General features: G+C 72.3%; 51 protein-coding genes (1 of these 51 only partly in view). 29 read left to right on the top strand and 22 right to left on the bottom strand.

Annotated elements, in window-relative coordinates; genetic code table 11:
• Positions 1-927: the 5' portion of a glycosyltransferase gene (locus ACFQ2V_RS09420; protein ID WP_386052420.1), read on the bottom strand. The gene continues 180 nt to the left of window position 1, outside the view; the window shows 927 of its 1,107 coding nt (coding positions 1-927); it begins with the start codon at positions 925-927; its stop codon lies beyond the left edge, outside the window.
• Between the two features lie 40 nt (positions 928-967).
• Between ACFQ2V_RS09420 and ACFQ2V_RS09415 the strand changes: the two genes are divergently transcribed.
• The 4 genes from ACFQ2V_RS09415 to ACFQ2V_RS09400 all read left to right on the top strand — a co-directional run bounded on the left by ACFQ2V_RS09415 (position 968) and on the right by ACFQ2V_RS09400 (position 5,642).
• Positions 968-2,080, top strand: a complete 1,113-nt coding sequence (locus tag ACFQ2V_RS09415; protein WP_386052419.1) for a glycosyltransferase family 4 protein — start codon at positions 968-970, stop codon at positions 2,078-2,080.
• 65 nt (positions 2,081-2,145) lie between these two features.
• The gene (locus ACFQ2V_RS09410) at positions 2,146-3,120 is read left to right on the top strand and encodes a glycosyltransferase family 2 protein (protein WP_386052418.1); all 975 of its coding nucleotides are present in this window, start codon (positions 2,146-2,148) and stop codon (positions 3,118-3,120) included.
• Positions 3,121-3,133: 13 nt separating this feature from the next.
• Entirely contained in the window at positions 3,134-4,084 is a 951-nt protein-coding gene (locus ACFQ2V_RS09405; protein ID WP_386052417.1) for a hypothetical protein, read from the top strand.
• Entirely contained in the window at positions 4,071-5,642 is a 1,572-nt protein-coding gene (locus ACFQ2V_RS09400; RefSeq protein ID WP_386052416.1) for a lipopolysaccharide biosynthesis protein, read from the top strand. The genes ACFQ2V_RS09405 and ACFQ2V_RS09400 overlap by 14 nt, the downstream gene beginning before the upstream one ends.
• Here ACFQ2V_RS09400 and ACFQ2V_RS09395 read toward each other — a convergent pair.
• Entirely contained in the window at positions 5,608-6,786 is a 1,179-nt protein-coding gene (locus ACFQ2V_RS09395) for a glycosyltransferase family 4 protein (protein ID WP_386052415.1), read from the bottom strand. The genes ACFQ2V_RS09400 and ACFQ2V_RS09395 overlap by 35 nt on opposite strands.
• Before the next feature lie 103 nt (positions 6,787-6,889).
• Here ACFQ2V_RS09395 and ACFQ2V_RS09390 point away from each other — a divergent pair, with 103 nt between their 5' ends.
• Complete coding sequence (locus ACFQ2V_RS09390; RefSeq protein ID WP_386052414.1) at positions 6,890-7,951, top strand: glycosyltransferase family 4 protein; 1,062 nt, start codon at positions 6,890-6,892, stop codon at positions 7,949-7,951.
• A gap of 2 nt (positions 7,952-7,953) precedes the next feature.
• Here ACFQ2V_RS09390 and ACFQ2V_RS09385 read toward each other — a convergent pair whose 3' ends face one another.
• Positions 7,954-8,598, bottom strand: a complete 645-nt coding sequence (locus ACFQ2V_RS09385; protein ID WP_386052413.1) for a phosphatase PAP2 family protein — start codon at positions 8,596-8,598, stop codon at positions 7,954-7,956.
• Positions 8,599-8,664: 66 nt separating this feature from the next.
• Between ACFQ2V_RS09385 and ACFQ2V_RS09380 the strand changes: the two genes are divergently transcribed.
• Positions 8,665-9,567 carry a nucleotidyltransferase family protein gene (locus ACFQ2V_RS09380; protein ID WP_386052412.1) on the top strand — a complete coding sequence of 301 codons (903 nt, stop codon included), beginning with the start codon at positions 8,665-8,667 and terminating at the stop codon, positions 9,565-9,567.
• Positions 9,564-9,848 carry a PqqD family peptide modification chaperone gene (locus ACFQ2V_RS09375; protein WP_386052411.1) on the top strand — a complete coding sequence of 95 codons (285 nt, stop codon included), beginning with the start codon at positions 9,564-9,566 and terminating at the stop codon, positions 9,846-9,848. Before ACFQ2V_RS09380 ends, ACFQ2V_RS09375 begins: the two co-directional genes overlap by 4 nt.
• 49 nt (positions 9,849-9,897) lie before the next feature.
• Here ACFQ2V_RS09375 and ACFQ2V_RS09370 read toward each other — a convergent pair whose 3' ends face one another.
• Positions 9,898-11,214 (bottom strand): polysaccharide biosynthesis tyrosine autokinase, encoded by a 1,317-nt coding sequence (locus tag ACFQ2V_RS09370; protein ID WP_386052410.1) that lies wholly within the window; start codon positions 11,212-11,214, stop codon positions 9,898-9,900.
• Positions 11,215-11,438: 224 nt separating this feature from the next.
• On the opposite strand from ACFQ2V_RS09370, the gene ACFQ2V_RS09365 reads away from it, so the two are divergent.
• The 8 genes from ACFQ2V_RS09365 (at position 11,439) to ACFQ2V_RS09330 (ending at position 19,972) form a co-directional block, all read left to right on the top strand.
• Positions 11,439-13,463 carry a glycosyltransferase gene (locus tag ACFQ2V_RS09365; protein WP_386052409.1) on the top strand — a complete coding sequence of 675 codons (2,025 nt, stop codon included), beginning with the start codon at positions 11,439-11,441 and terminating at the stop codon, positions 13,461-13,463.
• On the top strand, positions 13,460-14,839 hold the full coding sequence (locus tag ACFQ2V_RS09360; protein WP_386052408.1) for an O-antigen ligase family protein: 1,380 nt from the start codon (positions 13,460-13,462) through the stop codon (positions 14,837-14,839). Before ACFQ2V_RS09365 ends, ACFQ2V_RS09360 begins: the two co-directional genes overlap by 4 nt.
• Positions 14,836-15,978, top strand: coding sequence for a glycosyltransferase family 4 protein (locus ACFQ2V_RS09355; RefSeq protein WP_386052407.1), 1,143 nt, complete (start codon positions 14,836-14,838; stop codon positions 15,976-15,978). Before ACFQ2V_RS09360 ends, ACFQ2V_RS09355 begins: the two co-directional genes overlap by 4 nt.
• Positions 15,975-16,994 (top strand): glycosyltransferase family 4 protein, encoded by a 1,020-nt coding sequence (locus ACFQ2V_RS09350; protein ID WP_386052406.1) that lies wholly within the window; start codon positions 15,975-15,977, stop codon positions 16,992-16,994. Before ACFQ2V_RS09355 ends, ACFQ2V_RS09350 begins: the two co-directional genes overlap by 4 nt.
• Before the next feature lies 1 nt (position 16,995).
• On the top strand, positions 16,996-18,144 hold the full coding sequence (locus ACFQ2V_RS09345) for a glycosyltransferase (protein ID WP_386052405.1): 1,149 nt from the start codon (positions 16,996-16,998) through the stop codon (positions 18,142-18,144).
• Positions 18,141-18,920 (top strand): hypothetical protein, encoded by a 780-nt coding sequence (locus tag ACFQ2V_RS09340; RefSeq protein ID WP_386052404.1) that lies wholly within the window; start codon positions 18,141-18,143, stop codon positions 18,918-18,920. The genes ACFQ2V_RS09345 and ACFQ2V_RS09340 overlap by 4 nt, the downstream gene beginning before the upstream one ends.
• Positions 18,917-19,219, top strand: coding sequence for a hypothetical protein (locus tag ACFQ2V_RS09335; RefSeq protein ID WP_386052403.1), 303 nt, complete (start codon positions 18,917-18,919; stop codon positions 19,217-19,219). Before ACFQ2V_RS09340 ends, ACFQ2V_RS09335 begins: the two co-directional genes overlap by 4 nt.
• 141 nt (positions 19,220-19,360) lie before the next feature.
• Entirely contained in the window at positions 19,361-19,972 is a 612-nt protein-coding gene (locus ACFQ2V_RS09330) for a hypothetical protein (protein WP_386052402.1), read from the top strand.
• Positions 19,973-20,032: 60 nt separating this feature from the next.
• Here ACFQ2V_RS09330 and ACFQ2V_RS09325 read toward each other — a convergent pair whose 3' ends face one another.
• Complete coding sequence (locus ACFQ2V_RS09325) at positions 20,033-21,028, bottom strand: TlpA family protein disulfide reductase (RefSeq protein WP_386052401.1); 996 nt, start codon at positions 21,026-21,028, stop codon at positions 20,033-20,035.
• A 98-nt stretch (positions 21,029-21,126) separates the two neighbouring features.
• Between ACFQ2V_RS09325 and ACFQ2V_RS09320 the strand changes: the two genes are divergently transcribed.
• Positions 21,127-21,951 carry an exodeoxyribonuclease III gene (locus ACFQ2V_RS09320; RefSeq protein WP_386052400.1) on the top strand — a complete coding sequence of 275 codons (825 nt, stop codon included), beginning with the start codon at positions 21,127-21,129 and terminating at the stop codon, positions 21,949-21,951.
• Positions 21,952-22,003: 52 nt separating this feature from the next.
• Complete coding sequence (gene trpS / locus ACFQ2V_RS09315) at positions 22,004-23,035, top strand: tryptophan--tRNA ligase (protein ID WP_386052399.1); 1,032 nt, start codon at positions 22,004-22,006, stop codon at positions 23,033-23,035.
• 9 nt (positions 23,036-23,044) lie between these two features.
• On the opposite strand, the gene ACFQ2V_RS09310 is transcribed toward trpS, so the two are convergent.
• Positions 23,045-24,244: a glycosyltransferase family 4 protein gene (locus tag ACFQ2V_RS09310; protein ID WP_386052398.1), complete on the bottom strand. Its 1,200-nt coding sequence runs from the start codon at positions 24,242-24,244 to the stop codon at positions 23,045-23,047.
• 130 nt (positions 24,245-24,374) lie between these two features.
• Between ACFQ2V_RS09310 and ACFQ2V_RS09305 the strand changes: the two genes are divergently transcribed.
• A complete protein-coding gene (locus tag ACFQ2V_RS09305) occupies positions 24,375-24,905 on the top strand; it encodes a 2'-5' RNA ligase family protein (RefSeq protein ID WP_386052397.1) in 531 nt (176 codons plus the stop codon).
• 3 nt (positions 24,906-24,908) lie between these two features.
• Entirely contained in the window at positions 24,909-26,006 is a 1,098-nt protein-coding gene (locus tag ACFQ2V_RS09300) for a YihY/virulence factor BrkB family protein (RefSeq protein ID WP_386052396.1), read from the top strand.
• A 12-nt stretch (positions 26,007-26,018) separates the two neighbouring features.
• On the opposite strand, the gene ACFQ2V_RS09295 is transcribed toward ACFQ2V_RS09300, so the two are convergent.
• The 8 genes from ACFQ2V_RS09295 to ACFQ2V_RS09260 all read right to left on the bottom strand — a co-directional run bounded on the left by ACFQ2V_RS09295 (position 26,019) and on the right by ACFQ2V_RS09260 (position 36,093).
• On the bottom strand, positions 26,019-27,554 hold the full coding sequence (locus ACFQ2V_RS09295) for a hypothetical protein (protein WP_386052395.1): 1,536 nt from the start codon (positions 27,552-27,554) through the stop codon (positions 26,019-26,021).
• A gap of 72 nt (positions 27,555-27,626) precedes the next feature.
• Positions 27,627-28,373 carry a succinate dehydrogenase/fumarate reductase iron-sulfur subunit gene (locus ACFQ2V_RS09290; RefSeq protein ID WP_386052641.1) on the bottom strand — a complete coding sequence of 249 codons (747 nt, stop codon included), beginning with the start codon at positions 28,371-28,373 and terminating at the stop codon, positions 27,627-27,629.
• 11 nt (positions 28,374-28,384) lie between these two features.
• Complete coding sequence (locus ACFQ2V_RS09285; RefSeq protein WP_386052394.1) at positions 28,385-30,406, bottom strand: fumarate reductase/succinate dehydrogenase flavoprotein subunit; 2,022 nt, start codon at positions 30,404-30,406, stop codon at positions 28,385-28,387.
• Between the two features lie 3 nt (positions 30,407-30,409).
• Positions 30,410-31,063, bottom strand: coding sequence for a succinate dehydrogenase cytochrome b subunit (locus tag ACFQ2V_RS09280; protein WP_386052393.1), 654 nt, complete (start codon positions 31,061-31,063; stop codon positions 30,410-30,412).
• Between the two features lie 182 nt (positions 31,064-31,245).
• A complete protein-coding gene (locus ACFQ2V_RS09275; protein ID WP_386052392.1) occupies positions 31,246-32,001 on the bottom strand; it encodes a succinate dehydrogenase/fumarate reductase iron-sulfur subunit in 756 nt (251 codons plus the stop codon).
• Complete coding sequence (locus ACFQ2V_RS09270; protein ID WP_386052391.1) at positions 31,998-33,944, bottom strand: fumarate reductase/succinate dehydrogenase flavoprotein subunit; 1,947 nt, start codon at positions 33,942-33,944, stop codon at positions 31,998-32,000. The genes ACFQ2V_RS09275 and ACFQ2V_RS09270 overlap by 4 nt, the downstream gene beginning before the upstream one ends.
• Positions 33,944-34,789 (bottom strand): hypothetical protein, encoded by an 846-nt coding sequence (locus tag ACFQ2V_RS09265; RefSeq protein WP_386052390.1) that lies wholly within the window; start codon positions 34,787-34,789, stop codon positions 33,944-33,946. The genes ACFQ2V_RS09270 and ACFQ2V_RS09265 overlap by 1 nt, the downstream gene beginning before the upstream one ends.
• Before the next feature lie 107 nt (positions 34,790-34,896).
• Positions 34,897-36,093 (bottom strand): glycosyltransferase family 4 protein, encoded by a 1,197-nt coding sequence (locus ACFQ2V_RS09260; protein ID WP_386052389.1) that lies wholly within the window; start codon positions 36,091-36,093, stop codon positions 34,897-34,899.
• A 150-nt stretch (positions 36,094-36,243) separates the two neighbouring features.
• On the opposite strand from ACFQ2V_RS09260, the gene ACFQ2V_RS09255 reads away from it, so the two are divergent.
• A complete protein-coding gene (locus ACFQ2V_RS09255; RefSeq protein WP_386052388.1) occupies positions 36,244-37,212 on the top strand; it encodes an SDR family NAD(P)-dependent oxidoreductase in 969 nt (322 codons plus the stop codon).
• A gap of 29 nt (positions 37,213-37,241) precedes the next feature.
• Here the strand turns inward: ACFQ2V_RS09255 and ACFQ2V_RS09250 are convergent, their stop codons facing one another.
• The 4 genes from ACFQ2V_RS09250 to ACFQ2V_RS09235 all read right to left on the bottom strand — a co-directional run bounded on the left by ACFQ2V_RS09250 (position 37,242) and on the right by ACFQ2V_RS09235 (position 42,541).
• Positions 37,242-38,801 carry a hypothetical protein gene (locus ACFQ2V_RS09250; protein ID WP_386052387.1) on the bottom strand — a complete coding sequence of 520 codons (1,560 nt, stop codon included), beginning with the start codon at positions 38,799-38,801 and terminating at the stop codon, positions 37,242-37,244.
• Positions 38,798-39,886: a mannose-1-phosphate guanylyltransferase gene (locus tag ACFQ2V_RS09245; RefSeq protein ID WP_386052386.1), complete on the bottom strand. Its 1,089-nt coding sequence runs from the start codon at positions 39,884-39,886 to the stop codon at positions 38,798-38,800. Before ACFQ2V_RS09245 ends, ACFQ2V_RS09250 begins: the two co-directional genes overlap by 4 nt.
• Positions 39,887-39,986: 100 nt before the next feature.
• A complete protein-coding gene (locus tag ACFQ2V_RS09240) occupies positions 39,987-41,591 on the bottom strand; it encodes an ABC transporter permease (protein WP_386052385.1) in 1,605 nt (534 codons plus the stop codon).
• Positions 41,588-42,541 (bottom strand): ABC transporter ATP-binding protein, encoded by a 954-nt coding sequence (locus ACFQ2V_RS09235; protein WP_386052384.1) that lies wholly within the window; start codon positions 42,539-42,541, stop codon positions 41,588-41,590. Before ACFQ2V_RS09235 ends, ACFQ2V_RS09240 begins: the two co-directional genes overlap by 4 nt.
• A gap of 154 nt (positions 42,542-42,695) precedes the next feature.
• Between ACFQ2V_RS09235 and ACFQ2V_RS09230 the strand changes: the two genes are divergently transcribed.
• Positions 42,696-43,169 carry a GbsR/MarR family transcriptional regulator gene (locus tag ACFQ2V_RS09230; RefSeq protein ID WP_386052383.1) on the top strand — a complete coding sequence of 158 codons (474 nt, stop codon included), beginning with the start codon at positions 42,696-42,698 and terminating at the stop codon, positions 43,167-43,169.
• Between the two features lie 126 nt (positions 43,170-43,295).
• Entirely contained in the window at positions 43,296-44,888 is a 1,593-nt protein-coding gene (locus tag ACFQ2V_RS09225) for an acyl-CoA mutase large subunit family protein (protein ID WP_386052382.1), read from the top strand.
• Between the two features lie 62 nt (positions 44,889-44,950).
• Here ACFQ2V_RS09225 and ACFQ2V_RS09220 read toward each other — a convergent pair whose 3' ends face one another.
• The 4 genes from ACFQ2V_RS09220 to ACFQ2V_RS09205 are packed head-to-tail and all read right to left on the bottom strand — an operon-like array spanning position 44,951 to position 47,544.
• Positions 44,951-45,403, bottom strand: a complete 453-nt coding sequence (locus ACFQ2V_RS09220) for a PfkB family carbohydrate kinase (protein WP_386052381.1) — start codon at positions 45,401-45,403, stop codon at positions 44,951-44,953.
• An 8-nt stretch (positions 45,404-45,411) separates the two neighbouring features.
• A complete protein-coding gene (locus tag ACFQ2V_RS09215; RefSeq protein WP_386052380.1) occupies positions 45,412-45,828 on the bottom strand; it encodes a carbohydrate kinase family protein in 417 nt (138 codons plus the stop codon).
• Positions 45,825-46,787, bottom strand: a complete 963-nt coding sequence (locus tag ACFQ2V_RS09210; protein ID WP_386052379.1) for a pseudouridine-5'-phosphate glycosidase — start codon at positions 46,785-46,787, stop codon at positions 45,825-45,827. Before ACFQ2V_RS09210 ends, ACFQ2V_RS09215 begins: the two co-directional genes overlap by 4 nt.
• A gap of 10 nt (positions 46,788-46,797) precedes the next feature.
• Positions 46,798-47,544, bottom strand: a complete 747-nt coding sequence (locus tag ACFQ2V_RS09205; RefSeq protein WP_386052378.1) for a (2Fe-2S)-binding protein — start codon at positions 47,542-47,544, stop codon at positions 46,798-46,800.
• A gap of 67 nt (positions 47,545-47,611) precedes the next feature.
• On the opposite strand from ACFQ2V_RS09205, the gene ACFQ2V_RS09200 reads away from it, so the two are divergent.
• The 7 genes from ACFQ2V_RS09200 to ACFQ2V_RS09170 all read left to right on the top strand — a co-directional run bounded on the left by ACFQ2V_RS09200 (position 47,612) and on the right by ACFQ2V_RS09170 (position 55,847).
• On the top strand, positions 47,612-48,871 hold the full coding sequence (locus ACFQ2V_RS09200) for an amidohydrolase (RefSeq protein ID WP_386052377.1): 1,260 nt from the start codon (positions 47,612-47,614) through the stop codon (positions 48,869-48,871).
• Positions 48,872-48,982: 111 nt separating this feature from the next.
• Positions 48,983-50,065, top strand: a complete 1,083-nt coding sequence (locus ACFQ2V_RS09195) for a BMP family ABC transporter substrate-binding protein (RefSeq protein ID WP_386052376.1) — start codon at positions 48,983-48,985, stop codon at positions 50,063-50,065.
• Positions 50,066-50,223: 158 nt separating this feature from the next.
• Entirely contained in the window at positions 50,224-51,414 is a 1,191-nt protein-coding gene (locus tag ACFQ2V_RS09190) for an ABC transporter permease (RefSeq protein ID WP_386052375.1), read from the top strand.
• Position 51,415: 1 nt separating this feature from the next.
• Complete coding sequence (locus tag ACFQ2V_RS09185) at positions 51,416-52,405, top strand: ABC transporter permease (RefSeq protein WP_386052374.1); 990 nt, start codon at positions 51,416-51,418, stop codon at positions 52,403-52,405.
• Positions 52,402-53,979, top strand: coding sequence for an ABC transporter ATP-binding protein (locus tag ACFQ2V_RS09180; protein WP_386052373.1), 1,578 nt, complete (start codon positions 52,402-52,404; stop codon positions 53,977-53,979). Before ACFQ2V_RS09185 ends, ACFQ2V_RS09180 begins: the two co-directional genes overlap by 4 nt.
• Positions 53,980-53,988: 9 nt before the next feature.
• Entirely contained in the window at positions 53,989-54,507 is a 519-nt protein-coding gene (locus ACFQ2V_RS09175) for a cytidine deaminase (RefSeq protein ID WP_386052372.1), read from the top strand.
• Between the two features lie 50 nt (positions 54,508-54,557).
• Positions 54,558-55,847: a thymidine phosphorylase gene (locus ACFQ2V_RS09170; RefSeq protein ID WP_386052371.1), complete on the top strand. Its 1,290-nt coding sequence runs from the start codon at positions 54,558-54,560 to the stop codon at positions 55,845-55,847.
• The last annotated feature ends 376 nt before the right edge of the window (positions 55,848-56,223 follow it).

The raw sequence follows: 56,223 nt of genomic DNA, 5'->3' as shown, positions 1-56,223 counted from the left end.
GATCGTGTCGAGGTAGCCCCCGCCGTGCAGCGCGAGCGTCGGAACCCCGAAGGCCGCCGCCTCGAGCGGTGTGAGGCCGAAGTCCTCGAGGCTCGGGGCGAGGAGCGTGCGCGCGTGGGCGTAGGTCCATCGCAGCTCGGCGTCGGTCAGGTCGCTGAGGACCCGCACGTTCTCGGGCGCGGTCGCCCGCAGCTGCTCGGCCAGCGGGCCCGAGCCGACCACCACGAGACGCTCGCGCAGCCCCCGCACCGCCTCGACCGCCACGCCGACGTTCTTGTACGGCAGCAGGCGCGACACGACGAGCAGGTAGCCGTCGGCCCAGTCGGCGAGCCGGTCAACCGGTGCCTGCGGGGCGTCGGCGTCGATGCCGTAGGGCGGCGGCACGACCTCCGCGTCGATCCCGTATGCCGCCGTGATGCGTTCGCCGACCACGGTCGAGTTCGCGAGGTAGCGGTCAGCCGACGCGGCGGCACGCCGGTCCCAGCGGCGCAGCCAGCCGCTGAGCAGGGTGAGGCCCTGGCCTTGCAGCGACCGGTGCGCGGGACCGCCGAGGTAGGCCTCGGCCTGGTACAGCCACCGCGCCGGCGCGTGGCAGTAGACGAGCTTTCGGCCCGTCGTCGGCACGCCGTGCGCCCAGCCGGAGCTCGACGCGACGACGACGTCGGCGTCGACGGGAAGGCGCGAGACGGCATACGGCAGCAGGGGGAGCGCGACGCGGTGCTTGCGGCGCAGCGGGGCCAGCCGGTCGATGGGGGAGACGATGACGTGGGCATCGCGGAACTCGGGGTAGGTGCCCTCGGGGTCGTAGAGCGTCGTGTGGATCGGCGCCTCGGGGAACGCCCGGTGCAGCGCGAGGACGACCCGCTCGGCGCCGCCGCGCTGGGTGAGGTAGTCGTGCGCGATCGCGACGCGCGGTCGATCGGCCATGGTCTCCGTTCCGGTGCGGACGGACGCTAGATTCGGGCAGGTGCCGAGCCTCAGTCTGAGTCACCGTGGCGGTGCGCTGGCGGTGAACGGCAGATTCCTGTCGCAGGCCACGACCGGCACGCAGCGCTACGCCCTCGAGCTCACGACGCGCCTCGCCGCGCGGCACGGCGACCGCGTGGTCGTGCACGTGCCCAAGGGAACCCGCGTTCCCGGGCCGATCGCGGCCGTCGCCCGGGTGCGCGAGTCGCGGGCTAGCGGGCAGGTCTTCGAGCAGCTGGTGCTGCCCTGGCTCGCGCGCCGCGACCTGCTCCTCAGCCTCGGTGGGCCGGCCCCGGTGCTGGCGCGTCGCCAGGTCGCCACGCTCCACGACGTCTCCGTCTTCCGCCACCCCGAGACCTACAGCCGCGGCTTCCGCACGTGGTACCGCGCGATGTACCGCGTGCTGGCCCGACGAGCGATGCGGGTGCTCACGGTGTCCGGGTTCAGTGCCGGCGAGCTGCAGGCGGTGCTCGGGCTCGACCGCGGCCGGGTCTGCGTGGTGCCCGACGGCAGCGACCACGTCGACCGGTTCACGCCGACGCGGCCCGACCTCGGTGGCGTCGAGGCACACCTCGACGACGGGGCCCCGTGGGTGCTCTGCGTCGGCACCTTCGCCCGGCACAAGAACCTCGTGTCCGCACTCGACGCCCTCGAGACGGCGGGGATCCGTTCGGTGGTGGTGGGTGCGACGGGCGGCAACCGCGTCTTCGCCGACGTGGGCGCGGGCCGGTGGTCCTGCGCGACCTTCGCCGGTCGCCTCTCCGACGACGAGCTGGCGTGGCTCTACGGCAGCGCCACGGCGCTCGTTTTCCCTTCTCTCTACGAGGGTTTCGGCATCCCGGTCGTCGAAGCGCAGCGGCTGGGCTGCCCCGTGGTCGCGTTGCGCGCCGGGCCGATGGCAGAGGTGGCGGGCGACGGCGCCGTGCTGTGTGACCCGGGCGAGCCCGAGCAGGTCGTCGAGGCCGTGCGCGAGATCGCGGCGAACCCTTCTCGTCGCTCGGCGCTCGTCGAGGCGGGGCGGCGCAACGCGGCGCGCTACACGTGGGACGCCTCGGCCGACCTGCTCGACACGGCGCTGGCCGAGGCCGGCTGGCCCCCGCTCACCACCACCTGATCGCGGGACGAACGGGAATCTCCGGTCCCGCCCCGCGTGGGCGGTCCGGTTGCGATACTCGGCCCATGCCTGAGGCCCCGTCCCTGTCGGTCGACGTCGTCGTCGCGACCTTCAACCGCCCGGACAACGTGCGAACCTGCCTGGAGCACCTCGCTCGCCAGACGCGCACGCCTCACGAGATCGTGGTCGTGGACTCCTCGCCGCACCGCCTGACGGCCGACGTCGTCGCCGGCTTCCCCGGAGTGCGCTACATCCGCAACGACGCCGGCCCCGGCACCCTCGCGACCTCACGCGCCATCGGCGTCGCCGAGACGGGCTCGGACGTGGTCGCCTTCATCGACGACGACGCGTACGCCGAGCCCGACTGGCTCGAGAACATCCTCGCCCGCTACGCCGACCCGTCGGTCGGGGCCGTCGGCGGCCGCGCGAGCAACGGTCGCCCGGGCGAGGAGCACGAGGGTCACGACGCCGTCGGGCGGCTGCTGCCCGACGGGACGCTGACCGGGAACTTCGCGGCGGACACCGGCCGTGACCTCGACGTCGACCACGTGCTCGGGGCCAACATGTCGGTGCGGCGCTCGGCCCTCGAGGAGATCGGCGGCATCGTCGACCTCTTCCCCGGCACGTGCCTGCGCGAGGAGAGCGACATCATGCTCCGGCTCGGCCGGGCCGGGCATCGCATCGTCTACACGCCGGCGGCCCTCGTCGAGCACGTGGCGGCGCCCTACACGAAGGGCCGCCGCTTCGACGTTCGCTACACCTTCTACGGGCACCGCAACCACGTCGTGCTGCTGTCGCACGCGTTCGGGATGGGCGCCCCGATCCTGCGCCGCTTCTACGGGGTCGCCCTGCGCGAGGTCGGCGCGAACGTCGCGGACGGTGCCAGAGCCGTCGTCACGGGCGACCGCAGCCCCCGCCAGCGCGTGCGGGCCGCCGGCGGCAGGGCGCTGCACGCCTCGGCCGCGCTCGGCGGGCTCGCCGTCGGCACCACGGCGGCCGTCCGCACCCGCCTGGGCGACCGGCGCACCGCCCGAGCATGACGCGGACCTGACCGTGCCCGCGGCCTACGTCGTCCTCAGCCACACGGAGCCCGAGCAGGTCACGCGGCTCGTCGAGGCCGTCCTCGCTTCGAGCCCGGCGGCCTCCGTCCTCGTCACCCACGACGCGCGGCGCCACCCCGCACCGGTGATCGGGGACGAACGCGTACGCGTGGTCTCGCACGGTCGCCCCACCGACTGGGGGTCCTGGGAGCTGGTCGAGGTGACCCTCGAGGCGATGCGCGCCGCACGCGACGCCGTCGACCCCGACCTCGTCGTGCTCGTCTCGGGCCAGTGCTACCCCGTGCGGCCGCTCGCGGCCTGGGAGGACGAGCTTCGTGCCGCCGGCGGCTGGCAGGGAACCGCGCGACCGCTCGACTACACGCCCGCGTGGGGCGCCCGGTACGGCAGGGGCGACGACGAGCTGACCCGCTACACGTACGCCTGGTTCCGGACGAGGCCGCTGGACGGGCCGGTGCGTCGGGACACGTCGTTGGGCCGGGTCGCTCGAGCCCTGGCCCACCGGGTCGAACCGGTAGCGGCGCTGCGCCTCGTCGACCGCGGCCGGGGCGTGCACGTGGGTGTCAGACGCCGTATGCCGGCGCCGGCCGCCCGCATCCACCTCGGGTCGCAGTGGCTGGCGGTCGACCGGCAGCGTCTCGAGCTCGTCCTGCAGGGCCTGGCGCCCGGGGCCGCGCTGCGGTCGGTCTACGAGAGGTCGGTGATCGCCGACGAGTCGGCGCTGCAGACGGTGCTCGCGAACGCCGCGCCGCCGGCCGTCGCCCGCCCGGTGTCGTACTCCGTCTGGCTGCCCGAGGCGGACACGACGAGGACCTTCACGCTCGACGACCTCGCGGAGATCAGGGCTTCCGGGTCGCCGTTCTGCCGCAAGGTCCACTCGGAGCGCAGCGCGACGTTGATGGACGCGCTCGACCGGGGGAACGGGGTCCGGCGTGACGACGGGTGAGCAGCCCACGGGGGCGATGAGCCGCGCGGGCCTGCAGGAGAGCGCGGTGCGCGGGGCCGTCTGGACCGTCATGCACACGTTCATCGCCATCCCGGTGGCCTTCGTCGTCAACCTCCTCATGGCGCGGGTCCTCGGAGCCGCCGACTACGGCCGGTTGGCGTTCCTCACCGCTCTGATGGAGGTGGTGGCCCGCATCCTGACGGCCGGGTTCGGTTCTGCCGTGGTGCAGTTCGGGGCGAAGGCGCATGCCGCCGGGCGCACGGACGCCGTGGCTCGGCTGCTGTCGCAGTCGCAGGGTTTCCGGCTGGTCGTCGTGATGCCCGTGCTCTCGCTCGTCGTGCTGCTCTTCGCCGACGTGCCGGTCGGTGCGCTCGTCGTCGCGGTCGTGTTCGGCATCGTCTTCCCGGCCGCCCTCGACGGGGCCGTCGCGTGCCTCGCCATCGAGAACAAGACGGCCGACGGCGCCAAGATCGCGCTCGTGACCTCACTGGCGACGCAGGCTGCCGTGGTCGTCGTCGTGCTCGCCGCCCGCACCCCCGACGCCGTGTGGACCACGCGCCTGGTCGTCACCGGCATCGCGGTGGCGCTCTGCCTCCTCCCCATCTCGGCCGCCTACCGGAAGGCGGTGCTGCGCCCCGCGCTGCCGACGGGGATGCCGACCGGTTTCTGGCGCTACGCCCTCCCCGTGGGCCTCGCCGGGGTCATCGGCGGGCTCGTCATGTCGCGCAGCGAGATCTTCCTCATGAGCTGGCTCGCGACCCCCGCCGCGGTCGGGGTCTTCGCCCTCGCGTTCGGGCTCGCGGGCCACGTCTTCGCTCCCGCCCAGGCCTTCGTGGGACCCCTCGTGCCGGCCATCTCCGGGCTGCTCGAGGTCGACGCGTCAGCAGTCCGCCCGGCCTTCCGCCGGGTGCTGCGGGCCGGCGCCACGGTCGTCGGTCTCGTCGAGGCCGTCGCCGTCGTGCCGCTCGCGGTCCTCGTGCCGGTGCTCTACGGCCCCGAGTTCACCGAGGCGGGCCCGGTCGTCGTCGCGCTCGGCGTCGCGGCGGGGTTCGTCACCGTCGGGGGCCCGGTGGTGGCCTTCGTGTCGGCCCGGCTGTCCGCCGGCGAGATGCTCAGGGCGACGTCCGTGGCCCTGGTGGTCGACGTCGTGCTGGCCGTGGGCCTGATCCCGGCCCTGGGCATCTGGGGCGCCGTCATCGCCAACATCGGCGGGTCCATGACCAACCTGCTCATCCTGGCCCGCTCCGAGCTGCGCGGCCTCGGCGTCACCGTGGGCCTGGCCGTCCGCGACGCCCTGCCGTGCCTCACCGGCGCAGGGATCGCCGGGCTCCTCCTGCTCGCGACCGACGTCACGCCCGGCAACCCGTGGCTGCGGGCGGTCGCCGCCGCCCTCCTCGGAGGTACGGCCTACGTCGCGCTGCTGCGGCTCACGAGATCCGGCCTGACGGTCCCCGACGCCGACGCCGTCGTCAGGGGCGTCCCGCGGCCTGCTCGGCGGGTCGTGCCACGGCTGCTCCGCCTGCTCACCGCGAGGCCGGTCGACCGGCACTTCGCTTGACCGTCGAGTTCTCGTAGACGGAGGCGTACGCCGCCGCGACGGCCTCCCACGTGTAACGCCGCGCTGACTCCCGACCCGCAGCACCGAGCGCGGCCCGGCGGCTCGGGTCGCGGAGCAGGTCCTCGACAGCCAGCCCGAGGGCGGCGGTGTTGACCGGGTCGACGAGGACGCCGTCCACCCCGTCGGTGACGAAGGACGAGGGTCCCCCCAAAGTCGTTGCCACCAAAGCCGTTCCGGCGCGCCACGCTTCCAGCGCCACGATGCCGAAGGCCTCCTTGCGGCTCGGCACGACGACGACGTCGGCACGTGTCATCCACGCGTGGACGCCGCCCTCGTCGAGCGCCCCGACGAGCCTCAGCCGTCCACCGAGCCCCAGCTCCTCGCCGAGCGCCTGCAGGGCCGCGCGCTGGGAGCCGACACCGCCGATCACGAGCGTCGGCGAGAGGTCGCCGTCGAGGCCTGCGACCGCCTCGACGAGCAGGTCGAAGCCCTTGGCCGACTCGAGGCGACCGACGCCGAGGACCACGGGCCCGTCGGGCAGGCCGGCGTCAAGCGTCGTCCCTGCGGGAGGCGTCCCCGGGGCCGGTCCGACGCCGTTCGGGACGACCACCCCGTCCTGCAAGCCGAAGCGCTCGCGCAGGTCGTCGAGCACCTGCTCCGAGCAGCCGGTGGTCGCGGCGGCCGACGCGATGGCGCGGCGCAGCGCCTCCCGGAGGAGGGCGGAGGTGCCGAACACGTCGTGGTCGTCCGCGAAGGTCTCGCCGTGGGTCGAGAGCACGAGAGGGGTGCCGGTGCGACTCGCCAGCGCGGCGGCATACGGCCCGTTCGGCCCGAAGCACTGGACGTGGAGGACCTCGGGTCGGAAGCTGCGGAAGGCCGCCCGCCACGTGCGCCACGCCCGAGGGGCGGCGACGGCGAAGCTGCCGAGGGCGCGGGCCGACCGGGCAGGCATCGGGGTCGGCAGGTGACGGACGACGATGCCGTCGAGCTCGGTGACGCCGAGGTGCTCGCCGCGGTCGACGGCCCAGACCTCGACGTCGGTGCCCCGGGCCCGCAGCTCGCGCGCGACGTGGCGCACGTGGGACTCCACCCCGCCGAGGTGCGGGTGGTACGACGACGTGACGAGCGCGACGCGACGACCCACCGCGACTCCTCCCGTCACTGCGCGTGGTCCGACGGCACGCGTGCGGTCTCAATCTACGATGCGAGGGCAGCCCCGTCCCGAACTCCGACAGGCAGGACCACACGTGCCCCGGCTCTCGATCGCGACGTCGGCCACCGCAGTGCCCATGGGCGCGCAGGCGTACGAGCGCCACGTCAGCTCCAGGGCGCCGGCGGCGCTCGCGCGCCTGTCCGCGGGTGACGAGCCGTGGGAGGTCCGGAGCGTCGTCGTGCGCTCTGTGCGGTCGTCGCTGGGCGGCAACCGTCGCCTGCCGATGGGCTGGCTCGCCGCGGCGTCACCGGGGGCGCGAGCGGCTGCGGGACGACTGGCGTACGCCGGGGCAGGGCTCGTGCACCGCATGAGCCTCGAGCTGCCGCCGGCACCCCACGAGGTGGTCACGCTCCACGACGTCGTGTCCTGGCGCTACGCCGACGAGTCCGCGCCGGTGCGGGCCGCTGCGGAGGAGCTGCGTCGCGCCGCGGCCGTGGTCTGCGTGTCGGCGTTCACCGCGTCCGAGGCCGTCGACCTGCTGGGGCTCGACGACCCCGTGGTCGTGCCGAACGGGGTCGAGGAGCGCTACTTCGGCGCCGCGCCGCTCGCTGCCGACGCACTGGCCCGGTTCGGCGTGACGGGGCCGTACGTCCTCGCCGCCGGCGGCGCCTCGGAGCGCAAGAACCTCGAGGCCCTGGCCGAGGCGTGGCCGCGGGTGCGCGCCGCCCGTCCCGACGTGACCCTCGTGCTGGCCGGCCCCCCGCACCCTCGTCGCACCGAGCTCTTCGCCCCACTGCCGGGGGTCCGCCTCGTCGGCCGGGTCCCCGACGAGGCGATGCCGGGGCTGTATGCCGCCGCCTCGGTCGTCGTCGTCCCCTCCCTCGTCGAGGGGTTCGGACTGCCTGCCCTGGAAGGGATGGCCACGGGAGTGCCGGTCGTGGCGTCCGACCGGTCCTCCCTGCCCGAGGTCGTCGGCGACGGAGGGCTGCTCGTCGCCCCGACGGGCGCGGGCCTCGCGGAGGGCGTGCTGGACATGCTCTCCGGGGGAGCGGAGGTCGAGAGGATGGCGCATCGCGGGCTCGAGCGGGCAAGGCGCTTCACCTGGGAGGCCAGCGCCGAGGGGCACGCCCGCGTGTGGCGCTCGGTGTCCGCCTGACGTCAGGACGAGCGCACCTGCGCGGGCCCCGTGCGGGTGGGCTCGCCGGAGGCACGAGCGAGGTTCGGGCTGTCGCCGCCGAGCGCGGCGAAGGACGCCGCCGCGACCCCGACCACGACCAGCGCACTGGCGAGCACGTCGCGCGGCTGGTGGGCGTACCACGTGACGTTGCCCAGCCCGACGACCAGGGCGCCCACCACCAGTGCCACCAGCCCGCGACGGGTGACCGGGCGCGGCCACACCACGGCGAGGCCGACGAGCAGCCCGAGACCCGCGGCGGCGTGGTTGGAGGGAAAGGCGTCCCCACCGATGCCGAACGCGTCCCGCCCTCGCAGCTCCAGCGTGGTCAGTGTCGCGGCCGCGGGGACGGCAAGGCCCGCGACGGCCCGGCGCCAGCTGCGACGCACCAGAGCGAGCAGCGCGAGCACGCAGACCGTGGGGGCGAGCGCCACGATGACGAGGGGGCGCGCGATCCGGTCGAGCCCCAGGCGCAGCGGTCCGGGCAGCGTGTTGAGGAGCCAGTTGCGCACGGCCTCGTCGGCGGTCACCCCGACTCCCGTGCGCCCGACGACGAGGGCGGTGACGACGAGCCCCCCAGCCGAGGCGAGAGCGAGTAGCGCCCACCCGAGGCGGTCGCGATGCGGCACGTGCGCCTCCAACCGGGCTGTTATGGTGCGATCGACCAGTCCCTCTGCAGTCTAAAGGGGTTCGCGATGGCAGCCCAGGAGACGACAGAGCACGCCAGCGCCTCGGCGACGGTGCCTCTGGAGGTCCGCATCGGGTTCGCGCACGCCTCCGTCCAGTGGGTCGCGGACCGCGACGGTCTGGACGTGCTCCACGTCAAGGGTGCTGCCCTCGACCCGACGCTGGTGCCGGGACGCGGCTACTCCGACGCCGACGTGCTCGTCCGGCCGGAACACGTCCGGTCGCTGCTCCACGCCCTCGGCCGGCACGGCTGGTTCGTGATCAACTCGTTCGCGTTCGGTTCGTCGTTCGAGCACTCGGCGACCTTGCGGCACAACGACTTCGGCCTCCTCGACCTCCACCGGGTGTATCCCGGAGCCGGGCCCACCCCGAGCGCGGCGTTCGACGCGCTGTGGGCCGAACGGGACACCATGATGCTCGGCGGCATCGAGTGCACGGTGCCGTCGAGAGATGCCCACGCGCTTCTCCTGCTGCTCCACGCCGCCCGGGGCGGGGGAGACCCCAAGGGCCTTCACGACATCGAGTCGGTGTGGACCTCCGTCGACGACGACCGGCGGGCTCGCATCCTCGAGTGGGTGGACCGCCTCGACGCAGGGCTCGGCTTCTCCGTCGTCACCGGCACGCTGGACGACCACCGCGACGACCCGGCATACGACCTCTGGCGGGTGGCCGCGCGCGGCGGCACGCGACTGGACGAGTGGCGCGCCCGGCTCCGGGCTGCCGACGGCTCGCGCGCCAAGCTGTCGGTCGCCCTGCGATCCGTGCTCGTCAACGTCGAGCACCTCACGATCGTGCGAGGCAGACCGGTGACCCGTCGTGAGGTCGCGGTGGAGTTCTTCCGACGGCCGGCCCGGGGACTCGGCGAGCAGGTGGCACGCGCCCGTCGTCCGACGTCCAGGGACGTCGGATGAGCGCCGCCTACCGCGCCGCGCGCGACGTCGGCGTCACGATGGGTCACGACGACCTTCTCGTCTACCTCGCCCGGCTCCCGGACGGCCCGGTGATGGTTCTCGAGGGCGTCGCGGCCCTCATCTGGGTCGAGGCGACGACGCATCCCGCCGCAGGGTGGGTCGGACGGGTCGCAGAGGCGGTGCGTGAGCCCGAGGAGCGCATCGTCGGCGACGTCAAGGCGTTCGTGCAGGACCTGCGTGAGCGCGACCTCGTCGAACCGGTGCCGTCCCCGGGGACCTGACGCCCGAGAGGTCCGACGCGCCAGCGGCCGGTCGGCAAACGGCCCGTCGTCACGCCTCGTGCCTGGCCTCCGCGCGCTTCTTCGCGCGGCGCCCCTGCTTCGTGTCGGCGCCGCGGTTGTAGCCGTAGTAGCCGTAGCGGTGCGTCGTCGACGAGCTCGCCGACACCATGTTGAGGGCGAAGCCGGCGACCGGCGCGCCGACCGTCTCGAGCGACTGGACGGCGCTCGCGAGGTCTCGCTTCTTGGTGCGGTCGGCGCCGACGACCATGATCAGCCCGTGCGTCAGCTTGTTGATGAGCACGGCGTCGACGACGGGCACGACCGGCGGGCTGTCGACGAGGATGAAGTCGAACTCGTGCGACAGCTTGCCGAAGAGCACCTCCATCGGCTCGGAGCCCAGCAGCTCGCTCGGGTTGGGCGGCACCGGGCCGGCCGGCAGCACGTGCAGCGTCGACGTCCGCCAACGCTGGATCACGTCGTCGGGGTCGGCCTGGCCGAGCAGCAGCGTCGTCAGGCCGAACGCGCCGTCGAGCCCCATCGTGCGGGCGACCGAGGGGTTGCGCAGGTCGCCGTCGATGAGCAGCACCTTCGAGCCGGCGTCGGCCATCGCGAGCGCGAGGTTGATCGTCGTGGTGGTCTTGCCCTCGCCCGGCACCGACGACGTGATGACGAACGAGTGGCCACCGGTCGTGACGTCGACGAAGAGGATGTTGGTGCGCAGGCGGCGGATCGACTCGGCGTGCCGGCCGTGCGGGTCGCTCTCGAGCGAGAGCAGGCCGTTCTTGGCGGACTTCACCGTCGGCATGTCGCCGAGGATCGGACGCGGCGACAGCGCCTTGATGTCGTCCTCGGTGCGCACCTTCGTGTCGAGCGTGTGCCGCAGCAGCGCCAGGCCCATGCCCAGGGCCAGGCCGAGGAGGGCGCCGAGCAAGAGGTTTCGCTTGGCATTCGGCGAGACCGGCTCGGCGGGCACTGTCGCAGGCGTGATCGGCGTGGCCTCCACCGCCTGGCCGTTCGCGGCCAGCAGCGGCGAGAACTTCTTCGTCGCGACGTCGGCGAGCACAGGGCCGGCCTCGTTGGCGATGCGAGCGAGCAGGGACGGGTCGCCACCTGTCGCGGTGATGGTCATGATGTTCGACGTCTGCGCGACCTCACCGCTGACCGACAGGGGTGTGTCCGGCGCGAGCCCGAGGCGCTCGCGCAGCGGCTCCATGACCGACGGCGCGTTGAGCACGTCGAGGTAGCGGGCGAGGTCGTCGGTGCTGACGGCATACGTGGCGGGCTGGTTGCCGCTGCCCGCGGCCGGCGGCTGGGTGGCCGAGAGGAAGATCTTCGCGGTGGAGGTGTAGACGGCGGGGGTGAGCATGGTTTGGACAGCCGCCGCGGCGACAACCGCAAGCAGGCTCAGCGCGATGATCCGCCAGCGTGTACCCAACACGCCGAGGAACTCCCGAAACGTCATTGACCCCCCCGGCCAACTCAGCGGTACGTAGGCGCATCCTCCCATATCATCCAAGGGGGTTGTGCCGAGTACGAGACATCGGCCTGGGGGCACGGAGAGCGGGGTGGGAGCTCATGTGGGCACTGCGGGTGTCCCACAGCGCCGTCGTCGACGCGTGGCGCGAGAGGGAGCGTGCGCTGCGACGTGCAGGCCACCACGTCGACCTCGTGTCGGCTGCCTCGTGGTCGGAGGGCGGGCGTGAGGTCCGGCTGGAACCGCGTGAGGGTGAAAACGCTGTCGGGGCAAGCACTTTCGGCTCGCACCCTGCCCTCTTCCTCTACGACCCGCGGCCCCTGTGGCGTGCCCTCGGGCGTCCTGTCGACGTGATCGACATCCACGAGGAGCCGTACGCCCTCGCGACCGCCGAGGTGCTGCTGCTGCGCTGGCTGCGCAGGCAGCGGGCCCCCTACCTGCTCTACTCGGCCCAGAACCTCGACAAGCGCCACCCGCTGCCGTTCCGCTGGCTCGAGCGCGCCACCCTGCGCCACGCGAGCGGCGTCAACGTGTGCAACGACACCGCCGGCCGCATCGTCGAGCGCAAGGGCTTCCCCGGTCGGGCGCGCACCATCGCCCTCGGCACCGACCTCGCCGCCTTCAGTCCCTCCACCCAGACGGCGTGTGCCGGGTCGTCGCACGGCGTGCCGGTCGTCGGCTTCGCCGGTCGGCTCGAGGCCGCCAAGGGCGCCGACGTGCTGCTCCGCGCGGTCGCCCTCGAGAGCGACCTCCGCTGCCGCGTCGCAGGTGACGGGCCCGAGCGCCGCCGGCTCGAGCGGCTCGCGTCGGCGCTCGGCGTCCCCGACCGCGTGGAGTTCGTCGGGGCGCTGGAGAGCGATCGGCTTCCCGACTTTTACCGCTCCCTCGACGTGCTCGCCGTCCCGTCCCTCACGACGCCCTCGTGGGTCGAGCAGTTCGGCAGGGTGGCCGTGGAGGCGATGGCGTGCGGCATCCCCGTCGTCGTCAGCGACAGCGGGGCGCTCCCGGAGGTCGTCGGCGATGCAGCTCTCGTCGTCGCCGAGGGCGACGAGGCGGCGCTGGCCAAGGCCATCGGTGAGGTCGTGCGTGACGCCGACGTCGCACGGAGCCTCCGCGAGGCGGGCCTGGCTCGCGCGGCCGCCACCTCGTGGGACGTCGTGGCGACGCAGCACGACGCCCTGTACCGCGCAGCCACGAAGACGTGGGACGAACTGGCCACCCGGCCCGGCACCCAGGGTCGCCCGGTCGAGGTCGTCGTCGTGGCGTACGGCCAGCCCGAGCTGCTCGCCGAGGCACTGGCGCCCCTCGGAGCTCTCCCGGTCACCGTCGTCGACAACTCCTCGTCGGCAGCCGTCCGTTCGGTCGCCGAGGCCGCCGGTGCCCGTTACGTCGACCCCGGCCGCAACGGTGGTTTCGCCGCCGGGGTCAACGAGGGGCTACGGCGAACCGATCCTCGGGCCGACGTCCTCCTGGTCAACCCCGACGCCGTCGTCCACCCCGACGACGTCCGCACCTTGCACGGGGCGCTGCTCGCCGAGCCCGACCTCGCGAGCGTCGGTCCGGCGCAGGTCGACTCGACGGGCACCTCCTCACGCGTCGAGTGGCCGTTCCCGTCGCCGTCCGCCACGTGGCTCGAGGCGGCCGGCCTGGGCCGGCTGCGGAGGAACCACTACGTCATCGGCTCGGTGCTGCTGCTCCGCCGTGAGGCGATCGACCACGTCGGCACCTTCGACGAGGAGCGCTTCTTCCTCTACGCGGAGGAGACCGACTGGGCCCTTCGGGCCAGCCGGCTGGGGTGGCGCCACGCGCTCGTGCCGGCAGCCCGCGCGCTCCACGTGGGGGCCGCCACGAGCACCGACCCGGCGCGCCGCGAAGGCCACTTCCACGCCGCGCTGGAGATCTACCTGCGCAAGCACTTCGGGGCCGCGGGCTGGCAGGTGGCGAGGACCGGCCAGGTCGTCGGGTCCGCCCTCCGCGGCGCCGTGCTCCGCGGTGACCGGGGCCGGGACGCTCGACGGCGGGGCCGCCTCTACCTCGCCGGACCCCGCCGCGTCGAGGTCCGGCCGGCCGACTGGCGACCGGGCCCAGCGGCCCACGGAGACCAGGGCCGCGGCGTCCCGGCCGGCGGGAGGCTCTCGTGACCAGCCTCGTGCCGCAGCGGCTGCGCACGGTCGGCCCGAGGGACCAGCTGGTGCGGGCCGTCCTCGTGCTCGGCGCCCTCGTGCTGGTCGTCGCGGTCGGACGCCTTGCCGTCACCCTGCCGGGGGTCGCGAGCATCATCGCCCTCGCGGTCCTCGCCGTCGGACTGACCGCCGTGCAGCCGGGCATCATCCCCGTGGCGGTCCTGCCGCTGCTGCTCGTCGTCCTCCGCATCGGCGGCGGCGGGGTCGACCTCTCACTGTCCGACCTCGCGCTGGCCGCGGCTGCGGTCCCCGCCCTGCTGCTCGCGAAGCGCCCCTTCTCGCCCGGTCTGCGTGCCGTCCTCTGGGCATCGGCGGCATACCAGTTCGCAACGCTCATCACCGTCGCCAACAACCCGTACGCCGCCAACGCGGTCGAGTGGGGGCACGCCTGGGTCATGGTGTCGGGGGCGCTCGTGGTGGGCTGGGCCGTGGGGGCGAACGGTCACGCGCGGGTCGGCGTACGCCTGCTCACCGGCACCATCGGGGTCCTCGCCGCCATCACCGTCATCGAGGGCGTCGTCCACCTGGCGCAGGGCGACCTGTCGCCGGTCTACCCGAGCTTCCCCTACTCGATGCACAAGAACTTCGCGGGCACCGTGCTCGGTCTCGGAGCGGTCATGGTCTACGCGCGCCCGGCGTGGGCCGGCATCAACCGGCGCTGGTCGTCCGTCCTGCTCACCTTCATGGTGCTCGGCGTCCTCTTCACGCAGTCACGGCAGGCGATCGTCGGGCTCGCAGCCGCCGTCTTCGTCCTGGTGCTGCGCTCGAGGACCGACCGCAGGCGTTCCAAGCTCGTCCTGCTCCTCGTCGTGCCGATGGTCCTCTTCGTGACGAGCCTCGTGCAGGACCAGGTGCAGTCCGACAACCGGTTCAACTCGGTGCTCCAGCGCCTGACCTGGTTCCAGGACTCCATGACGGTGTGGCAGACCGACCCGTGGTTCGGGGTGGGCCTGCGGTGGTGGTACACCGACCGGTTCGCGTTCCAGTTCCAGCCGCCGAACGCCGAGATCGAGGTCCTCACGTCCGCGGGCGTGCTGGGACTCATCGCCTTCCTCGCCCTGGTGCTCGTCGCCCTGCGCGTCGCCTGGCGCCTCGACCCGCTCTACGGGTCGCTCGCCGTCGCCGTGCTGGTGTCGAGGTTCGTCCAGGGCCAGTTCGACCTCTTCTGGTCGGCAGTGCAGGCGTCGCTGCCGTTCGTGATCCTCGGGATCTGCCTGGGCGCCGAGGCCTTCGCGCGGCGACAGGACGACGGCGACGCGTCGATGCACGACGATGCGTCGGCGGCGACGACCGGACCTGCGGCGAGCCCAGCCGCACAGGGGAGGCCGCGATGAGGACGATCATCCAGATCGCCCCCGAGATCGGTCCCGGCACCGGTGTCGGCGGGGTCGCCCACCACCTCGAGCAGGAGTGGTCGCGACAGGGGCACCGCGTGCTGCGCTTCACCCTCGACGAGGCCGGGGCCTCCTTCATCCCGCGACCGCAGGGCCGTGTGTCGGGCCGGCTCGCGCTGCTGGCCCGGGTGGTGTGGTTCTCCACGGTCGGGACGGCTCGCGCCCGCCGCTTCGTGCGCGAGCACCCGGGCGCCGACAGCATCTGCCACAACGACGCCCTGGCGGGCGACGTCTACGTCAACCACGGGCTCGTCCGGGCAGCCATGAAGGCACGAGGCCACTACGCGCTCCGCATGGTCCGCAACCCGCTGCACCTGTTCACCGCGGTCCGCGACCGACGGCGCTACGGGTCCACCGCCCACCGGGTCGTCGTCAACCTGTCGGCGCAGGACGACCGTCTGCTGAGGAGCCTCAACCCTCGGCTCGTCCCGGCCACCGCCGTCATCGCTAACGGTGTCGACACCGACGCGTACGCCCCACCCACGGCGGCCGACCGCGAGGCGGTCCGTGGCTCCCTCGGGGTCGCCGCGGACGAGGTGCTGGCGATCTTCGTCGGCCACGAGTACGCCCGGAAGGGCCTCGACCTCGTCATCGACGCCCTCGACCGGTGCCCGGCGACCGTCAGGGTCGTCGTCGTGGGCGGTTCGCCGGCGATGGTCGAGTCCATGAGGGCGCGCCCCGCAGCGGTGCGGCACGCCGCACGCATCACCTTCGTCGGGGCGTCACCCGACCCGCGGGTGTGGTTGCGAGGCGCCGACGTGCTGTGCCTGCCCAGCGCGTACGAGGCGTCCCCGCTCGTGGTGCTCGAGGCCCTCGCCATGGGTGTTCCCGTCATCGGCACCCGCACCGGCTCCATCGCCGACGTCGTGCACGACGGCGTCGACGGGTATCTCGTCGACCGATCAGCGGAGGGCGTCGCCGCGGCCCTGACGAGCCTCACGATGGCCGACCAGTCGTCCCTGCAGGCTGCCGCCCGAGCGACCGCGCTCGAGCACAGCTGGAGCAGGGTGGCGGCGCGCTACCTCGATGTCTTCGACCAGGTGGGCGTCGCCCCGCCCCGCACCCGCGAGCCGGCATGAGGATCCTGCACGCGGTGCGCTCCGACGGGTTCGCGGGCGTCGAGAGCCATGTCGCACGGCTGGCCCACGCGCAGCAGGCGCTGGGCCACGACGTGGTCGTCATCGGTGGGGCACCCGCCCGTATGCCGGTGGTGGCCGGAGCCGGGGTGCGCACGTTGGCAGCCTCGACCGTTCTCGAGGTGCTCGAGGTCGCGCGCCCCTGGGTGGCCGGCGCGGACATCGTCCACGCCCACATGACGGCGGCCGAGATCGCCTGCGCCGCAGCTCTGTTCGGTCGCACGACGCCACTCGTGGCCACCTGCCACTTCGCCCGTGAACGGGGCAGCAACCCGGTCGCCGCCGTCGCCGCACGTGCTGCAGCACGACGCATCGACGCCCAGATCGCGATCAGTCGCTACGTCGCCGACAAGGTGGCGGGGCCGAGCGTGGTGGTGCACCCCGGTGTCGACTCCACCTGCGCCGTACGCCCCGCCGCGGAGCGCGACCGTGTCGTGCTGCTGGCGCAGCGCCTCGAGCCGGAGAAGGAGGGCGACGTCGCGCTCCGTGCCTTCGCGGCCTCCGGTATCGCAGCACGCGGCTGGCGCCTCGAGGTCGCGGGTGACGGTGCCGAGCGGGCGCACCTGACCCGCCTGGCGGCCGAGCTCGGCATCGACGGCGTGACCGCGTTCCTCAGGCAGCGCCACGACGTGCCGGAGCTGATGCGCCGTGCCGGCCTGCTCCTCGCTCCCTGCCGCATCGAAGGTCTGGGGCTGACGGTTCTCGAGGCCATGGCCGCGGGGCTGCCCGTGGTCGCAGTCGCCGCGGGCGGACACCTCGAGACCGTCGGAATGGCCCCTGACGCAGCCCTGCACCCACCCGGCGACGCCGTGCGAGCAGGTCAGCTGCTCGCCGGTCTCGCCGCCGACCCGGCCCGGCGCGACGCGTATGCCGCCCGGCTGGCACGCATCCAGCGCGACCGGTTCACGCCTGCGCACCAGGCGGACGAGACCGAGGCCGTCTACAGGAGTGTGCTCTGACATGGACCTGGTCGTGATCTCGCTCGAGGCCTGGGACGGCGTGTGGCGCCGCAACCAGCACCTCGTCGCGGGCCTGATGCGCCGTGACCCAGACCTGCGCGTGCTCTTCGTCGAACCGCCCACCGACCCGCTCCACGCGGCCCTGGGCGCCGGGCAGCCGCGGCTCGGCAGGGGACTGCGCCGCGGACCCGAGCTCGCCGGCGTCGGCGGCGATGCACTGTGGCTGCTCGAGCCGACGAAGTGGCTCCCGAGGCGGGTCGACCGCCGCGTCGACGAGCGGTGGGCGCGGCAGGTCCTCAGAGCGGCGCGTTCGCTCGAGATGACCGACCCACTGCTCTGGGTGAACGACCCGACCGGGTCGCTGCTCGTCGAGGCGACGTCGTGGAGGTCTCTCTACGACGTCACCGACGACTGGACGCTCGCGGCCCGGACCCCTGCAGAGACCGAGCGCGTGGTCGCCCAGGAGCGGGTTCTGCTCGACCGTTGCGACGAGGTCGTCGTGTGCTCGCCGGCGCTCGCCGCGAGCAAGGGACTGTCGCGGGCCGTGACCCTCGTCCCGAACGGCGTCGACTCCGCCGCCTACCTCGTCCCGCACGAGAGACCGCTCGACCTGCCAGCCGGACCGGTCGCCGTCTACGTCGGCACCCTCCACGGCGACCGCCTCGACGTCGACCTGTGCGTGGAGACCTCGCAGGCGCTCGAAGGAACCGGTCGGCTCGTGTTCGTCGGTCCGGATGCCCTTGAGGCGCAAGAGCGTTCGCGTCTAGAGGGCGCCGCAGCGATGCTGCTCGGGGCGCGTCAGAGCGACGACGTGCCGGCATACGTCCAGCACGCGGACGTGCTCGTCGTGCCCCACGCCGTGACGCCCTTCACCGACAGCCTCGACCCCATCAAGCTCTACGAGTACGTGGCGTCCGGTCGCCCCGTCGTCTCGACGCCGGTGGCGGGTTTCCGCGACCTCCATGACGAACTCGTCGTCGTCGCCGAGGCGCGGTCGTTCCCGAGCGAGGTCGTCGAGGCGCTCCGGCAGCCGAGGCGGCCGTCCGCGGCGGCAGGGCCCGCGCGCGCCGCGGCCACCGACTGGGCCGACCGCGTCGACCAGGTCGAGGGAGTACTCGACCGCCTGAGTGCCCGAGGCCGCGGCGCATGACGTCCGCGAGAGGCACCGAGACCGTCGTGCACGTCGTGGCCCTCGGGGTCACCGTCGCCCTGGAGCTCGCCGACGACCGGATGACGAGCGCCGTCGAGCGGGCTTGGGCCGCGTGCCGCACCGCGCCCGAGGACGGCTGCCCGGTCGCGACGGCGCCACAGCTGGGGGCCGATGCAGATGACGACGACGTCGCCCGCGCGTTGCAGGCCCTGACCCAGGCCGTGACGCGGGAGGCGATCACGGCGCGCGCCGGCACGATGGCGATGTTCCACGCGTCGGCCCTCTGCGACCAGCAGTCCGGGGCGACCATCGCCATGGTCGCGCCCGGTGGCACCGGAAAGACCACGGTGGTGCGCGCCCTCGGCCCGGGACGCGGCTACGTCACCGACGAGACGGTGGCGGTCGCGCCGGACCGGTCGATCGCTCCGTACTGCAAGCCCCTCTCACTCCGGCGCGACGGCACGAGGCAGCCGAAGGACGAGGTCTCGCCACAGGCACTGGGGCTGTCGCCACCGGAGGTGCCGCCGTGGCTGGCCGGCATCGTGCTGCTCAGGCGTGACCTCGCCGAGGGGCACCCGATCGAGGTCGAGGACGTCGACCTGCTCGACGCCCTCGTGCTGCTGGCTCCCGAGACGTCGTCGCTCGCGGCACTCGACCGGCCCCTGCACCTGCTGGCCGACCTGGTGCGGTCGTCCGGCGGCCTGCGGCGCGTGCGGTACCACGACGCCGCGGACGTCGAGCCGGTCGTGCGCGAGGTCCTGGGGAGGTCGCGATGAGCGCCGACGCCGACCTCGGGGCCCTGACCCGGCTGTGCCGCGGCGACGTCGTCGACGAGCTGTCGACCGACGACGGAACGGTCGTCCTCGTGGGACGCCGTTCCAGCGTGGTCGTGCGGCTCTCACCGTTGGGCCGCGAGATCCTCGCCGTGGTGGAAGAGGGCCTCACCCTCGCGGCGCTGGAGTCCGAGCTGCGTTCGCGTCTTGGCGAACCCCAGGCCGGAGACGCGGCAGCCCTCGTGCGTGCAGCGGTGGTCGCGCTGCTCGAGCACGCCGTCATCGTCGTCGACGGGGTATGAAGTCGACATATCGGGCGCGATGTGAGGACATGCCCCCGAACACGGCTCGAGCTGCGTGACTTCCTCGTATCCGCCCTGCTCAGAGCAGGTATCTTGGCGAATGACTTGGGGGGTTCCAGTCATCTAGTGGGGGGTTCATCTATGTCCAAGAGTCATGGCGCCGACCCGGCGCCTCCGAGCCGTCGCTCGGTCGTCAAGGGCGCGGCGTGGGCCGTGCCCGCCGTCGTCGTCGCGGGGGCTGCGCCGACCGTGGCAGCCTCGGTTCCTCCGGTGTTCCCGGATCTTCCGCAGGGCTCGGCCTGCAAGCTGCCCGGCAACAGCATCTCCACCATCTACGGCTGCTGGAACAAGGGCTACGTGCTCTTCGTCAACTTCGTGAACACGTTCAACACGCCGGTCTCGGTGCGCGTCACCGGCCTCGGCGTGTCCGGCGTGCCCGACATGAAGCTCATCGCCACGACGCTCACGAGCGCGTGCAACACCCCGACGACGTGCATCAACATCCCGGCGAACGGCCAGACCCAGGTCGCCGTCTTCGGGAACGCGTCGACCGACAGCGCCAACAACGTCACCGTCACCGTGAAGTACACCTTCTTCGCGGGATCGGGCTGTGCCAGCGCCGGCACCGCGGCGCAGGTGGCCGGCCCCGTGAACGGGGGCAGCTCGTGGACGGTCAACAACAACGGCCAGGCCGGCGGCTCGTGCACGCGCCCCGGCAACTGCGTGACCCCACCGGTGGCACCCTGCCCCTGACCTGGTCGCCCTGGAACAGACCCCATCGGGGCCGTCGATCCCGCCGGCCCCGATGACGGTTCAGGGGGTGTGCAGCTCGGCCAGCTCGCGGAGGATGCCGTCGACGAGGTCGGGGACGGCGTAGCTGCCCACGACCGGACCTCCGGCGAGCATCCCGTCGGCGCCGAGCAGCACGGCACTCGGTGTTGCCTGCATGTCGAACGTCTCGCCCACGAAGCCTTCGGGGTCGTGGACGCTGTGGGGCTCGGTGACCGAGGTGAGCGTGCTCGCCCCGGGCGCGGCACGCAGCACGAGGCGGATGTCGACGGCCGGCAGCCTGTCGCGCCAGCCCGGCACGGCCTCGATCACCTCCACGCAGCTGCCGCACGTCTCGGAGACGTGGACCAGGAGCTGCGGGCGTTCGGCGCTGAGCTCCCGCAGCGTGGTGGCAGACCCGTCACCGAGCGTCACCGGCAAGGCCGGGGTCCGTGCCCTCACGTAGTCGCCGTCCTCCGCCGCCTCGGCGTAGGCCCGGCTGGTCCGGGCGTCGGCGGCCCGACCGCCCTGCCCTGCGACGAGCCCGACGGTCACGGCGGCAGCGACGGCCCCGGCGAGCCACCACCAGGGCGCCCGGCCGTCGGCGAGCCGGGCAGCCACCGAGTCGCCGTCGAGCGACCGCGCCAGGGCGGCGACCCCGAGCACCAGCAGCCAGGTGTTGCGCAGGACGGTGCGCCCGCTGATGCGGCCCGGCGCGAACGTGCCGAAGCAGGCGCACTCGACGTCCTCGTCGAAGCCGAGCGCTCGGGTGACGAGCACCAGGTATGCCGCGAACAGCAGGAAGGCGACCGCGGCGAGGAGGACCCCGCCCGCGCCACCGACGAGGAGCAGACCCGGGGCGAGCAGAAGCTCGACCCAGGGCAGCGCCGCGACGACGAACCTGCCCGACAGGGGCGCCGGCACCCGGAGGTCCCTGAACGCCTGGACCGACGCGCTGGGTGACCGCACCTTGCCGACCGCGCTCGCGACGAGTACGCAGGCGAGGATGACCGGTGCGAGGACCAGGGCGTCGGTGGGCACGTCGCATTCTAGGCAGCAAGCCGCATACCACCGCGGGTGTTCGGGGCAAGCCGTGGGGCCGGCGGACGCCTGTCGCCCGCCTGCTGCACAATCGCGGCATGCGCGTCATCACGGTCAACGTCAACGGCATCCGGGCGGCAGCCCGACGGGGCATGGTGCCGTGGCTCCAGCAGGCGCAGCCGGACGTGCTGACGCTGCAGGAGGTGCGGGCCGACGACGTCGAGCTCGGCAAGGTGCTCGCGGAAGCCGGTCTGGCCCACTGGTCGGTGGCCCACACCGAGGGCGGCGCCAAGGGGCGTGCCGGGGTCGCCGTGGTCACCCGAGAGCCGCACGTCGCCGTACGCGTGGGCCCCGACGGGCTGTTCGCCGACGACGGGCGCTGGGTCGAGGCCGACGTGGAGACCGCAGCGGGCCCGCTCACGGTCGTGTCCGCGTACGTGCACACCGGCGAGGCCGACACCGACCGGCAGGTCGTCAAGTACGACTTCCTCGACGCCGTGACGCGAAGGCTCGAGCGAGCCGCCGCGGCCGGCGACGCGATGGTCGTGACCGGCGACCTCAACATCGCCCACCGCGAGGCCGACCTCAAGAACTGGAAGGGCAACCTCGGGAAGAGCGGCTTCCTGGCCGACGAGCGTGCCTACCTCGACCGCTGGTTCGAGGACGACGCGTGGGTGGACGTGCTGCGTCGCCACGTGGGCGACGTCGCCGGCCCGTACTCGTGGTGGTCGTGGCGCGGCAAGGCGTTCGACAACGACGCCGGCTGGCGCATCGACTACCAGCTGGCGAGCAGGCGGCTCGCCGCGGCGGCACGCCACGCGTACGTGGGTCGCGCCGCCACGTACGCGGAGCGCTGGAGCGACCACGCGCCGGTCGTCGTCGACTACGACCTGACGGCGCTGGACGGGGCCGCGACCGCCTGACCGGGCAGAGGTCGGTTGGGGGAGCGGCAGCAGGATGGGCCAGAATGCAGCCATGTCCTCGACGTCCCCCCTCCCGACCACGACGCCCCGCAGCCTCTCGGGCATGCAGCCGACGAGCGACTCGCTCCACCTCGGCAACTACATCGGTGCGCTGGTCGAGTGGGTGCGCCTGCAGGAGACCCACGACGCGTTCTACTTCGTCGCCGACCTGCACGCGCTCACCGTCGCGCCCGACCCCCAGGTGCTGCGCGAGCGCACGCGCATCACGGCGGCCCAGTTCATCGCGGGCGGGGTCGACCCGGCGCGTTCGACGCTCTTCGTCCAGAGCCACATCGCCCAGCACACCGAGCTCTACTGGGTGCTCGGCACGCTGACCGGCTTCGGTGAGGCCAGCCGGATGACCCAGTTCAAGGACAAGTCGGCCAAGGGCACCAACACCAACGTCGGGCTCTTCGCCTACCCGGTGCTCCAGGCCGCCGACATCCTCATCTACGACGCCAACGTGGTTCCGGTCGGCGAGGACCAGCGCCAGCACCTCGAGCTGTCACGCGACCTGGCCGGGCGTTTCAACCAGCGCTTCGGAGAGACGCTCGTCGTGCCCGAGCCGCACATCATGAAGGCCACGGCCAAGATCCAGGACCTGCAGGAGCCGACGGCCAAGATGAGCAAGTCCGCGGCCTCGGATGCCGGCCTCGTCAGCCTCCTCGACGAGCCGGCGCGCATCGCCAAGAAGATCCGCTCGGCCGTCACGGACGCGGAGCGCGAGATCCGCTTCGACGAGGACGAGAAGCCGGGCATCTCCAACCTGCTCTCGATCCACTCGGCCCTGTCGGGCACGCCGGTGGCCCTGCTCGAGCAGCAGTACGAGGGCAAGGGCTACGGAGACCTCAAGAAGGACGTCGCCGAGGTCGTCGTCGACGCTGTCACGCCGTTCCGCACGCGCACGCTCGAGCTGATGGCCGACCGGGCCGAGCTCGACCGCATCCTCGCCGACGGTGCCGAGAAGGCCCGCGAGGTGGCCGAGGCGACGGTGCGCCGCGTCTACGACAAGGTCGGCCTCCTTCCGTCGCCGCGACGCCCCTGACGGGTCCGGTCACGGTCTGACCGGCGCCGGTTGTCCCATCGCCTGCATCAGGGCCTCGTGGCTCGCCGCCCACGTGAAGCCCCGGGCCCGGGCCACGGCCTGGTCGCGGCCCGCGACGACGTCGTCGAGGTCGAGCCCCGTCAGCGCGTCGACCCAGCCCGCCACGGTCGGCGGCACGAGCCTGCCCACCGGTCCGAGCACCTCGGGAAGGGCCCCGGCATCGTTGGCCAGCACGTACGCCCCTGAGGCCATCGCCTCCAGGGGCACCATGCCGAAGGGCTCGGCGAGCGACGGCACCGCGACGACGTCGGCCCACCGGTAGATGCGGGCGACCTCGTCCTGCGGCTGGTAGGGCTCGAACACCACCGGGCCGGCCACCTGCGCGGCCAGGGTGCGCAGGTGCTCCTCGAAGGCCGACCTGTCGTCGGTGGTGCGCAGCTCGGCGCTGCCGACGACGCGGGTCTCGTAGCGCTCGGCGTGCCGGCCCATCGCCCCGAGGGCCCGGAGCAGCAGGTCGACGCCCTTGTGCGGCGCGACCTGCCCGACGTAGAGCAGTCGGAGGCGGTCGCCCTGTCGGTCGTCCCGACCGGTATCCGCCCGGCCCCCCGCTTCGTCAGGGTGGAAGCGGGAGGTGGCCGCGCCGTTGTGCACCCACCTGACCTGCGCGTCGTCGACCCACGCCCGGCGTCGCACCGCCTCGGCCATGAACGCGCTGACGCCGATGACGAGGTCGGCGCTGCGCAGCAGGTGGGTCAGCTCGGGCCGCAGCACGGAGGACGAGATCGCGTTGTGCACGTGCAGCGCGATCCGCGTCGTGGGCGGGAGTGCGCGGCGCAGGAGCGGGAGCGCGGTGACGGCGTAGTGGCCCTCGTGCAGCAGCACCCAGTCCGGTCTCACGCGCGCCAGGGCCTCGGCCGCAGGCTCGAACAGCCTTGCCGCGTGGGGACGCTCGCGAAGCAGGGCTCCCACGGCCCAGTCCGTGCGGTACTCCGCCGGCGTGAAGTACGCCCGCGGGCAGTTGCGCGTGTAGTCGACGGGCACGGTCTCTGCGTGCGGGTAGGTGGCGTCCCGGTTGTGCGACGTGATGACCGTCGAGCGCCCGCCGGCCATGGCGTGCTCGAGCGTGAGGGCCCGCACCACGTGCGCGACCGAGCTCCCGTCGCCGGCCAACGGCATCGGGATGTGCGCGACGTGCGGCAAGGAGGGCATCGGCGTCAGCGTATCCACGGGCCGTCCGACGGTCCGGCGGTCTACGGATTCCCGGCGGCCTGCAGGGTCTCGACGAACGCACGGGACCCACGCCGCTCGGCCCACGGACGAGTTGGGTACGGTCGGGGTCGTGAGTGTTGCGCGCCCCACGACGATCGGTGTCTCCATCCCGATACCGGCCCCGCACGGTGACTACCTCCAGGACCGCCGGGCCGACTTCGGCGACCCCCAGGCGCGGCAGATCCCCGCCCACATCACCCTGCTGCCACCGACCGAGGTCGACGAGGAGGCGTACGCCGCCTTCCGCACCCACTGCGCCGAGGTGGCCGGCGCGCACGACCCTTTCGACGTCGTGCTGCGCGGCACCGGCACGTTCCGCCCGCTCTCCGACGTCGTGTTCATCCAGGTCGCCCAGGGCGTGTCCAACTGCGAGTCGCTCGAGGTGTCGCTCCGGTCGGGTCCGGTGAGCCGCGACCTCGACTTCTACTACCACCCGCACGTCACCGTGGCGCACAACGTGACGGCGGCCTCGCTCGACCGCGCGTTCGCCGAGCTCGCCGACTACTCGGTGTCGTTCGAGGTGGATGCCTTCCACCTCTACGAACAGGGTACGGACGAGGTGTGGCGCCCCGTCCACACGTTCGAGCTCACAGGAGGCTGACCCGTGCCGGCGTGGCTGAAGCGGACCGTCGACTGGCTCAAGTCCACCCGTGCCTACTCCGCCTGGCAGCGCTACGGCGACGCCAACGGTGACCTCCTCGCAGCCGGCGTCGGCTACTTCGCCTTCTTCTCCGTCTTTCCCGCCCTGGCTCTGGCGTTCGCGATCTTCGGCTTCGTGCTGCAGGGCCGACCCGACCTCGTCGACACGATCGCCGAGTCGCTCAACGGCGTGCTGCCCGGCATGGTGAAGACCGCGAGCCACCCCGGCGGCGTCATCAGCATCGCGGCTCCCGCGAGCCTGACGCTCACCGTGACCGGCGTCGTCTCGTTCGTGACGCTGCTGCTCGCCGGCCTCGGCTGGGTCGGTGCGCTGCGCACCGGCATCCGCGGCATCTTCGGGCTGGAGGCGGCCGCAGGCAGCGTGGTGCGCACCAAGGCGCGCGACCTGTTCGTCCTCGTGACGCTCGGCCTCGCCATCGCCGTCTCGGCGATCCTCACGAGCGTCATCGGTGGCCTGGCCCAGCGCGTGGCCGGCTGGGTCGGACTCGACGGCAACGGGCTGCTCATCGGCGCGCTGGGCCTGCTCCTGGGTGTCGCGTTCGACTTCCTCATCCTCGTCGTGCTGCTGCGGCTGCTGTCTGGCGTGCCGCTGCCGATGCACAACGTGCGCCAGGGGGCGCTTGTGGGCGCCGTGATCCTCACGGTGCTCAAGCTCTTCGGGGGGTTCCTCGTCAGCCGCGCCAGCGGCAACCCCCTTCTCGGGGCGGTCGCGGTGGCGGTCGGGCTGCTCTTCTGGCTGAACCTGATGTCCAAGGTCGTCCTGCTGTCGGCCGCGTGGTCGGCCAACGACGTCGACTTCACGCGTCTGGCCGACGAACCACTGCCGTCGGCGTCCTCGGGGTCGGGTTCGCCCGAGCCGGGGCGCACGGGTCGACCGGCCGCGGCGACGGCGTCACCCACCCCGGCGGCGGTCCAGCCTGCCGATGGCGCTCCCTCACGAGCGGCGCGGAGCACCGACCGGGTCAGCGTCGCGGCCGGTGCCGTCGTCGGTGCAGCCGCTGTCGCCGCGGTGTCCGGCGCTCGCCGCCTCCGGCGACGCTGACCGGCACCGACCTCAGCGGACCCGTGCCCGCCGTCGCCGGCGCAGCACGACGGCGAGCAGCACCGCGCCCGTCGTGACGACGAGGCCGACGGCACCCAGCGCGACGAGCGACAACATGCGGTTGTATGCCGTCTCGCGGGTCGCGGGGGCCGCCGTCGCGGGCGGGGTGCCGGTGGCCCCGGCACCCCCCGTCGGCGCGGCGCCGGCTGCGCCGTCTCCCGGGCCATCGGGCCCGTCGGTCGGGAGGGCGGGAACGGTCGGGGCCGGTGTCGGCGCAGCCGCCTCGCCCGGCTCGACGAGCCGCCCGACAGGCGTGATGCGGTCGGCGTTGGCGAAGCCCCAGTCGAGCAGCGCCGCCGTCGGCTTCCACGACCCTGTGACGCTGCCCATCTGGGCGACGACGAGACTGCGCCCGCCGCGGGTCGCCGCGCCGATGAAGGTGTGCTGGGCCCGGTCGGTGCGTCCGGGCTTGATGCCGATGGCGCCGGGGTAGTGCGTCAGCAGGTCGTTGATGTTGTAGACGTGGAAGGCCGGCCAGACCTTGCCATACCTGTCCTTGCCGCCCGGGAACACGGCGTCACGCTTCGCGATGGCAGCCCGGAAGGAGGGCAGCCGCATCGCGTCACGCCCGATCAGCGCGAGGTCGTAGGCGCTCGAGCGCTGGCCACCCTCGTCGAGCCCGCTCAAGTCGACGGTCACCGTGTCGTGGGCCCCGATCTCGGTGGCCTTGGCGTTCATCAGCTGCACCGTGCGCTCGTAGCCGCCGGCGGCGTCGGCGAGCGCGTAGACGGCGTCGTTGGCCGAGAACATCAGCATCGCGTCGACGAGGCTGCCCACGGGGTAGCGGTTGCCCGCGAGGATGCCCACGCGCGTGCCGGCCGCCGACTGGGCTTCCTCGCTCGCGACGACGACCCGGCGCGGGTCGAGCATCGGCAGGAGCGTGAGCGCCGTGAGGGTCTTCAGTGTGCTCGCCGGTCGCAGCCAGGCGTGCGGCGACTTCGCGGCGAGGATCTCACCGGAGTCGAGGTCGGCCAGCACGTAGGAGACGTCGTAGACCTCCGGCGGCGCCGCCGCGTCAGGCGCGTCGACGACGACGCCTGTGCCCGCGAGGCGGGAACCACCGACCACGGTCTCGGGCTCCCACGCCGCGTGGGGGAACGGGGCGGGCGGGGCGTTGCGGCAGACGACGCGCGGTTTGGCAGGCGTGGCCGGCGTGACAGGGGTGGCGGGCTTGCCTGCCGTCCTCGGGGCACTCGGGGCGGGCTTCGGTGGCACGGCGGGGGTCCCGCGCTCGTCGCCGGGGAAGACCCGCGGCTTGAGCACGACACCGGGCGGCACGGTCGTGCTCGTCTGCCAGGGGGCGCACGTCGGGCCGGCCTGGGGCATTACCTGCGGACGTGACCCGGCGACCCGGGGGAGCGGTGCGGCGGAGGCGGCCGGGACGGCATACGGCGTCGTCACGGCGAGCGTGAGGCCGAGGGCACTGAGCGTGGCACCCGCGACGGTGGTCGTCCACGGGCGACGTCGGGCACGGTCTCGGGGCGTCATCGCCGGGAAAGACTAACCCGCCCCGGTGGTCCGGGGCGGGCTGTCAGGTGCTGCGGGGTGTCGACGTGTGCGTCAGTCGCCGTGGCGGGTCAGGGCGTGGCGCAGGTCGCGGTTGAGCTGGTTGATGACGTCCATCGGGATCTCCTTCGGGCACGCGAGCGAGCACTCGCCGATGTTCGTGCAGCCGCCGAAGCCCTCGTGGTCGTGCTGCTCGATCATGCTGACGACGCGGGCGTCGCGTTCGGGCTGTCCTTGCGGGAGCTCGCCGAGGTGGGTGATCTTCGCACCCATGAAGAGCATGCCGGACGCGTTCGGGCAGGCAGCGACGCAGGCGCCGCAGCCGATGCAGGCCGCGGCCATGAAGGCGCGGTCGGCCTTGGGCTTGGGCACCGGAACCGAGTGCGCCTCGGGGGCGGCACCGGTGTTGGCGCTGATGAACCCGCCCGCGGCGATGATGCGGTCGAACGCGCCGCGGTCGACGACGAGGTCCTTGATGACCGGGAACGCGTCGGCGCGCCACGGCTCGATGGTGATCACGTCGCCGTCGGAGAAGCTGCGCATGTGCAGCTGGCAGGTCGTCGTGACCTCGGGACCGTGCGCCTTGCCCGAGATCATCAGCCCGCACATGCCGCAGATGCCCTCACGGCAGTCGGAGTCGAACGCGATCGGCTCCTCGCCACGGGCGTTGAGCTGCTCGTTGAGCACGTCGAGCATCTCGAGGAACGACATGTCGGGGGAGATGTCGCTGACCTCGTAGGTCACCATCTCGCCACGGGCGCTCGCGCTGGCCTGACGCCAGATCTTGAGGGTGAGGTTCATGCCGGTGTCGCTCACTTGTAGCTCCGCTGCTTCATCTCGATGGCTTCGTAGACCAGGTCTTCCTTGTGCAGGACGGCGGTGTTGCCGTCACCGCCGAACTCCCACGCGGCGACGTAGGCGAACTCGTCGTCGTGACGCAGCGCCTCGCCGTCCTCGGTCTGGCTCTCGGCGCGGAAGTGGCCGCCGCAGGACTCGCGGCGGTGCAGCGCGTCGATGCACATGAGCTCGCCGAGCTCGAGGAAGTCGGCGACGCGGCCGGCCTTCTCGAGGCTCTGGTTGAGGGTGTCGGCGGCGCCGAGCACCTTGACGTTGCGCCAGAACTCGTCGCGCAGTCCGCGGATGAGGTCGATCGCCTTGAGCAGCCCCTCCTCGGAGCGCTCCATTCCGCAGTACTCCCACATGATGTTGCCGAGCTCCTTGTGGAAGGAGTCGACCGAGCGGTCGCCGTTGATCGACAGCATCTTCTGCACCCGCGCGTCGACTGACGCCTTCGCCTCGACGACGTCGGGGTGCGAGTCCGCGAGCTTCTCGAACGGGCCCTTGGCCAGGTAGTCACGAATCGTGTGCGGCAGCACGAAGTAGCCGTCGGCGAGACCCTGCATGAGCGCGGAGGCGCCCAGCCGGTTGGCCCCGTGGTCGCTGAAGTTGGCCTCCCCGGCCACGAAGAGGCCGGGGATCGAGCTCTGCAGGTCGTAGTCGACCCACAGGCCACCCATCGTGTAGTGCACCGCGGGGTAGATGCGCATCGGCACCTCGTAGGGGTTCTCGCCCGTGATCCGCTGGTACATGTCGAGGAGGTTGCCGTACTTCTCGGCGACGGCGTCGGCGCTCATGCGCTTGAGGGCGTCGGTGAAGTCGAGGTAGACGCCGCGGCGGAAGTCGCCGACCTTGGGTCCGACGCCGCGGCCCTCGTCGCAGACGTTCTTGGCCTGGCGGCTGGCGATGTCGCGGGGCACGAGGTTTCCGAAGCTCGGGTAGATCCGCTCCAGGTAGTAGTCGCGGTCCTCCTCGGGGATGTCGCGCGGGTCCTTCTCGCAGTCCTCGGCCCGCTTGGGCACCCAGATGCGACCGTCGTTGCGCAGTGACTCCGACATCAGGGTCAGCTTGCTCTGGTGGTCGCCGGAGACGGGGATGCAGGTCGGGTGGATCTGCGTGTAGCAGGGGTTCGCGAAGTACGCGCCCTTGCGGTGGGCGCGCCACGTGGCCGTGACGTTGGAGCCCATCGCGTTCGTCGAGAGGTAGAAGACGTTGCCGTAGCCACCGCTGGCGAGCACGACAGCGTCGGCCAGGTGTGTCTCGATCTCACCGGTGACGAGGTCGCGGGCGATGATGCCGCGGGCCTTGCCGTCGGCAACGATGACCTCGAGCATCTCGTGACGGCTGAACATGGTCACGGTGCCGGCGGCGACCTGCCGCTCGAGGGCCTGGTAGGCGCCGATGAGCAGCTGCTGGCCCGTCTGGCCGCGCGCATAGAAGGTGCGCGAGACCTGCACGCCGCCGAAGCTGCGGTTGTCGAGCAGGCCGCCGTACTCGCGGGCGAACGGGACGCCCTGGGCGACGCACTGGTCGATGATGTTCGTGCTGACCTCGGCGAGGCGGTAGACGTTCGACTCGCGGGAGCGGTAGTCGCCGCCCTTGACCGTGTCGTAGAAGAGGCGGTACGTCGAGTCGCCGTCCTCCTTGTAGTTCTTGGCGGCGTTGATGCCACCCTGCGCGGCGATCGAGTGCGCGCGGCGCGGCGAGTCCTGGTAGCAGAACGACTTCACCTGGTAGCCGGCCTCACCGAGCGTGGCCGCGGCGGCGCCACCGGCGAGACCGGTGCCGACGATGATGACCGACAGCTTGCGCCGGTTGGCCGGGTTGACGAGGCCGGACTCGAACTTGCGGGTGCTCCACTTGTCCTGGATCGGGCCGCTGGGGGCCTTCGTGTCGCTGATCGGCTCGCCCTCGGTGTAGAGGCCGTGGACGATGCCGGCGTTGGGGGCAGCCTTCGTGGCCGCGCCGCCGGTGGTGGCTGCGTTGGTGTCAGTCATCGGTCAGTTCCCCTTGACGATTCCGAACAGGATGGCGAGCGGCGGCAGCGCGAAGCCGACGGACGTGACGAGCGCGATGACCAGAGCGATCAGCTTGGCGCGCTTGCGAGCCCGGGCACTGCCGGCCCAGCCGAGGGTCTGCGTGGCGCTCCAGACGCCGTGCCACAGGTGCATGCCCAGGGCGGCGAGGGCCAGGACGTAGATGAGCACGACCCACCAGACCTGGAAGGAGCTGATGACGAGCTTGCCCGGGCTGTCGCCCACGACGTCGTCGCCCACGTTGAACTTCACGATCGTGAACTGCAGCAGGTGCCAGACCAGGAAGAGCAGGATGGCGACCCCGCCCCAGCGCATCGCGGTGCTCTTGACGGTCGCCTTGGCCGCCTCCTTGGCGACGTAGCGCGTCGTGCGCGCCCCGCGGGCGCGGCTCCACAGGTAGAACGCGGCCCACACGTGCGCGACGACCGCGACGACGAGCAGGGCACGGAAGAGCCACAGGAACCCGCCGAACGGCAGGATCGGCGTGAACATCGTGCGCAGGTGGTGCGCGTACTCGTCGAACGCCTCGACCCCGGCGAAGATCTTGAGGTTCCCGTACATGTGCGCCAGCACGTAGAACACGAAGAGCGCGCCCGATACCGCCATGAGGAGCTTCATGAAGACGGTGGTCCGGCGAACCGATGCAGGTCTGTTCGATCCCGTTGCCGGGAGAGTGTTTGTCGCCACGGAGGCACCCTATCCCCGCCGCCGAGCGGGGTCGTCCGCCTACCCTCCGGTACGGCCGAGTGTGACCATTTCCACTGTGACCCGGGGCCTGTTGCTGCGGGCGGCGACGGGCCTCAGTCCTTTCGGCGGCTGATCTTGTTGCCGAGCCAGACCAGGGGGTCGTAGCGCCGGCCGACGACGCGCTCCTTCATCGGGATGATCGCGTTGTCGGTGATCTTGATGTGCTCGGGGCAGACCTCGGTGCAGCACTTGGTGATGTTGCACATCCCGATGCCCTGCTCGTCGCGGGCGAAGTCGGCGCGGTCGTCACGCGCGTCGAGCGGGTGCATGTCGAGCTCGGCGGCGCGGATGAGGAAGCGGGGGCCGGCGAAGGCCTCCTTGTTGTCCTCGTGGTCGCGCACGACGTGGCAGGTGTTCTGGCAGAGGAAGCACTCGATGCACTTGCGGAACTCCTGCGACCGCTCGACGTCGACCTGCTGCATCCGGTAGTCGCCCGGCGCGACGCCCTCGGGCGGCGCGAACGCCGGGATCTGGCGCGCCTTCTCGTAGTTGAAGGAGACGTCGGTGACGAGGTCGCGGATCACCGGGAAGGCCCGCATCGGCGTGACGGTCACCGTCTCGGTCTCGGTGAACGTCGACATCCGGGTCATGCACATGAGCCGGGGTATGCCGTTGACCTCCGCGCTGCACGAGCCGCACTTGCCCGCCTTGCAGTTCCACCGCACGGCCAGGTCGCCGGACTGGGTGGCCTGGAGCCGGTGGATGATGTCGAGCACGACCTCGCCCTCGTTGACCTCGACCGTGTAGTCGACGAGCTCGCCGCCGTCGGCGTCGCCGCGCCACACCCGGAACTTCGCGTCATAGCTCATGACCCGCTCCCGTCTGCCGTCGCCGCCGCGTCCTCGGTGGCCGCGTCCTTGGTGGCCCCGACGGCCGCGAGCTCGCCGGGTGTGAGGTACTTCGCGAGCTCGGCGCGCTCGAAGAGGGCGAGCAGGTCGCCGCGCATCGCCGGCATCGGCTGCTCCTCCACGCGTATGCCGTCACCCTCGGCCGAGCAGATGAGGTTGCGACCGCGCCACTTCGCATCCATCGTCGGGTAGTCGTCGCGGGTGTGCCCGCCGCGGGACTCCTGACGCAACAGGGCAGCCCGCGCCACGCATTCGCTGACGGCGAGCATGTTGCGCAGGTCGAGGGCCAGGTGCCAGCCGGGGTTGAACTGGCGGTGGCCCTCGACGGTCAGGTGCCTGGCGCGCTCCTTGAGCTGCTCGAGCTTGGTGAGCGCCGCCTCGATCTCGTCGGCCCTGCGGATGATGCCGACGAGGTCGTTCATCGTCTGCTGCATCTCCTGGTGGAGGGTGTACGGGTTCTCGCCGCCCTCCTCCTCGAACGGTGCGAGGGCGGTCGCGGCCGCGGCGTCGAGTGCGCCCTGCGGGGCGACCGGGCGGGCGTCGCCGAGACCCCTCACGTATGCCGCCGCGCCGGCTCCCGCGCGAGCCCCGAAGACGAGCAGGTCCGACAGCGAGTTGCCGCCGAGCCGGTTCGACCCGTGCATGCCGCCGGACACCTCACCGGCGGCGAAGAGGCCCGGCACCCTTGCGGCGGCAGCGGTGTCGGGGTCGACCTCGACACCACCCATGACGTAGTGGCACGTCGGGCCGACCTCCATCGCCTCCTTGGTGATGTCGACGTCGGCGAGCTCCTTGAACTGGTGGTGCATCGACGGCAGCTTCTTGAGGATCTCCTCCGGGCTGCGGCGCGAGGCGATGTCGAGGAAGACCCCGCCGTGGGGGGACCCGCGCCCGGCCTTGACCTCGGAGTTGATCGCGCGCGCCACCTCGTCACGGGGCAGCAGCTCGGGCGGGCGCTTGTTGTTGTCGGGGTCGGTGTACCAGCGGTCGCCCTCGTCCTCCGTCTGGGCGTACTGCCCCCGGAAGACGTCGGGCACGTAGTCGAACATGAAGCGCTTGCCCTCGGAGTTCTTGAGCACGCCGCCGTCGCCGCGCACCGACTCGGTGACGAGGATGCCCTTGACCGAGGGCGGCCAGACCATGCCGGTCGGGTGGAACTGGATGAACTCCATGTTCACGAGGGTCGACCCGGCGCGCAGGGCGAGGGCGTGGCCGTCGCCGGTGTACTCCCACGAGTTGGAGGTCACCTTGAACGACTTGCCGATGCCGCCCGTGGCGAGAACGACTGCGGGAGCGTTGAACCGGACGAACCGACCCGACTCGCGGAAGTAGCCGAAGGCCCCGGCGACGGCGCCGCTCTCGTCCTGGAGCAGGTCGGTGATCGTCACCTCGGCGAAGACCTTGAGCCCCGCCTCGGGGTCGCCCGACTCGCGCTCGTCGTCCTGCTGGAGGGAGACGATCTTCTGCTGCATCGTGCGGATCAGCTCGAGACCGGTGCGGTCGCCGACGTGGGCGAGGCGGGGGTACTCGTGCCCGCCGAAGTTGCGCTGGCTGATGCGCCCGTCGGGCGTGCGGTCGAAGAGGGCGCCGTACGTCTCGAGCTCCCAGACGCGGTCGGGGGCCTCCTTGGCGTGCAGCTCGGCCATCCGCCAGGAGTTGAGGAACTTGCCGCCGCGCATCGTGTCGCGGAAGTGGACCTGCCAGCTGTCGTTGCTGTTGACGTTGCCCATGCTCGCGGCGATGCCACCCTCGGCCATGACCGTGTGCGCCTTGCCGAAGAGGGACTTGCAGATGATCGCGGTGCGCAGTCCCGCCTCGCGTGCGGCGATGGCGGCCCGGAGGCCGGCCCCGCCGGCGCCGACGATGAGGACGTCGTAGTCGTGGGTCTCGATCTCCGCTGCCATCAGTTGTAGAACCTCAGATCGGTCAGGGCCCCGGATGCGACCAGGGCGATGTAGAGATCGGTGAGCATCAGCGTGCCCAGGGTGGTCCAGGCCAGCTGCATGTGTCGGGTGTTGAGCCGCGACACGACGGTCCACGCGCGGTAGCGCAGCGGGTGCCGGGAGAAGTGCTTGAGGCGCCCGCCGACGAGGTGGCGGCACGAGTGGCAGGACGCGGTGTAGAGCCAGAGCAGGGCGACGTTGACGACCATGATCAGGGTGCCGAGCCCGATGCCGAAGCCGCCGTCCTTGCCGTGGAAGGCCTTGACCGCGTCGTAGGTGTTGATCGCCGACACGACGACGGCGGCGTAGAAGAAGTACCGGTGCACGTTCTGGAGGATCAGCGGGAACCGCGTCTCGCCGCTGTACCGCGCATGCGGCTCGGCCACCGCGCAGGCCGGCGGCGACAGCCAGAACGCGCGGTAGTAGGCCTTGCGGTAGTAGTAGCAGGTGAGCCGGAAGCCGAGCAGGAACGGCAGGACGAGCAGCGCGAACGGCACGAACGGTGGGAACTCGCCGAACCACGTGCCGAAGTCACGGGCTGCAGGCACACAGGACGCGGACACGCACGGGGAGCTGAACGGCGAGAGGTAGTGGTAGTCCTCGACGAAGTAGGCGCGCTGCGAGGCGGTGCGCACCAGTGCGTAGAGCAGCCACAGGGTCAGCAGCGTGAACGTGACGACGGGCTGGACCCACCAGCGGTCGGCCCTGAGGGTGCGCGACGGGATCTGCGCCCGACCTGGTGAGCCGACGCCTCCGTCCATGGACCCACCTGACCGGGACCCGGGGTCGAGCGTCGTACCACTCATCGTGCGAACCTCCACCGTCGTTGGTTGGGCGCGTTTGCACACTCTAGTGTCACGTGCGTCACAGATGGGTGGACTCGCCCGGGCCTCGTTCGGGGAGCCGGCACGGCTCAGGCAGCAGGCGTCTCGGCCACGACCCGGCGCAGTGCCCGGGCGGCGATCGCGTCGTCGTAGTGCCCGACCAGCCCCTCGACGACCCGCGACCACGACCGGTGCCGCACCAGCTCGTGGCCGCGTCGTCCGAGCGAAGCGGCGTGCGAAGGCGACTCGAGCACGCGGGCGACCTGCCGTCGCAGGGCCCCGGGCTCGCCCGGCTCGAAGAGGTAGCCGTTGACGCCGTCGGCGACGAGGTCGACGGGGCCACCGGCGCGCGGGGCCACGACGGGCAGGCCGCTCGCGCCCGCTTCCTGGATCGTCTGGCCGAACGTCTCCGCGGTGCCGGTGTGCACGAAGACGTCGAGGCACGCGTACGCGCGGGCGAGGTCGTCGCCGTGACGCGACCCCAGGAAGACGGGTGGCCGGTTCGGACGGCCGGGGGAGGCCGCCACCGCCTCGGCGAGCGCCGTGCCGACCGCGCCGCGTGACGGCCCGTCGCCGACGACGACGAGTCGGGAGTGCGGGAGGTCGGCCAGCTCGGCGAGACGTTCGACCTCCTTCTCGGGGGCGAGCCGGCCCACGTAGCCGACGAGGCGCTCTCCTGCGGGGGCGAGCTCGCGCCGGAGCGCCCGGGCGAGGGCGTCCTTGCGCCAGGCGGGGTTGAACAGCGCGGCGTCGACGCCGCGACCCCAGAGCGCGGTGCGTGGCACCGTGTGGTGCTGCAGGTCGGCCAGAGCGGCCGAGGACGGTGCGAGCGTGATGTCGGCCCACGAGTGGATCCGCCGGATCCAGCGCCAGGTCGTCGCGGCGGCCGCCGTGCCCGCGGGGCCAGGGGTGTGCTGCCGTACGTAGGCAGCCATGTCGGTCTGGAAGACCGCGACGGTCGGCAGGTCGAGACCACGAGCTGCCGCGAGCCCGCGGGCGCCGAGCACGAAGGGACTCGCGACGTGGACGACGTCGGGCGCGAAGTCCTCGAGCACCCGCTCGATCTCGGGGGTGGGCAGGCCGACGTCGAACTGGCGCACCGGCAGCGAGGCGACACGGTGCACGGCCGCGCCACCGTAGTGGTCGGCAGCATCGGCCCGGGAGCGTGGCGCCACGACGACCACGTCGTCCCCACGGGCCCGGAGCTCTTCGATGACCCGGCACACGCTCGTGGTGACGCCGTTGAGGCTCGGCAGGAACGACTCGGTGACGATGGCGACTCGCACGTGTCCACGGTGACGGGCCCGGGAGCCGACCGGGCGACGGCTCGGGGTGTGTCCGGTGACGTGCCGGTGACAGCCTCGTGCACACCCGCACCCGTGCCCACCCGCGACGACGTGTGACGACTCGTGACGACTCGTGCCTAGGGTGGGCGCATGGTGCTCGATCACGTCGCGGCGGCGGCCGACTGGCTGATGGACAAGTCGCTGGTGCTCGGCTACACGAGGATCGGCCCCGCGGTGCGGCGTGCCTGGTGGCCGCACGACCCGGCCCCGCGCGCGCTCGTCGGGCGCCACGTCCTCGTCACCGGCGCCAGCGGGGGCCTGGGCCTCGCTACCGCACGCGGGCTCGCCCGTCTCGGCGCGACGGTCCACCTCACCGGCCGCCACGCCGGGCGCCTCGACGCCGCCCGGGCGTCGCTCCTCGACGCGGAGCCGCTCGCGGAGGTGGTGGTGCACGTCGCCGACGTGAGCGACCTCGCGGGCACGGCGCGCTTCGCGCACGATCTGATGACAGACGTGCCCCGCCTCCACGCCCTCGTCCACAACGCCGGCGTGATGCCCCAGCGGCGCACCACGACCCCCGAGGGGCACGAGCTGGCGCTCGCCACCCACGTGCTCGGTCCGCACGTGCTGACCCAGGCCCTGCGCCCGGCGCTCTCCGACGGCCGGGTCGTGGTCGTGACCTCGGGTGGCGCCTACGGGCAGCGGCTCGACGCCGCCGACCCCGAGTACACGCAGGGTGACTACTCCGGGGTGACGGCCTACGCGCGCACCAAGCGGATGCAGCTGGTGCTCACCGGGCTGTGGGCGGGCGACCTTGCGGCAGAAGGCATCCGCGTCCACTCCATGCATCCGGGCTGGGCGGCGACACCGGGTGTCACGGAGTCGCTGCCTCGCTTCGCGGCGCTCACGGGGCCGCTGCTGCGAGACGCCGACTCGGGGGCCGACACCGCGGTGTGGCTCGTGGCCACGTCCGATCCCATCGGCACCGGTGGCTTCTGGCACGACCGGCGACGGCGCCCCACGCACTACGCCCCCGTGGGAGTCGAGACGCACGAGCAGGTCGAGCAGTTCAGGGAGTTCGTGACCGAGGCGACCCGGGAGGCGCTCTCCGCGTCGTGACCCGCCGCGGCGGCCCACCTCCGCGCGTGTCAGCCGGCGCGCCTCACGCAGACCTGCGCCCCCGTCGACCGCAGGCAGTCGTAGCTGGCCGCCACGAGCCCCCGGACCCGCGCGACGTACGAGTTCCAGTCGGGTGCGCCTTCCTCGGGGCGCAAGGAGTCGTCGACGATGATCGCGTCGGCGCTCGGAAGGCACGTGGCGGTCTCGTCGAGGATGTCAGCGGGCTCGATGGAGTACTGGTGGAAGCGGGGGCATGCGAGCTCGAGGCCTCGCAGCCCGAGGGCGTGCGCGCTGGTGTCGTTCGACCCGGCCCGGGCATAGGTGCGCACCTGTGGCAGCGAGCGCAACGCGGTGCTCGCAGGCGACTCGTGCGCGAGGGCGGCCAGGGCCCGGGGCGCGCTCCGGGCCGCCTGCACGTAGAAGGTGGGGTGGAGAGCGCCGCCGAGGGCGTACGCGGTGACGAGCACCGCAGCCAGGGGAGCGAGTGTTCCCCCGCGCCTCGCACCGCCGGGTGTCCGGTGGGCGACCGACGTGTTCAGCCGGGTCGCGGCGAGCACGAGCGCCGTCACGGCGGGGACACCCAGGGTCTGCCCGTGGTGCGGCCAGGTGGCTGTGGCGGCGAGGACCACGAGGCTCGCGACCAGGGTGCTCACCACGAGCCACCCAAGCAGGGGCGCGACCCCCAGGTCGGCTCCCGTGCCGTCGGACGAACGTGGGGCCTGCTCCCTCCAGGCCGGGACCCCGGCCAGGACGACGACCGCCACGACGGCGACCACGACGACGAGGGCGGTCCTGGGAGAGCCTTCGGGGAAGGCCCGCAGCAGGTGCCCCACGGGGCCGCCGTAGCGTGAGGAGAAGAGCTCGCCGTCGGCGTACAGCAGGTTGGCCCTGAGGTTGAGGACCCACCCACCGAGCTCGTCACGCACGGTGAGCACCCCGATCCCCGTCCCCAGGGCAGCCAGCCCTCCGAGGGCGGCACGGACGCCCCCCGACACCGACCGGTGGTGCCAGGCACACGTGAGCAGCCCGACGACCGCGACGGGGGCGAGGGTGATCTTCGTCAGCAGGATGATCGCGGTGACTGCTCCGGCGAGCACCCAACGGCGGCGGACGGCTGCTGCCACCGCGCCGAGGGTGAGGGCGACGCCGGGCAGGTGCGTCATCCCGGGGACGTAGGCCGGCCCGGTCAGCACGACCGGGGTGAGGGCGGCGAGCAGGGCGGCCCGGGACCGGCCGAGTCCGGCTGTCCGCGACAGCGACCAGGCCGCGGCGCAGGCGACCAGCGCCCAGAGGATCTCGACGGCGTAGTCGGCGAGCGGTGAGACGAGCCGCCCGAGGGCCAGGGCGTAGTAGAAGACGGGGTCCTTGTTGTCCCAGACGTCGGTGTAGAGGCGGTCGCCGCCCAGCAGGCGCTCGGCCACGCTGGCGTAGGTGCCGTGGTCGTCTCCCTGCGGGCTCGGCACGAGGCGCGCCGCGCTGAGGCCCGTCGCGACGAGCGCGGCCAGCGTCATGCACGTCGTGGACAGGACCCCCTGGCCGCCGAACCCCGTGGAGCGTGCCCCCTCCGGGCCCGGAGGCGAGGAGGTCACGTCAGCTCGGTGCGGTTCTGGGCCGTCAGCATCTCGACGACCTTCTTGACGTCCTGGGCGCGGTCGGGACGCGTGATGAGCAACGCGTCCTGGGTGTCGACGACGACGAGGTCGTCGACGCCGATGAGCGCCACGAGACGTCCGCCGGTGGCCACCATCGCCGTCGAGTCGATCGCGATGACGTCGTCCTCGGGGCCGATCGCGGTGATGCCGGGAAGGGCGGTGGACTCGGCGACCAGGCGGGTCAGCGACGCGAAGTCACCGACGTCGTCCCAGCCGAACGAGGCCGGCACGACCGCCACCCGCCCGGCGGCTGCGGCAGGCTCTGCCACGGCGTGGTCGATCGCGATCTTCTGGAGCGACGGCCACAGGTCGCGCATCCGGCGCGGATCCGCGGCGATGATGCGAAGGCTGTCGACCATGTCGGCGTGGTCGACGGCGAGCAGCTCGAGAAGGGTCGTGGCACCGACGACGAACATGCCTGCGTTCCAACGGTATTCGCCGGTAGTGAGGTAGCGGGTGGCCGTCTCTCGGTCGGGCTTCTCGACGAACTCCTCGACGCGGCGGGCGCTCGGCGCCTCGTCGACGCCGAGGGACTCGCCCAGCCTGACGTAGCCGAAGGCCGTCGAGGGCTCGGTCGGCTCGACGCCGATCGTCACGAGCTCGCCGCGCCGGGCGAGGGCCGCGGCCTCCGTGACGGCACGGTGGAACGCGTCGGTGTCCCTGACGACGTGGTCGGCCGCGAACGAGCCGAGCACCGCCTCGGGGTCGCGCCGCTCGAGGATCGCGGCCGCGAGCCCGATGGCGGGCATGGAGTCGCGCGGCGAGGGCTCGGCCACGACCGCGTCGTAGCCGAGCATCGGCAGCTGCCGCCGCACCGCGTCCTCGTGCGCGGCGCCCGTCACCACGATGATGCGGTCACCGACGAGCGGCGAGAGGCGGCCCCACGTCTCGCGCAGGAGCGACTGGCCCGATCCGGTGAGGTCGTGCAGGAACTTGGGGGAGTGGCGGCGCGAGATCGGCCAGAGCCGGGTGCCGGACCCCCCAGCGGGGATCACGGCCCAGAGCCCGGGGATGGCGGTCATGCGCACACCGTACCGATGGGTGGCCGCGGCTCCTGTCGAACCGCCGCGACTGCCAGGTGGCGTGCGGTCGAGCCGCGCGGCATACGCCCGGTCGCGTGCGTCAGGCGGGGATGTCGCGCCGGCGCAGGCCTCCCAGCCCCACCGCCGCCACGGCTGCGGCCGCGACGACGAGCAGGACGAGCGGCAGGAGCCGGCCGTCCTCGGCCGGCATCGAGGGCACGTGGCCGAAGGGGGAGAGGTTCATCATCCAGTCGGGCAGCCCGAGCACGGGCACCAGCTCGCTCAGGAGCAGGAAGGTGATGAGCGCCGCCCAGGCCAGGCCGGTCAGGCGTGGCACGAGCCCGACGAGCAGCAGGGCGACGGCCACGCAGACCCAGATCGCGGGCACCGTTGCCAGGGCAGCCGGGACCAGCCTGCCGACCGAACCAGCGACGTCTCCGGAACGCTGCCCGTCGGCAGCCCCCGCGACGAGGCCGACGAGGGCCATGACGACCGCGGTCGAGACGAGAGCGAGGGCGAGGTGCGAGGCAGCCCAGCCGATGCGGGACGTCGTGGTGAGCAGCACCTCGGCGCGCAGCGAGGTCTCCTCGGTGCGCAGCCGGGTCACGATCGAGATGCCCAGGGCCGCGACCGCGATGGCGATGATGTGCAGCTCGGTGGTGAAGAAGATGTCGATGAGCTCCACCTGGCCGCCTGCCGCCCCCGAGAGCTTGCGCAGCAGGTCGAGGGTGGTGTCGGAGCTGCTGAGCGACCCGAGGTTCGCGGCGATGGAGCCGACGACCGACCCGATGACGACGGCGCTGACGCCCCAGCCGATGAGGGTGCCGCGCGCCAGCCTCGCCGTCAGCGCGCCGACGCTGCCCATCGAGCCGCGTGCGCTGCCGGGCCGGCTGGGCAGCAGGCCCGCCCCCAGGTCGCGACGCTCCTGCAGCCGGTAGGCGAGGGCGACGAGCAGGACGAAGGCGGTGAGGCCGACCCAGAAGGGCCACAGCCGGTCGTCACCGTAGGGGGAGACCTTCTGCCCCCAGCCCAGGGGCGAGAGCCACGACAGGAAGCGGGCCGGGTTGTCGTCGCCGGCGGTGTCACCGAGGGCGCGCAGCAGGAAGGCCGCACCGAGGGCTCCGAGCGAGATGGCGGCCGTGCCGCGGGTCGTCTCGGTGAGCTGGGCCGCCACCGCGGTGATCCCGACCCACGCGAGGCCCATGACGAGCCAGCAGACGCCGAAGGCGAACGAGCCGCGGCCGTCGAGCCCCACGGCGGCGAGCGCCCCTGCGGTGAGCGCCGCGGTCGCGACCACCGTGGCGGTGCCCAGCAGGATCGCGGCCGTCAGGGGAGAGCGGCGCTCGATGGCGCCGGCGCCGAGCAGCTCGAGACGGCCCGACTCCTCCTCGGTGCGGGTGTGCCTCCGGACGACGATGTACGCGAGCAGGCACACGAACACGCCGCCGAGCAGCACGCTCTTGAAGACGGCGAAGGAGTCGAGCGTGAGGCTCGTCATGGGGCCGTAGAGCGCGACGCTCGCCGGGTTGGCGACCAGCGGCCGGATGATCTCCAGTGCACCGGTCAGGCTGGGGTAGAGGTCGATCGTCGCCTGTGCCGAGCCGGCGGCGAAGGCCACGAGGGCGAGGACGCTGACGGGGATGAGCACCCGGTCGCGGCGAGACGCGAGGCGCACCAGCGACCCGGTGCCGGCGAACGTGCTCATCGGGTCGTCGCCGCCTCGGCGGTGGAGCCGGAGCTGGTCGAGCCGTTCTGCGCCGCAACGGGGTTCGTGCGGTACTGGTCCATGAACAGCTCCTCGAGCGTCGGGGGCGCGCTGGTCAGTGTCCGGATGCCGTGCCGCCCGAGCAACGCGAGCAGGTCGCCGAGGTGCTGCGTCTCCACGGCGCAGACGACGCGGTGGTCGGTGACGGAGACGTCGGCGAGTCCCGGCACCGTGTGCAGCTGCTCCGCGGTGAGGGGCCGCTCGAGCGTGGCGTCGACGGTGGTCCGCGAGAGGTGCCGCAGCTGCTCGAGCGTGCCGGACTCGACGTTGCGTCCCTCGCGGATGATGCTCACCCGGTCGCACAGGGACTCGACCTCGCTGAGGATGTGGCTCGAGAGCAGGATGGTCGTTCCCTGCTGGCGGCGCTCGCGGGCGGCCTCCTTGAACACGGCCTCCATGAGCGGGTCGAGGCCCGAGGTGGGCTCGTCGAGGATGAGCAGCTCGACGTCCGACGAGAGGGCCGCGACGAGGGCGACCTTCTGCCGGTTTCCCTTCGAGTAGGAACGGCCCTTCTTCGTCGGGTCGAGCGAGAAGCGCTCGAGCAGCTCGGCGCGGCGCTGCTCGTTGAGGCCGCCGCGCAGCTTGCCGAGCAGGTCGATCACCTCGCCTCCGGTGAGGTTGGGCCAGAGGGCGACGTCGCCGGGCACGTAGGCGAGCCGGCGGTGCAGCGACTCGACCTCGCGCCACGGGTCGCCGCCGAGCAGGGTGGCGGTGCCGCCGTCGGAGCGGAGCAGTCCGAGCAGGATGCGGATCGTCGTCGACTTTCCCGCACCGTTCGGGCCGAGGAAGCCGTGGATCTCGCCGGTCGACACCTCCAGGTCGAGCCCGTCGAGGGCAACCGTGCGGCCGAACGTCTTGCGCAGGTCGTGGACCTGGATCGCGGAGCTCATGTCATCGACAATACACATCATTCACGATTTACTGAATGTTATGACGGGTGGGTAGGGTCTCCGGCAGGGGGTGCCGCACCGAGGCCCCGCGACCGGGAGAGGTGGTGCAGGGCTGATGACGAAGGCGCCAGGGGCGACCCGTGACGATCGAGCCGTGTCGACGTACGTCGAGCGCTTCGGCGACACGCTCACCGACGCCGGGATGCCCCGCCTCGCCGCCCGGGTCTTCGCGCAGCTGCTCGCCGACGAGGACGGTCGGATGACCGCCGCCGAGCTCACCGAAGCCCTCGACGTCAGCCCCGCCGCGATCTCCGGGGCGGTCCGCTACCTCACCCAGACGTACATGATCGGCAAGGAGCGCGAGCGTGGCTCGCGCCGCGACGTCTACGTCGTGCAGGCCGACGCCTGGCACGGCGCGATGCTCTCGCGGGACCGCGTCCTCGCGCAGATCGAGACGAGCCTGCGGGCCGGGGTGCCCGCCGTCGGTGGCCTCGCGACACCGGCAGGGCGCCGGCTCCAGCTCTCGGTCGCCTTCCTCGAGTTCCTCGGTGAGCGACTCGGCGCGCTCGAGGGCGAGTGGGACGAGTACAAGGCCACCATCACCCGCGGCTGGCCCGACGACGCCTGACCCCGGGCGGGGCGGGGCGGCGCAGGCTCGCGTCGCCGGACGGCATACGTCGTCGGTGGCGTGAGATCGGCGACGTTCGTCACGGCCGCGACAGCGGGCGGCCCGGGCGCCGATACGCTCGGGACCATGGCTGACAGCACTGGCGCGCGCTCCGAGTCCGACCTGCCCATCGAGCCCGTCTACGACGCCTCGGCGCTCGCCGGCTTCGACCCGGAGGCCAAGCTCGGCGCGCCCGGCAGCTACCCCTTCACCCGCGGCGTCTACCCGTCGATGTACACGGGGCGCCCGTGGACGATGCGCCAGTACGCCGGGTTCGGCACCGCGAAGGAGAGCAACGAGCGCTACCACCAGCTGGTCAAGGCCGGCACCGGTGGTCTGTCGGTCGCGTTCGACCTGCCGACCCAGATGGGCTACGACTCCGACGAGCCGATCGCGCACGGCGAGGTCGGCAAGGTCGGCGTCGCGATCGACAGCCTCGACGACATGCGCACCCTGTTCGACGGGCTGCCGCTCGACAAGATCTCGACCTCGATGACCATCAACGCGCCCGGTTCGACGCTGCTGCTGCTCTACCAGCTCGTCGCCGAGGAGCAGGGGGTCGGCGGCGACCAGCTGACCGGCACGATCCAGAACGACGTGCTCAAGGAGTACATCGCCCGCGGGACCTACATCTACCCGCCGCGAGAGTCGCTGCGCCTGATCGCCGACGTGTTCGCCTACTGCCACAAGGAGATGCCGCGCTGGAACACCATCTCCATCAGCGGCTACCACATGGCCGAGGCCGGGGCCACGCCCGTGCAGGAGATCGCGTTCACCCTCGCCAACGCCATCGAGTACGTCCGGGCCGCGCAGGCCGCAGGCCTCGACGTCGACGACTTCGCGCCGCGCCTCTCCTTCTTCTTCGTCGCCCGCACGACCCTGATCGAGGAGGTCGCGAAGTTCCGTGCCGCCCGGCGCATCTGGGCCCGCATCATGAAGGAGGACTTCGGCGCGCAGAACCCGAAGTCGATGATGCTGCGGTTCCACACCCAGACCGCCGGCGTGCAGCTGACCGCGCAGCAGCCCGAGGTCAACCTCGTCCGCGTCGCCCTCCAGGGTCTCGGCGCCGTGCTCGGCGGCACGCAGTCGCTGCACACCAACAGCTTCGACGAGGCGATCGCGCTGCCGACGGAGAAGGCGGCTCGCCTCGCCCTGCGCACCCAGCAGGTCATCGCCTACGAGACCGACGTGACGAAGACCGTTGACCCCTTTGCCGGCTCGTACGTCGTCGAGTCGATGACCGACGAGATCGAGGCCGCTGCCGTCGCCCTGATCCAGGCCGTCGAGGACAGGGGCGGCGCTGTCGCGGCGATCGAGCAGGGCTTCCAGAAGTCCGAGATCGAGCGCTCCGCCTACCGCGTCCAGCTCGAGATCGACGGCGGCGAGCGCACCGTCGTCGGCGTCAACAGGTACACCGTCGACGTCGAGGACAAGTACGAGCCGCTGCGCGTCGACCCCACCATCGAGGCCGACCAGCGCGCCCGCCTCGAGGCCCTGCGCGCCGACCGTGACCAGGCCGCCGTCGACGCCGCCCTGGCCCGCCTGCAGGACGCCGCCCGCGGCACCGACAACGTGCTCTACCCGATGAAGGAGGCCCTCGCGGCCCGCGCCACCGGCGGCGAGGTCGCCCACGCCCTGCGAGAGGTCTGGGGCACCTACCAGCCCCGCGAGACCTTCTGACTCACGCGTACACCACGCGGCGGCCCACCTGAGCGGCACGGCGACCCCAGGGCGTATGCCGTCTAGCGGGGTCGGGCGCCCACCCGCGCCGCCGCGGCGCTACCGGCCGCCACCCCGCCCCGTAGGGCAGACGCGCGGTCCTCGCCGCGCAGCCAGGCCGACAGCAGCCCGGCGTTGAAGGCGTCGCCGCAGCCGGTGGCGTCGACGTTCTCGACGACCGGCGCCTCGGCGCTCTCGTCGACGCCGTCCCCGACCCACCGCGCCCCGGAGGCCCCGTAGGTGGCGACGACCTCCCTCGTGTGCTCGAGGATGGCGCGCATCCCACCGAGCGCCGCGACCTCGTTCTCGTTGGGGAGCAGCAGGTCCACGCCCGACACCCACGACAGGAACGTGTCGGCCCCCTCGCGGTCGATGAGGGCCGGCGACTGCGGGTCGACGGACGTCGACCATCCCAGCTCACGCGCCTGCCGCAGCGACTCGAGCCCGGCGGCCCGCGACCCGGCGTCGAAGAGCACGTAGCCGCTCAGGTGCAGGTGGGGTCGCGGCAGGGAGGGAGGCGGAGCCCGGCCAGGTCGACGTCGTCGACGGAGAACGCCTTGTTGGCGCCGCGGTCGGGGAACATCGTGCGGTCGCCGTGGGCGTCGAGCAGGATCACGACCATGCACGTCGGCAGGGCCGGGTCGACGGCGAAGGCGCACGTCACCCCGGCGGCCTCCAGCTCGCGCCGGCAGGTGGATCCCGCGGCGTCCGAACCGATGCGCGCGACCAGCGTCACCGACGCTCCGAGCCCCGCGAGCCATGAGGCCGAGTTGCCACCGGCGCCCCCGGGCACGAGCGCGACCGCGGACGGCGTGTCGGAGTGCCACTGGATGTCGCCCGAGGGACGCGTGATCACGTCGAGCCCGACGTCGCCGACGACGACGACGGGACGAGTGCTCATGCCTGCCGGGCCAGTTCGCCGCTGGCAGAGCGGCGGGCGACCTCGGCCGCGACCTCCCCGGCCAGCCGCGCGTTGGCCAGCACGAGCTCGACGTTGGCCCGCAGCGACTCCCCGCCCGAGCTGTCGTGGAAGAACTCGAGCAGCCGTGGCGTCACGTCCTTGCCGTGGACGCCCTCTCGCTCCAGCAGCGCCAGCCCTTCGGCGACGAGCCGGTCGTGCAGCTGCCGGTCGACCTGCCGGTCGGCGGGCAACGGGTTCGCCAGGACGACGCCGGCGGAGTCCGTGCCCAGCCGGTCGCGCGTGACCACCACGCGCGCCGCCTCCTCCGCGGACTCCACCCGCCACGGCACCGAGTGCCCCGAGTCCGACAGGTAGAAGCCGGGGAAGGCGTCCGTGCGGTAGCCGAGCACCGGCACCGACAGCGTCTCGAGGGTCTCGAGGGTGCCGGCGACGTCGAGGATCGACTTCACGCCCGCGCACACGACGAGGACGGGTGTGGACGCGATGACGCCGAGGTCCGCCGACACGTCGAAGGTCTCGGAGGCGCCCCGGTGCACGCCGCCCAGACCACCGGTCGCGAAGACGCGGATGCCGGCGAGGTGCGCCAGCGCAGAGGTCGACGCCACGGTCGTCGCACCCGAACGCCCGAGTGCCGCGGCGACGCCCACGTCGCGGACCGACAGCTTCGCGATCTCGGGGTCGGTGCAGACGCGCTCGACCTGGGTGGCGCCGAGGCCGACGTGCACCGTGCCGTCGAGCACCGCGATCGTGGCGGGCACCGAGCCGCCGGCGCGCACGGCGTCCTCGATCTGCCCGGCGATCTCGACGTTGTCGGGGTGCGGGAGCCCGTGGGCCAGGATCGTCGACTCGAGGGCGACGACGCCGACGCCGGCGTCCAGGGCGTCGCGCACGTCCTCGTGCACGACGACGAGCTCCGACGGGGGCAGGTGCGCAGACATGGCGGACACCCTAGTTCCGCACGACGCCGCGCCCGCTCCTGGGGCAGGCCGCGCACTCGCGCATCCCGGGCAGCGCGTAGATGAAGCAGCACGAGACCCGTGCGGGCTCCGGCCCGACGTCCTCGCCGGCCGCCCCGCGGGCGAGCCGCACCGCCGTGTCCCACATGTCCGACACGACCCCCCACCGCTGGCGCGTGCCCATCCGCACCTCGGGGGCGTACGCCGCCACGACCTCCGAGACGAGCCCCAGGTATGCCGTGTGGCCGAGCTCCAGACGCCGTGCCCGGTCGGGCTCTGCGGCGAGCGAGGCCCGGCCCGGGTCGACCACGACCCGCTGCGGGTTGAGCCCGCCCGCGAGCTCGAAACCGAGCCCGTCAGGCGAGGGCGCGAGCACCCACGGGCCGAGCACGGCGGCATACGCGATCGGGGTGGCGGCGACCTCGCACCACCACTGCAGCACGAAGGCGGCCGGTACGTGAGGCCGCACGGCGACGGCGTGCCGCTGTGACATCTGCCCACGCAGCGCGTCGCGCCACGGCCGCAGCGGGTCCGACCCGGCGCGCACGTGGGCGAGCACGTCGGCGAACCAGACCGTCGCGGGGGAGCGCTCGCAGGTGGCGGTCAGGAAGGGAAGCGCGCCGTCGACCCGGCCGACGACGTGCCGCACGGCGTCGGCGCCCGACGGACCCCCGACGCGCTCGCGGGCTGCACCACCCTCCGCACCGGCCTCCGCACCGGCCTCCGCATCCGCGTCCACGCGGCCCTCCCGCCTCGCCGTCGGCCCCTCTCGGCAAGGACCGCGCCCATCCTCTCGCTAGAATCCCGTGCTCGTGACCGACCGCTCCCTCTCGCTGCCCTTCGAGGCTGTCGCCCGAACCGTCCAGCAGCATGCCCAGGAGCTCGTCACGATCCGTCGAGACCTCCACACCCACCCCGAGCTCGGCCGCGGCGAGGTGCGCACCACCGCCGTGGTCGCCGAGCGGCTCGAGCGCGCCGGCATCGACGTGCGACGGCTGCGCGGCACCGGGCTCGTCGCCGACCTCGGCTCGCCCCAGCCCCGGCACCGCATCGCGCTGCGTGCCGACCTCGACGCCCTGCCGATCCGCGAGCAGACCGGCCTCGAGTTCGCGTCGCAGACCGACGGCGTCAGCCACTCGTGCGGGCACGACGTGCACACGAGCGCGCTGCTCGGCGCGGCGCTCGCCCTCAAGGCGACCGAGCGCCGGCTCGTCGACGCCGGCATCGGCGCGCGCCTCGTCTTCCAGCCCGCCGAGGAGCTCATGCCCGGTGGCGCCGAGGACGTCGTGGCGCAGGACGGACTCGTCGGCGTCGACCGCATCTTCGCCCTGCACTGCGACCCCAACCTCGACGCCGGCCAGGTCGGTCTGCGGGTCGGTGCCATCACCGCGGCCGCCGACCAGGTCGAGGTGACCCTGTCGGGCCGCGGCGGCCACACGTCGCGCCCGCACCTGACGCAGGACCTCACGTACGCCCTCGCCAAGGTCGTCACCGACGTGCCGGCCGTGCTCTCGCGCCGTCTCGACCCCCGCGCGGGCGCCGCCCTCGTCTGGGGTTCGATCCACTCCGGTGGCGCCCACAACGTCATCCCCGCGTCGGGCAAGGTGGGGGGCACGCTCCGCATGCTCGACGCCGGCATCTGGGAGGGCGTCGAGCGCCTTCTGGAAGCCGTCGTGCACGAGGTCGTCAAGCCGTATGCCATCCAGGCGGACGTGACGATCACCAAGGGTGTGCCGCCCGTCGTCAACGACGCCGGCTGCATCGACGCCTTCACCGCGGCCGTGACCGGAACCGGCGCGTTCGTGGCGCCGACGCCGCAGTCCCTCGGCGGTGAGGACTTCGCGTGGTACCTCACGCACATCCCCGGCGCCATGGCTCGTCTGGGAACGCGCTCGCCCGGTGGTCCGACGTACGACCTGCACCGCGGCGACCTCGTCATCGACGAGGGAGCGATCGTCGTCGGGGCCCGCACGCTGGCCGGCGTCGTGTTCTCGGCAGCGGCCCGGCTGGCGGGCACCCCGGCTCTCGGCGGCGTCTCTCCGTTGAGTGCGGTCGCGGATCGGTAACACTTCCTGCGACTTGCTCGGAGGCGTGCAGATCCTGTCGTGGCGGGGTCTACAGTTCCGTGCTATCTGGGCCGATGTCGTCGTCGGCCCGACGGACTGAAGGAGAGCGCCTTGCGTTCACATGTGAAGTTGGGTGCGGTCGTCGCGGCCGGACTGGTCGCCGCACTCGCTGGCTGTGGTGGGTCCACCGGCCCGTCCACCGGCTCCGGCGGCGGTGGCGGGGGCACCAACACCGCCGCGTCGGGCGACTGCTCGAGCGCTGAGGTGTTCTGCGTCGGCCTCGTGACCGACGTCGGCAAGGTCGACGACAAGGGCTTCAACCAGGCCGCCTGGGAGGGTGTCGAGCAGGTCAAGGGCGAGCTGGGCGCGCAGACGAAGTTCGTCGAGACGACCGACCCCAAGGACTACGCGAAGAACATCAAGCAGTTCACCGACGCCAAGTACGACGTCATCGTCACCGTCGGCTTCCTCATGGGCGACGCGACGCGCGCCGCCGGCAAGCAGTACCCCAACACGAAGTTCATCGGCTTCGACCAGTTCCAGGCCGACCCGGTCGTCCCGAACGTCACGGGCCTGATCTTCCACGAGGACCAGGCCGGCTACGCCGCTGGCTACCTGGCCGGTCTCATGACCAAGTCGAACAAGATCGGTGTCGTCCTCGGCCAGGAGATCCCGCCGACCCAGGCGTACGCCGCCGGCTACGAGAACGGCGCCAAGGCGTCCAACCCGTCCGTCACGGTCTCGAAGGTCTACCACCCGGCCGGCAACACCGCCTTCAACGACCCCGTGTGGGGTGCCGGTGAGGCCAAGAAGATGCTCGCGCAGGGCGCGGACTTCATCTTCGGCGCCGGTGGCAACACGGGCAACGGCGCGCTCCAGGAGGCCGCGAAGACGGCCGGCGCCGGCGACAAGATCTTCTGTATCGGTGTCGACCTCGACCAGTGGGACACCCTGCCGGCCGCGCACCCGTGCCTCATCACCTCGGCCGAGAAGCACGAGAAGGACGGCATCGGCGAGCTGCTCAAGCAGATCAAGGGCAACACGATCAAGCCGGGCAACTTCTTCGGCACCGCCGGCATCTCGGCCTTCCACGACTTCGACAGCAAGGTCCCGGCCGACGTGAAGACCAAGGTCGCCGACATCGTCAAGAAGCTCGAGGACGGCTCGCAGGCAACGGGCTACAAGGCGGGCTGACCGCAGGCGCATGACCCCTGACGGGGTGGGCACTAGAGTCCCGTCATGACGAAAGTCGAGCGGGTGCTCCACAGGGGCACCCGCTCGACGTCGTTCTGCGCCGGTGGAACGGCGTGCACCACAGACACAGGTCCAGACAAGGAGTCGAGAGGTCCGAGATGGCCGATCTCAGAGATGAGCCGTCAGGCGCCGAGAAGCACGGCGTCGTGACCACGCAGCCGACCGCCGAGGCGACACCGCCGCCGGTCGTGCCCGAACGCGGCGCACCGCCGCCACCCACCGGAGTGCTGGGGCTCCTCGTCCGCGAGCAGTCGATCATCGTGCCGCTGGTGGCCGTGGTCGCGGCGCTCCTCATCGGCGGGATCCTGATCCGCGCCCAGGGCGTCAACCCGACCTACGCGTACCAGACTCTCTTCACCTACTCCTTCCTGACGGCTGACGGCCTCCAGGGCACCTTCGAGAAGATGGTGCCGCTGATCCTCTGTGGTCTGGCGGTCGTCATCCCGCTCCGCGTCGGGCTGTTCAACATCGGCGCGCAGGGCCAGCTCATGGCCGGAGCGATCGCGGCGGCAGCCACCGCGCACGCCGTGCGCGAGGCGCCCGGCGTCATCGTCGCGGTCATCGCGATGGTGGCCGGCATCCTCGCCGGTGCGATGTGGGCCTCGATCGCGGGTGCGCTCAAGGCCAGCCGGGGGGTGCACGAGGTCATCTCGACGATCATGCTCAACTCGATCGCCGCGGGTCTCATCGACTACCTCGTCAACGGACCCCTCAAGGACCCGTCGTCGGCCTACCCGGCCTCCTACCCGGCGCCCGACGCCTCGCGCTTCGTGCCCCTGGGTGTCGTGCCGATCGGCCTGCCGATCGCGCTCGTGCTCGCGGTCCTCGTCGCCTGGATGCTGCGCCGCACCACCCTCGGCTTCCAGTTCGAGACGATCGGCCGCAACCGCCACGCCGCCTCGTACGCCGGCATCAAGCTGAGCGGCATGATCGTCCTCGCGATGGCGATCGCCGGTGGCCTCGCCGGCCTCGCCGGCTCGGTCGAGTACCTCGAGATCGACCCGTACCGCTACCAGGACGGCATCGCCGGCTCGCTCGGCTTCGACGGCATCACGATCGCGCTCCTGGCCCGGTCCAACCCCCTCGGCACGATCCCGGCGGCCCTGCTCGTCGGCGCGCTGCGTGCGGGCTCGTCCAACCTGATGTTCAACACCGGCATCCAGCCGGAGATCGTCGACATGCTGCTCGCGATCACGCTGCTGCTCGTGTCGCTGCCGATCATCGCCAAGCTGCTCTTCCGACGCCACACCGCCAAGTCGTCCGCCCTCGCAAGCAGCTGGGGGTCCTGACATGGAATGGGTCAAGCGCAACCAGGTCACCGTCGGATCGATCGTCGTCCTGCTGGTCGGTGCCTACGTCTTCTACGCGATCAACGACAACATCGCGACGTCGATGTTCAAGGGGGCGTGGTTCTTCGCCGTGCCCCTCGTGCTCGGCGCCCTCACCGGCGTCGTCGGAGAGCGGTCCGGTGTCGTGAACATCGGCATCGAGGGCCAGATGCTCGTCGCGGCCTTCGCGGCCTTCTTCTCCGCGGCCGCGAGCGGTTCGCTCGTCGTCGGCATCCTCGTGGGCATGGTGGCGGGCATCGTCATGGGCGCCTTCCTGGCGCTGACCACGGTCAAGGGCCTGATGGACCAGATCATCGCCGGTGTCGTCATCAACATCGTCGCGACAGGCCTGACGTCCTTCTTCTACCGCCCCGGCAAGGTGCTCGCCTCGAACATGCCGCAGTGGGACATCCCGCTGCTCTCGCAGATCCCGCTCATCGGCGACGTCTTCTTCCAGACCGGCCCGATCGCGCTGTTCGCGCTCCTCTCGGTGCCGGTCGTGCACGTCGCCCTGTTCCGCACCCGGTGGGGCCTGCGCACCCGGTCCATCGGCGAGTACCCCTCGGCCGCCGACACCGCCGGCATCGACGTGATCCGCATGCGGCTCGTCAACGTCACGATCGGCGGCATCTTCGCCGGTGCGGCGGGCGCCTTCCTCTCGATGGAGGCCACGGCCGGCTTCGAGCGCGGCATGACCGCAGGACGAGGCTTCCTCGCCCTCGCCATCCTCATCTTCGGTGGGTGGCGACCGCTCCGCGTCTTCGCGGCAGCGCTCTTCTTCGGCTTCACCAACGCGCTCGCCTCGCAGCTGCAGGGCGTCATCAACATCCCGCAGCAGTTCATCACCCTCCTGCCCTACCTGCTCACCCTGGTCGTCCTGGCGGTCGCCGCCGGCCGCGTCCGGGCACCGGGAGCCGTCGGGCAGCCGTTCGTGAAGGGAGAGGGCTCGTGAGCGAGCAGCCGACCGCAACGGTCCAGCCATCGGCCCAGTCGTCCAGCCGGCCGTCCGTCGAGAACGAGGCGGAGCGACTGCTCGACATCGCCGGGCTCTCGAAGTCCTACGGCACCGTGCGCGCCAACCGCGACATCAGCCTGCACGTCCGGCGAGGCGAGATCGTCGCCCTCCTCGGCGAGAACGGTGCCGGCAAGTCGACTCTGGTCAAGCAGATCTTCGGTCTGGTCAAGCCCGACGAGGGCACGATCACGATCAAGGGTGACTCGTCGCCGGTCAAGGACCCCCGCGACGCCATCCGTCGCGGCATCGGCATGGTCCACCAGCACTTCCAGCTGGTGCCCGTCATGACGGTCGCCGAGAACATGATCCTCGGGCACGAGACGACCAGTCGCGGCGTCCTCGACATCGAGGGTGCACGCAAGCTCGTGCGCGAGCTGTCGGCCAAGCACGGCCTCAAGGTCGACCCCGACGCCGAGATCGAGGACCTCCCCGTCGGCACGCAGCAGCGCGTCGAGATCCTCAAGGCGCTCTCGCGCCGCGTCGACCTGCTCATCCTCGACGAGCCGACCGCGGTGCTCACACCGCAGGAGACCGACGAGCTGCTCTCGGTCATGAAGGAGCTCGCCGTCGGCGGCACCTCGATCGTCTTCATCACCCACAAGCTGCGCGAGGTGCTCGCCGCGGCCGACCGCGTCTACGTGCTGCGTCAGGGCGCCGTCGTCGGCGAGGTCGCGACGGCCGACACCGACGCCCGAGGCCTGGCCACGATGATGGTCGGCCGCGACGTCGTGCTGCGCGTCGACAAGGACGAGGCGAAGCCCGGCGGGGACGTGCTGTCGATCAAGGACCTCGTCGTCCTCGACGACCGCAACCTGCGGGCCGTCGACGGCTTCACGCTCGACGTGCGGGCCGGCGAGATCGTCGGTGTGGCCGGGGTCGAGGGCAACGGCCAGCGTGAGCTCGTCGAGGCGATCGCGGGCATGCGGCCGCCCCAGTCGGGCACCGTCAACCTGCTCGGCAAGGACATCACCAAGGCCAACCCCCGCGACACGCACGTCGCGGGCGTCGGCCACATCCCCGAGGACCGCGAGCGGCACGGCCTCGTCGCCTCCTACTCTCTCGCCGACAACCTCGTGCTCAACCGGTTCTCCGAGAAGCCGTTCGCCAACGGGTTCGTGCGCGACTTCGACGAGGTGCGCAAGAACGCCGAAGGGCTCTTCGAGGAGTTCGACATCCGGGCCGCAGGTGTGGGTGCCCCTGCGGGCTCGCTCTCGGGCGGCAACAAGCAGAAGGTCGTCGTCGCGCGCGAGATGAGCTTCGGGCCCAGGCTGCTCATGGCGGCCCAGCCCACGCGCGGTGTCGACGTCGGTTCCATCGAGTTCATCCACCGCCGCATCGTCGCGGCCCGCGACGAGGGCGCCGCGGTGCTGCTCGTCTCCGCCGAGCTCGACGAGGTGCTGTCGCTCGCCGACCGCATCGCCGTCATCCACGGCGGCAAGGTGGTGGCCGAGATGCCCGGCAGCGACGCCGACCGCACCGAGATCGGCCGGCTCATGGCGGGTGACCACTAGGTGTCACCCGTGTCCGAGGGAGCCGTCCCCGACGCCACCGCACCACGGGCCGCCGAGCCGTATGCCGCCGAGCCCGCCGGGCGGCATACGGCCGGGGCCGCTCCGGCTGGGTCCGACAGCGCACCCGGGCCGCAGGTCGACTGGGAGGGGCTGCGCCTGCGGGCGGTCGAGCTCATGGAGCGCGCCTACGCGCCGTACTCGCACTTCCGGGTCGGCGTCGCGGGTCTCGTGGCCGACGGGCGCGTCGTCGCCGGGTGCAACGTCGAGAACGCCGCCTACGGCGTGACCCTCTGCGCCGAGTGCGGCATGGTCTCCGAGCTGCACGCCACCGGCGGCGGGCTGCTCACCGCCGTCTACTGCGTGGGCGGCGACGGGCAGGCGCTCATGCCCTGCGGTCGGTGCCGCCAGCTGCTGTGGGAGAACGGCGGCCCCGGCTGCCTGCTCATGACGCCTGAGGGAGTGCTGCCCATGTCGGCCGTGCTTCCGCAGGCGTTCGGTCCCGAGAACCTGCGCCACGCCGAGGGCTGAACGGCCCCGCCGGTGGGCCCGTGGATCCGGCGCTGGGACATGATGGTCCGGTGAACGAAGCCTTCGACGCCGTCGACGTCATCTCCGCCAAACGCGACCGGACCGAGCTGTCCGACGCCCAGATCGACTGGGTCATCGACGCCTACACCCGAGGCGTCGTCGCCGAGGAGCAGATGTCCGCCCTCGCGATGGCGATCTACCTCAACGGCATGAACCCCCGCGAGATCGCGCGGTGGGCCGACGCGATGATCCGCTCCGGTGAGCGTCTCGACTTCTCGGGCCTGTCGCGCCCGACCAGCGACAAGCACTCGACCGGGGGGGTGGGCGACAAGATCACCCTCCCCCTCGCCCCGATCGTGGCCGCCTGCGGGGTGGCAGTCCCGCAGCTGTCGGGGCGCGGACTCGGCCACACCGGCGGCACGCTCGACAAGCTCGAGTCGATCCCCGGCTGGCGCGCCGACGTCACGAACGAGCAGATGATGCGCCAGCTCGAGGACGTCGGCGCCGTCATCTGCGCCGCGGGGTCGGGTCTCGCACCCGCCGACAAGAAGCTGTACGCGTTGCGCGACGTCACGGGCACGGTCTCCTGCGTCCCCCTCATCGCAACCTCGATCATGAGCAAGAAGATCGCCGAGGGCACGGGCTCGCTCGTGCTCGACGTCAAGGTCGGCTCAGGGGCGTTCATGAAGGAGCTCGGCCAGGCGCGCGAGCTGGCCGAGACCATGGTGCGTCTGGGCAAGGACGCCGGGGTGCACACCGTCGCGCTGCTCACGAACATGGAGACCCCGCTCGGGCTCACGGCGGGCAACGCCCTCGAGGTGCGCGAGTCGGTCGAGGTGCTGGCGGGCGGCGGACCCGGAGACGTGGTGGAGCTGACCCTCGCCCTGGCCCGCGAGATGGTGGCCGGCGCCGGAAAGGACGACGTCGACCCCGCCGACGTCCTCGCCGACGGCCGCGCCATGGATGTCTGGCGCCGGATGATCCGCGCGCAGGGGGGAGACCCCGACGCAGAGCTCCCGACGGCGAAGGAGACCCACCACCTGCTCGCGCCGGCCGACGGCGTGCTCGTGCAGCTCGACGCCCTCGCGGTGGGGGTGGCCGCCTGGCGCCTCGGCGCCGGCCGCGCGCGCAAGGAGGACCCGGTGCAGGCAGGTGCAGGCGTCGAGCTGCACCACAAGCCCGGGGCGACGGTTCGCGGGGGCGAGCCACTCATGACGCTGCACACCGACGAGCCGGAGCGCTTCGCCCGTGCCCTCGAGGCCCTCGAGGGCGGCTTCACCATCGCCCCCGAGGGCTCGCGTCCCGACCTGCCGCCGATCGTCATCGACCGGGTGTCCTGAGCGACCTTCCAAGGACGTTTCAGCAGGTCAGAGCCCTGAAGGACAGTCAGGGGAGTGGGGCGACGGGCCCGATTATGCGATCCCGGGAGGCCCATGTAATGTTCTCTTCGTCAGCCCGACAGGGAGGAACGGACGCCACCGCGGCGGTGAGAGATCACCCAGCGAAGTTGGCCGGTCCCGGGGCTGGGAAGCATGGTCCGAAGCACTCCGGTTGATCCGGTAGGGTTTCGGTCGGCCCTGGAGCCGGGTTCGAGTGATCGAGCTGGTTGCAGGTTGCTCCGTAGCGTTCGCTTGCGAGCCTGGAGCGGTCCGAGGCACTCTGGTTGATCCGGTAGGCTTCGGGGAGCAGGAACCGCTGATACCAAGCGGGTTGAAT

The sequence above is a fragment of the Terrabacter terrigena genome (genome assembly GCF_042676085.1).
GTDB classification, from domain to species: Bacteria; Actinomycetota; Actinomycetes; order Actinomycetales; family Dermatophilaceae; genus Terrabacter; species Terrabacter terrigena.
The sequence above is the reverse complement of the archived record's forward strand: the minus strand, read 5'-3'. Positions and strand labels throughout refer to the sequence as shown.

Excerpts from the sequence above, each read along its gene's own strand:
- ACFQ2V_RS09340 (WP_386052404.1), top strand. The coding sequence starts at position 18,141 with ATGACGTCCGCGAGAGGCACCGAGACCGTCGTGCACGTCGTGGCCCTC.
- ACFQ2V_RS09335 (WP_386052403.1), top strand. The coding sequence starts at position 18,917 with ATGAGCGCCGACGCCGACCTCGGGGCCCTGACCCGGCTGTGCCGCGGC.
- ACFQ2V_RS09320 (WP_386052400.1), top strand. The coding sequence starts at position 21,127 with ATGCGCGTCATCACGGTCAACGTCAACGGCATCCGGGCGGCAGCCCGA.
- ACFQ2V_RS09245 (WP_386052386.1), bottom strand. The coding sequence starts at position 39,886 with ATGACCGCCATCCCCGGGCTCTGGGCCGTGATCCCCGCTGGGGGGTCC.
- ACFQ2V_RS09380 (WP_386052412.1), top strand. The coding sequence starts at position 8,665 with ATGGCAGCCCAGGAGACGACAGAGCACGCCAGCGCCTCGGCGACGGTG.
- ACFQ2V_RS09275 (WP_386052392.1), bottom strand. The coding sequence starts at position 32,001 with ATGAGCTATGACGCGAAGTTCCGGGTGTGGCGCGGCGACGCCGACGGC.
- ACFQ2V_RS09290 (WP_386052641.1), bottom strand. The coding sequence starts at position 28,373 with ATGAACCTCACCCTCAAGATCTGGCGTCAGGCCAGCGCGAGCGCCCGT.
- ACFQ2V_RS09310 (WP_386052398.1), bottom strand. The coding sequence starts at position 24,244 with ATGCCCTCCTTGCCGCACGTCGCGCACATCCCGATGCCGTTGGCCGGC.
- ACFQ2V_RS09295 (WP_386052395.1), bottom strand. The coding sequence starts at position 27,554 with ATGACGCCCCGAGACCGTGCCCGACGTCGCCCGTGGACGACCACCGTC.
- ACFQ2V_RS09330 (WP_386052402.1), top strand. The coding sequence starts at position 19,361 with ATGTCCAAGAGTCATGGCGCCGACCCGGCGCCTCCGAGCCGTCGCTCG.
- ACFQ2V_RS09350 (WP_386052406.1), top strand. The coding sequence starts at position 15,975 with ATGAGGATCCTGCACGCGGTGCGCTCCGACGGGTTCGCGGGCGTCGAG.
- ACFQ2V_RS09375 (WP_386052411.1), top strand. The coding sequence starts at position 9,564 with ATGAGCGCCGCCTACCGCGCCGCGCGCGACGTCGGCGTCACGATGGGT.
- ACFQ2V_RS09355 (WP_386052407.1), top strand. The coding sequence starts at position 14,836 with ATGAGGACGATCATCCAGATCGCCCCCGAGATCGGTCCCGGCACCGGT.
- ACFQ2V_RS09225 (WP_386052382.1), top strand. The coding sequence starts at position 43,296 with ATGGCTGACAGCACTGGCGCGCGCTCCGAGTCCGACCTGCCCATCGAG.
- ACFQ2V_RS09185 (WP_386052374.1), top strand. The coding sequence starts at position 51,416 with ATGGAATGGGTCAAGCGCAACCAGGTCACCGTCGGATCGATCGTCGTC.
- ACFQ2V_RS09215 (WP_386052380.1), bottom strand. The coding sequence starts at position 45,828 with ATGAGCACTCGTCCCGTCGTCGTCGTCGGCGACGTCGGGCTCGACGTG.
- ACFQ2V_RS09240 (WP_386052385.1), bottom strand. The coding sequence starts at position 41,591 with ATGAGCACGTTCGCCGGCACCGGGTCGCTGGTGCGCCTCGCGTCTCGC.
- ACFQ2V_RS09285 (WP_386052394.1), bottom strand. The coding sequence starts at position 30,406 with ATGACTGACACCAACGCAGCCACCACCGGCGGCGCGGCCACGAAGGCT.
- ACFQ2V_RS09280 (WP_386052393.1), bottom strand. The coding sequence starts at position 31,063 with ATGAAGCTCCTCATGGCGGTATCGGGCGCGCTCTTCGTGTTCTACGTG.
- ACFQ2V_RS09190 (WP_386052375.1), top strand. The coding sequence starts at position 50,224 with ATGGCCGATCTCAGAGATGAGCCGTCAGGCGCCGAGAAGCACGGCGTC.
- ACFQ2V_RS09210 (WP_386052379.1), bottom strand. The coding sequence starts at position 46,787 with ATGTCTGCGCACCTGCCCCCGTCGGAGCTCGTCGTCGTGCACGAGGAC.
- ACFQ2V_RS09370 (WP_386052410.1), bottom strand. The coding sequence starts at position 11,214 with ATGCTCACCCCCGCCGTCTACACCTCCACCGCGAAGATCTTCCTCTCG.
- ACFQ2V_RS09270 (WP_386052391.1), bottom strand. The coding sequence starts at position 33,944 with ATGGCAGCGGAGATCGAGACCCACGACTACGACGTCCTCATCGTCGGC.
- ACFQ2V_RS09265 (WP_386052390.1), bottom strand. The coding sequence starts at position 34,789 with ATGAGTGGTACGACGCTCGACCCCGGGTCCCGGTCAGGTGGGTCCATG.
- ACFQ2V_RS09255 (WP_386052388.1), top strand. The coding sequence starts at position 36,244 with ATGGTGCTCGATCACGTCGCGGCGGCGGCCGACTGGCTGATGGACAAG.
- ACFQ2V_RS09345 (WP_386052405.1), top strand. The coding sequence starts at position 16,996 with ATGGACCTGGTCGTGATCTCGCTCGAGGCCTGGGACGGCGTGTGGCGC.
- ACFQ2V_RS09235 (WP_386052384.1), bottom strand. The coding sequence starts at position 42,541 with ATGAGCTCCGCGATCCAGGTCCACGACCTGCGCAAGACGTTCGGCCGC.
- ACFQ2V_RS09410 (WP_386052418.1), top strand. The coding sequence starts at position 2,146 with ATGCCTGAGGCCCCGTCCCTGTCGGTCGACGTCGTCGTCGCGACCTTC.
- trpS (WP_386052399.1), top strand. The coding sequence starts at position 22,004 with ATGTCCTCGACGTCCCCCCTCCCGACCACGACGCCCCGCAGCCTCTCG.